Origin of the sequence: Paraburkholderia sp. BL25I1N1 (assembly GCF_003002025.1) — a bacterium.
Classification (GTDB): Bacteria; Pseudomonadota; Gammaproteobacteria; order Burkholderiales; family Burkholderiaceae; genus Paraburkholderia.
Window position 1 is genome coordinate 55,827 of the sequence record NZ_PVZB01000008.1, and the last position, 57,671, is coordinate 113,497.

At 61.3% G+C, this 57,671-nt stretch carries 46 protein-coding genes (2 of these 46 cut by a window edge); 31 read left to right on the forward strand and 15 right to left on the reverse strand.

Features of this window, described 5'->3' with window-relative positions; translation table 11 throughout:
• The 4 genes from B0G73_RS13675 to B0G73_RS13695 form a co-directional block, all read left to right on the forward strand.
• Positions 1-367, forward strand: the final stretch of a protein-coding gene (locus tag B0G73_RS13675; protein WP_106281539.1) for an efflux RND transporter periplasmic adaptor subunit. 863 nt of this gene lie to the left of the window's left edge; only the last 367 of its 1,230 coding nucleotides appear in the window; its start codon lies beyond the left edge, outside the window; the stop codon is at positions 365-367.
• A 12-nt stretch (positions 368-379) separates the two neighbouring features.
• On the forward strand, positions 380-3,577 hold the full coding sequence (locus B0G73_RS13680; RefSeq protein WP_106281541.1) for an efflux RND transporter permease subunit: 3,198 nt from the start codon (positions 380-382) through the stop codon (positions 3,575-3,577).
• On the forward strand, positions 3,574-5,019 hold the full coding sequence (locus B0G73_RS13685) for an efflux transporter outer membrane subunit (protein ID WP_106281542.1): 1,446 nt from the start codon (positions 3,574-3,576) through the stop codon (positions 5,017-5,019). Before B0G73_RS13680 ends, B0G73_RS13685 begins: the two co-directional genes overlap by 4 nt.
• A gap of 285 nt (positions 5,020-5,304) precedes the next feature.
• The gene (locus B0G73_RS13695) at positions 5,305-6,006 is read left to right on the forward strand and encodes a DNA alkylation repair protein (protein WP_106281545.1); all 702 of its coding nucleotides are present in this window, start codon (positions 5,305-5,307) and stop codon (positions 6,004-6,006) included.
• A gap of 37 nt (positions 6,007-6,043) precedes the next feature.
• Here the strand turns inward: B0G73_RS13695 and B0G73_RS13700 are convergent, their stop codons facing one another.
• Positions 6,044-7,816, reverse strand: coding sequence for a phospholipase D-like domain-containing protein (locus B0G73_RS13700; protein WP_106281547.1), 1,773 nt, complete (start codon positions 7,814-7,816; stop codon positions 6,044-6,046).
• Between the two features lie 282 nt (positions 7,817-8,098).
• Here B0G73_RS13700 and B0G73_RS13705 point away from each other — a divergent pair, with 282 nt between their 5' ends.
• From B0G73_RS13705 to B0G73_RS13730, 6 genes are all read left to right on the forward strand, one after another.
• The gene (locus tag B0G73_RS13705) at positions 8,099-10,495 is read left to right on the forward strand and encodes an ATP-binding protein (protein WP_106281549.1); all 2,397 of its coding nucleotides are present in this window, start codon (positions 8,099-8,101) and stop codon (positions 10,493-10,495) included.
• Positions 10,496-10,540: 45 nt separating this feature from the next.
• Positions 10,541-11,275: a methyl-accepting chemotaxis protein gene (locus B0G73_RS13710; protein WP_106281551.1), complete on the forward strand. Its 735-nt coding sequence runs from the start codon at positions 10,541-10,543 to the stop codon at positions 11,273-11,275.
• Positions 11,272-11,814, forward strand: a complete 543-nt coding sequence (locus B0G73_RS13715; protein WP_106281553.1) for a hypothetical protein — start codon at positions 11,272-11,274, stop codon at positions 11,812-11,814. The genes B0G73_RS13710 and B0G73_RS13715 overlap by 4 nt, the downstream gene beginning before the upstream one ends.
• 37 nt (positions 11,815-11,851) lie before the next feature.
• The gene (locus B0G73_RS13720) at positions 11,852-12,823 is read left to right on the forward strand and encodes a chemotaxis protein CheX (RefSeq protein WP_106281555.1); all 972 of its coding nucleotides are present in this window, start codon (positions 11,852-11,854) and stop codon (positions 12,821-12,823) included.
• A 20-nt stretch (positions 12,824-12,843) separates the two neighbouring features.
• Complete coding sequence (locus B0G73_RS13725) at positions 12,844-13,209, forward strand: response regulator (RefSeq protein WP_106281557.1); 366 nt, start codon at positions 12,844-12,846, stop codon at positions 13,207-13,209.
• Positions 13,210-14,024: 815 nt separating this feature from the next.
• Positions 14,025-14,771, forward strand: coding sequence for a winged helix-turn-helix domain-containing protein (locus B0G73_RS13730; RefSeq protein WP_106281559.1), 747 nt, complete (start codon positions 14,025-14,027; stop codon positions 14,769-14,771).
• A gap of 89 nt (positions 14,772-14,860) precedes the next feature.
• Here the strand turns inward: B0G73_RS13730 and B0G73_RS13735 are convergent, their stop codons facing one another.
• Positions 14,861-15,619 (reverse strand): SDR family oxidoreductase, encoded by a 759-nt coding sequence (locus B0G73_RS13735; protein WP_106281561.1) that lies wholly within the window; start codon positions 15,617-15,619, stop codon positions 14,861-14,863.
• A gap of 101 nt (positions 15,620-15,720) precedes the next feature.
• Positions 15,721-16,680 carry a GlxA family transcriptional regulator gene (locus B0G73_RS13740; RefSeq protein WP_106281563.1) on the reverse strand — a complete coding sequence of 320 codons (960 nt, stop codon included), beginning with the start codon at positions 16,678-16,680 and terminating at the stop codon, positions 15,721-15,723.
• 104 nt (positions 16,681-16,784) lie between these two features.
• On the opposite strand from B0G73_RS13740, the gene B0G73_RS13745 reads away from it, so the two are divergent.
• From B0G73_RS13745 to B0G73_RS13760, 4 genes are all read left to right on the forward strand, one after another.
• On the forward strand, positions 16,785-17,720 hold the full coding sequence (locus tag B0G73_RS13745) for a LysR family transcriptional regulator (RefSeq protein WP_106281565.1): 936 nt from the start codon (positions 16,785-16,787) through the stop codon (positions 17,718-17,720).
• Positions 17,721-17,831: 111 nt separating this feature from the next.
• Positions 17,832-19,025, forward strand: coding sequence for a CaiB/BaiF CoA-transferase family protein (locus tag B0G73_RS13750; RefSeq protein ID WP_106281566.1), 1,194 nt, complete (start codon positions 17,832-17,834; stop codon positions 19,023-19,025).
• On the forward strand, positions 19,022-19,975 hold the full coding sequence (locus B0G73_RS13755; protein WP_106281568.1) for a hydroxymethylglutaryl-CoA lyase: 954 nt from the start codon (positions 19,022-19,024) through the stop codon (positions 19,973-19,975). The genes B0G73_RS13750 and B0G73_RS13755 overlap by 4 nt, the downstream gene beginning before the upstream one ends.
• A 60-nt stretch (positions 19,976-20,035) precedes the next feature.
• Positions 20,036-21,367, forward strand: coding sequence for an MFS transporter (locus B0G73_RS13760; RefSeq protein ID WP_106281570.1), 1,332 nt, complete (start codon positions 20,036-20,038; stop codon positions 21,365-21,367).
• 85 nt (positions 21,368-21,452) lie between these two features.
• Here the strand turns inward: B0G73_RS13760 and B0G73_RS13765 are convergent, their stop codons facing one another.
• Entirely contained in the window at positions 21,453-21,842 is a 390-nt protein-coding gene (locus B0G73_RS13765; protein WP_106281572.1) for a hypothetical protein, read from the reverse strand.
• 599 nt (positions 21,843-22,441) lie between these two features.
• A complete protein-coding gene (locus B0G73_RS13775) occupies positions 22,442-23,167 on the reverse strand; it encodes a GntR family transcriptional regulator (RefSeq protein WP_106281573.1) in 726 nt (241 codons plus the stop codon).
• Positions 23,168-23,328: 161 nt separating this feature from the next.
• Here B0G73_RS13775 and B0G73_RS13780 point away from each other — a divergent pair, with 161 nt between their 5' ends.
• The 8 genes from B0G73_RS13780 to B0G73_RS13815 all read left to right on the forward strand — a co-directional run bounded on the left by B0G73_RS13780 (position 23,329) and on the right by B0G73_RS13815 (position 33,896).
• Positions 23,329-24,549 (forward strand): alanine--glyoxylate aminotransferase family protein, encoded by a 1,221-nt coding sequence (locus B0G73_RS13780; RefSeq protein ID WP_106281575.1) that lies wholly within the window; start codon positions 23,329-23,331, stop codon positions 24,547-24,549.
• Positions 24,550-24,760: 211 nt separating this feature from the next.
• Complete coding sequence (locus tag B0G73_RS13785; protein ID WP_106281576.1) at positions 24,761-26,047, forward strand: MFS transporter; 1,287 nt, start codon at positions 24,761-24,763, stop codon at positions 26,045-26,047.
• 38 nt (positions 26,048-26,085) lie between these two features.
• The gene (locus tag B0G73_RS13790) at positions 26,086-26,835 is read left to right on the forward strand and encodes a 2-keto-4-pentenoate hydratase (RefSeq protein WP_106281578.1); all 750 of its coding nucleotides are present in this window, start codon (positions 26,086-26,088) and stop codon (positions 26,833-26,835) included.
• A 33-nt stretch (positions 26,836-26,868) separates the two neighbouring features.
• On the forward strand, positions 26,869-29,892 hold the full coding sequence (locus B0G73_RS13795) for an FAD-binding and (Fe-S)-binding domain-containing protein (RefSeq protein ID WP_106281580.1): 3,024 nt from the start codon (positions 26,869-26,871) through the stop codon (positions 29,890-29,892).
• 526 nt (positions 29,893-30,418) lie between these two features.
• Positions 30,419-31,135 carry an ABC transporter permease gene (locus B0G73_RS13800; protein WP_106281582.1) on the forward strand — a complete coding sequence of 239 codons (717 nt, stop codon included), beginning with the start codon at positions 30,419-30,421 and terminating at the stop codon, positions 31,133-31,135.
• Positions 31,132-32,028, forward strand: coding sequence for a glycine betaine ABC transporter substrate-binding protein (locus tag B0G73_RS13805; RefSeq protein WP_106281584.1), 897 nt, complete (start codon positions 31,132-31,134; stop codon positions 32,026-32,028). Before B0G73_RS13800 ends, B0G73_RS13805 begins: the two co-directional genes overlap by 4 nt.
• A gap of 15 nt (positions 32,029-32,043) precedes the next feature.
• Complete coding sequence (locus B0G73_RS13810; protein WP_106281586.1) at positions 32,044-32,697, forward strand: ABC transporter permease; 654 nt, start codon at positions 32,044-32,046, stop codon at positions 32,695-32,697.
• Positions 32,694-33,896: a betaine/proline/choline family ABC transporter ATP-binding protein gene (locus B0G73_RS13815; RefSeq protein WP_106281588.1), complete on the forward strand. Its 1,203-nt coding sequence runs from the start codon at positions 32,694-32,696 to the stop codon at positions 33,894-33,896. The genes B0G73_RS13810 and B0G73_RS13815 overlap by 4 nt, the downstream gene beginning before the upstream one ends.
• Positions 33,897-34,174: 278 nt before the next feature.
• Here the strand turns inward: B0G73_RS13815 and B0G73_RS13820 are convergent, their stop codons facing one another.
• On the reverse strand, positions 34,175-36,004 hold the full coding sequence (locus tag B0G73_RS13820; RefSeq protein WP_106281590.1) for a serine aminopeptidase domain-containing protein: 1,830 nt from the start codon (positions 36,002-36,004) through the stop codon (positions 34,175-34,177).
• 752 nt (positions 36,005-36,756) lie between these two features.
• On the opposite strand from B0G73_RS13820, the gene B0G73_RS13825 reads away from it, so the two are divergent.
• Positions 36,757-37,863: a serine protease gene (locus B0G73_RS13825; protein ID WP_106281592.1), complete on the forward strand. Its 1,107-nt coding sequence runs from the start codon at positions 36,757-36,759 to the stop codon at positions 37,861-37,863.
• A 441-nt stretch (positions 37,864-38,304) separates the two neighbouring features.
• Here B0G73_RS13825 and B0G73_RS13830 read toward each other — a convergent pair whose 3' ends face one another.
• The 5 genes from B0G73_RS13830 to B0G73_RS13850 all read right to left on the reverse strand — a co-directional run bounded on the left by B0G73_RS13830 (position 38,305) and on the right by B0G73_RS13850 (position 42,814).
• Positions 38,305-39,810: a coniferyl aldehyde dehydrogenase gene (locus tag B0G73_RS13830; protein WP_258193307.1), complete on the reverse strand. Its 1,506-nt coding sequence runs from the start codon at positions 39,808-39,810 to the stop codon at positions 38,305-38,307.
• A 21-nt stretch (positions 39,811-39,831) separates the two neighbouring features.
• Complete coding sequence (locus B0G73_RS13835) at positions 39,832-40,521, reverse strand: type 1 glutamine amidotransferase domain-containing protein (protein WP_106281594.1); 690 nt, start codon at positions 40,519-40,521, stop codon at positions 39,832-39,834.
• 224 nt (positions 40,522-40,745) lie between these two features.
• Positions 40,746-41,213, reverse strand: coding sequence for a MerR family transcriptional regulator (locus tag B0G73_RS13840; protein WP_106281596.1), 468 nt, complete (start codon positions 41,211-41,213; stop codon positions 40,746-40,748).
• 86 nt (positions 41,214-41,299) lie between these two features.
• Positions 41,300-42,199: an acetoacetate decarboxylase gene (locus B0G73_RS13845; RefSeq protein WP_106281598.1), complete on the reverse strand. Its 900-nt coding sequence runs from the start codon at positions 42,197-42,199 to the stop codon at positions 41,300-41,302.
• A 177-nt stretch (positions 42,200-42,376) separates the two neighbouring features.
• The gene (locus tag B0G73_RS13850) at positions 42,377-42,814 is read right to left on the reverse strand and encodes a MerR family transcriptional regulator (RefSeq protein WP_106281600.1); all 438 of its coding nucleotides are present in this window, start codon (positions 42,812-42,814) and stop codon (positions 42,377-42,379) included.
• A gap of 316 nt (positions 42,815-43,130) precedes the next feature.
• Between B0G73_RS13850 and B0G73_RS13855 the strand changes: the two genes are divergently transcribed.
• From B0G73_RS13855 to B0G73_RS13865, 3 genes are all read left to right on the forward strand, one after another.
• Complete coding sequence (locus B0G73_RS13855; RefSeq protein ID WP_106281601.1) at positions 43,131-43,964, forward strand: alpha/beta fold hydrolase; 834 nt, start codon at positions 43,131-43,133, stop codon at positions 43,962-43,964.
• A 261-nt stretch (positions 43,965-44,225) separates the two neighbouring features.
• Complete coding sequence (locus tag B0G73_RS13860; RefSeq protein ID WP_106281603.1) at positions 44,226-45,458, forward strand: NADH:flavin oxidoreductase/NADH oxidase family protein; 1,233 nt, start codon at positions 44,226-44,228, stop codon at positions 45,456-45,458.
• Positions 45,459-45,804: 346 nt separating this feature from the next.
• Entirely contained in the window at positions 45,805-46,287 is a 483-nt protein-coding gene (locus B0G73_RS13865) for a cupin domain-containing protein (RefSeq protein WP_106281605.1), read from the forward strand.
• Between the two features lie 114 nt (positions 46,288-46,401).
• Here the strand turns inward: B0G73_RS13865 and B0G73_RS13870 are convergent, their stop codons facing one another.
• The gene (locus B0G73_RS13870; protein WP_146144175.1) at positions 46,402-46,872 is read right to left on the reverse strand and encodes a GNAT family N-acetyltransferase; all 471 of its coding nucleotides are present in this window, start codon (positions 46,870-46,872) and stop codon (positions 46,402-46,404) included.
• Positions 46,873-47,501: 629 nt separating this feature from the next.
• On the opposite strand from B0G73_RS13870, the gene B0G73_RS13875 reads away from it, so the two are divergent.
• The 5 genes from B0G73_RS13875 to B0G73_RS13895 all read left to right on the forward strand — a co-directional run bounded on the left by B0G73_RS13875 (position 47,502) and on the right by B0G73_RS13895 (position 55,372).
• Positions 47,502-50,240: a glucosidase gene (locus B0G73_RS13875; RefSeq protein ID WP_106281606.1), complete on the forward strand. Its 2,739-nt coding sequence runs from the start codon at positions 47,502-47,504 to the stop codon at positions 50,238-50,240.
• A 553-nt stretch (positions 50,241-50,793) separates the two neighbouring features.
• A complete protein-coding gene (locus B0G73_RS13880; RefSeq protein WP_106281608.1) occupies positions 50,794-51,387 on the forward strand; it encodes a hypothetical protein in 594 nt (197 codons plus the stop codon).
• A 638-nt stretch (positions 51,388-52,025) separates the two neighbouring features.
• Entirely contained in the window at positions 52,026-54,215 is a 2,190-nt protein-coding gene (locus B0G73_RS13885) for a hypothetical protein (protein WP_106281609.1), read from the forward strand.
• Positions 54,216-54,325: 110 nt separating this feature from the next.
• Positions 54,326-54,583, forward strand: coding sequence for a hypothetical protein (locus tag B0G73_RS13890; protein WP_012428738.1), 258 nt, complete (start codon positions 54,326-54,328; stop codon positions 54,581-54,583).
• Between the two features lie 189 nt (positions 54,584-54,772).
• The gene (locus B0G73_RS13895; RefSeq protein WP_106281611.1) at positions 54,773-55,372 is read left to right on the forward strand and encodes a LysE family translocator; all 600 of its coding nucleotides are present in this window, start codon (positions 54,773-54,775) and stop codon (positions 55,370-55,372) included.
• A gap of 20 nt (positions 55,373-55,392) precedes the next feature.
• Here B0G73_RS13895 and B0G73_RS13900 read toward each other — a convergent pair whose 3' ends face one another.
• From B0G73_RS13900 to B0G73_RS13910, 3 genes are all read right to left on the reverse strand, one after another.
• Positions 55,393-56,574: a DNA glycosylase AlkZ-like family protein gene (locus B0G73_RS13900; protein WP_308706135.1), complete on the reverse strand. Its 1,182-nt coding sequence runs from the start codon at positions 56,572-56,574 to the stop codon at positions 55,393-55,395.
• Between the two features lie 150 nt (positions 56,575-56,724).
• Positions 56,725-57,000 (reverse strand): hypothetical protein, encoded by a 276-nt coding sequence (locus tag B0G73_RS13905; RefSeq protein WP_106281614.1) that lies wholly within the window; start codon positions 56,998-57,000, stop codon positions 56,725-56,727.
• A gap of 140 nt (positions 57,001-57,140) precedes the next feature.
• A protein-coding gene (locus tag B0G73_RS13910) for an FAD-dependent oxidoreductase (protein WP_106281616.1) crosses the window boundary here: on the reverse strand, positions 57,141-57,671 show its final stretch. The gene runs 1,200 nt beyond the window's last position; only the last 531 of its 1,731 coding nucleotides appear in the window; its start codon lies beyond the right edge, outside the window; the stop codon is at positions 57,141-57,143.

Sequence of the window (57,671 nt, forward strand, 5' to 3'; positions counted from 1 at the left end):
CGTGTTTCCGAATCCCGACGGCGTGTTGCTGCCCGGCATGTTCGTGCGCGCGCGACTCGAAGAAGGCGTGAATCAGCAGGCGATCACGGTGCCGCAACTCGCGGTTTCGCGTGCGTCGGACGGCTCGGCCAGTGTGCTCACCGTCGGCGCCGACAACAAGGTCGCGCAAACCGCCGTGACCGCCGACACCGCGTCAGGCAGCGACTGGCTCGTCACGAGCGGCCTCAAGGCGGGCGATCGCGTGATCGTCGCGGGCTCGCAGAACGCGCGCGCGGGCGCGGTCGTCAAGCCGGTCGAAAGTCCCGGCACATCGGGCAAATCGGGTACGCCCGCCACCGCGGACAACACGTCGGCAGCACATAGTTAAAGCGAGATTCTCATGGCAGGATTTTTTATCAACCGACCGATTCTCGCGTGGGTCATCGCCATCGTCATCATGATGATTGGCGGCGCTTCCATCGGGACGCTTCCCGTCGAACAGTATCCGAGCGTGGCGCCGGTCTCCGTGCAGATCACCGCCACCTATCCCGGCGCCTCGGCGGAAACGATCGCCACTACCGTCACGCAGGTGATCGAGCAGAAGCTGAGCGGCATCGACCATCTGCTCTACATGTCGTCCACCAGCAGTTCGTCGGGACAAGCGCGTATCACGCTGACGTTTCAGCAGGGCACCAAGGCAGACATTGCTCAGGTGCAGGTGCAGAACAAGGTCGAGCAGGCCAGTTCGTCGCTGCCGGAGACGGTTCAGGAGCAAGGCGTGCAGGTCGCGAAAGCGGCCAACGCTTTCCTGATGATCGTGTCCTTGTCGTCGACGGACGGCAGCATGAATTCCATCGATCTCGGCAATATCATCGCGACGCAAATCGAGGACCCGCTCACGCAGATCGACGGCGTGGGCGACGTCACGCTGTTCGGCGCGCAACACGCCATGCGCATCTGGCTCGACCCGGTGAAGTTGCAGGCAGTCGGACTGACCACGGCCGACGTGACCACCGCGATCACGAATCAGAACGTGCAACTCTCGGTGGGCCAGATTGGCGGCTTGCCTTCCACGAAAGCGCAGGCCATCAACGCGACGGTTTCCGCGTCGAGCCTGCTCACTACGCCCGCGCAGTTCGGCGCGATTCTGTTGCGTGTGAATAGCGACGGCTCGAAGGTCATGCTCAAGGACGTCGCGCGCGTCGAGGTGGGCGGCGACGACTACAGTACCGACTCGCGCCTGAACGGCAAGCCGGCCGCATCGCTCGCGGTCAAGCTCGCGAGCGGCGCGAATGCCATGAGCGTGGCGAAGGCCGTGCGTGCGAAGCTCGACGAAATGAGCGGGCAGTTGCCGCGCAACGTGGTGGTCGATTATCCATACGACACCACGCCGTTCGTGAAGATCTCGATCGAAGAGGTCGTGAAGACACTGGTCGAAGCGGTCATGCTGGTGTTCGTCGTGATGTACGTGTTTTTGCAGAACCTGCGCGCGACGCTGATTCCGACCATTGTCGTGCCGGTCGCTTTGCTCGGCACGTTCGCGGTGATGTCGGCGGTCGGCTTTTCGATCAACGTGCTGTCGATGTTCGGGCTCGTGCTGGCGATCGGCCTGCTGGTGGACGACGCCATCGTGGTTGTCGAAAACGTCGAGCGGTTGATCGCCGAAGAAGGACTGTCGCCCGTCGAAGCCACGCGCAAGGCGATGAAGCAGATCACCGGCGCGCTGGTCGGTATCACGACGGTCTTGATCGCCGTGTTCATTCCGATGGCTTTCTTCTCGGGCTCGACCGGCGCGATCTACCGGCAGTTCTCCGTGACGATCGTCGCGGCGATGCTTCTCTCGGTGTTCCTCGCGCTCACACTCACGCCGGCGTTGTGCGCGACCTTGCTGCGGCGCGCGGACGTCGAGCATCACGCGAAGCGTGGCGTGTTCGGCTGGTTCAACCGCGTGCTTGCGCGCGGCACCGATCGCTACGACTCGGCGGTCTCGCGTGTGATCGGCAATCCGATCCGCTACATGGTGATCTACGTATTGATCGCGGGCGTCGTGGCGTTGCTCTTCATGAAGCTGCCGTCGTCGTACTTGCCGGACGAGGATCAGGGGATCATCATCACGTCGATTTCCACGCCCGTCGGCACGCCGGCCGCGCAGACGCTGGAGACCGTGAAAAAGGTCGAAGCTTATTATCTCGGGCTTCCGCAGGTCGACAAGATCATCGCGCTGACGGGTTTCAGCTTCAACGGCTCCGGACAGAACAACGCGTTGACCTTCGTCCGGCTCAAGGACTGGAGCACCCGGCGCGGCAAAGACAGCTCGGCGGCGGCGCTCATCCAGCACGCCAACATGCACTTCGCGGCCACGCGCGACGCGCAGATTTTCGCGCTCAATCCGCCAGCCATTCAGGAACTCGGCACGCAGAGCGGCCTCGACTTCGAACTGGAAGATCGCGCGGGCCAAGGTCACGACAAGCTGATGGCCGCGCGCCAGCAACTGCTCGCGCTCGCAGCCAAAGACAGCGCGCTGTCCGGCATGCGCCCCGGCGGTCTCGACGACACGCCGCAGTTCCATGTCGACATCGACCGTGAGAAGGCGAGCGCCCTCGGACTTTCCATTGCCGATGTGAACGACACGTTGCAGACCGCGTTCGGCTCGTCGTATGTGAACAACTATGTCGATACGGGGCGGATTCAAAAGGTCTACGTGCAGGCCGACGCGCCGTACCGGATGATGCCGTCGGACATCGGCCGATGGTATGTGCGGTCGGGCACCGCTTCGACGAGCACAAGTACCAGTGCGGCCACCACAACGAGCAGTACGAGCACCACGACCACCAGCGGCTACGACGGCGAGATGGTGCCCTTCTCCGCCTTCGCCACCGGCAAATGGACCTTTGGGCCGCCGCAGATCGAGCGCTTCAACCGCACGCTGGCGATGGAAATCACCGCGCAAACCGGTGCGAATACCAGCACGGGCCAGGCAATGGACGCCGTTGACGCGCTGGTCAAGAAACTGCCCGCGGGCTACGGCATCGACTGGACTGGACAATCGTACCAGGAGCGCATCGCCGGCTCTCAGGCGATCTATCTGTACGCGATCTCGTTGATCGTCGTGTTCCTCTGTCTCGCCGGACTGTACGAAAGCTGGTCCATTCCGATCGCGGTGATTCTGGTGGTGCCGCTCGGCGTGCTCGGCGCGGTGCTGGGCGCGCATATCCGCGGGCTCTCCGACGACATTTACTTCAAGGTCGGCCTGCTCGCGACCATTGGTCTGTCCACCAAGAACGCGATCCTGATTGTCGAATTCGCCAAGGATCTGCAAGCGCAGGGCCATGGACTGATCGAAGCCATCGTCGAAGCCGCCAGGCTGCGGCTGCGGCCGATTCTGATGACGTCGCTCGCGTTCATATTCGGCGTCTTGCCGCTCGTGATCAGCAGCGGCGCCGGTTCTGCGAGCCGTCATGCAATCGGCACCGGTGTGATGGGCGGCATGATCGCCGCGACGCTCCTCGCGATTTTCTTCGTGCCGGTGTTCTTCGTCGTCGTGCGACGCCTGTTCGGCGAACACGGCGACCCCAAGCAACAGGAAGGTGTTGAATGATGAGACTCAAACTCGGTGCCGGTGCAGTGGCGTTTGCGCTCGCCGTGCTCGCGGGCTGCACGCTCGATCCGCACTATGATCGGCCGGCAGCGCCGGTGGCGGTGGCGTATCCGCAAGGCGATGCTTACGAAAGCACGAGCACGAGCACGAGCACGAGCACGGCTGCAAACAGCGCGAGCGCTACGGCCGCCACATCGCCGCTTGCCGTCGATACTGCATGGCGCAGTTTCTTTTGCGACGAACGCCTGCAACGATTGATCGAAATCGCGCTCGCGAACAACCGCGACTTGCGCGTGGCGGCGTTGAACGTCGCCGAATACGAGGCGCAATACCGCATCACGCGCGCCGCGCTCGCGCCGTCGATCAGCGCGAGCGGCAGCGTGACCCGTGAGCGGACCCAAGGCGTGACGAGCAGCGCCAGCGACCTCAACGTCGGCACGACGTCGTGGGAAATCGATTTCTTTGGACGCCTGCGAAGCCTGAAGCGTCAGGCGCTGGAAAACTATCTCGCAACGGATGCATCGCGGCAAAGCACGCAGATCAGTCTGATCGCGACGGTGGCGACCGACTATCTGACCTTGCTGTCCGATGAACGTCTGTTGCAGTTGACCGAAGACACGGTCAAGGCGGATCAGTCGACCTACGACGTGACGAAGCGCGTCCAGGAGTTGGGCAATTCTTCTCTGCTCGACGTGCAACAGGCCGAGAACTCGTTGGCGAGCGCGAAGGCGAGTCTTGCGTCTTACCGTCGCGCTGTCGCGCAGGACCGCAACAACCTGATCGCTGTGCTCGGCGCGCCGATTCCAGATGACCTGCCGCCCGCCCGCTCATTCGACGACGAGTCGATGTTCGCCGACATCGGTGCGGGCGTGCCGTCGCTGCTGCTCACCCGTCGTCCTGACATCGTGCAGGCGGAGCACGCGTTAAAAGCGGCGAATGCGAACATTGGCGCCGCGCGCGCCGCGTTTTTTCCGAAGATCGAGCTGACCGCGACGGCCGGCACGTCGAGTTCGACACTCTCGAGCCTGTTCAAGGCCGGCACCGGAGCGTGGGCATTTGCGCCGAGCGTGTCGATGCCGATCTTCGATTACGGCAGCAACAAGGCATCGCTCGATGTCGCGAAGATCGAGAAGCAGATCGAGGTCGCCGACTATGAAAGCACGATCCAGACGGCGTTCAAGGAGGTTTCGAATGCGCTGACGGCGCGCGCCACTTATGTCGATCAGGTGCAGGCGGATCGCGAATACGTGGCGTCCTCGCAGCGGTACTACACGTTGGCCGAAGCGCGTTACAAGGCGGGCACCGATAGCTTTCTGACGTTCCTCGATGCGCAGCGCACGCTCTACACCGCGCAACAGCAACTCGCGACGGATACGCTGTCGCGGCAAGCCAATCTCGTGACTTTGTACAAGGTCTTGGGCGGAGGTTGGGAGCAGGGCTGAAAGCGTACAGGTGAGAAGATTCGGGAGCCGGCGAGGTGAGAATACCGCTACCTGTGTGCGCACTTTAAATCTAAAGGTGAGGGAATTCGGGAGCAGAAGTCCAGGACCATTGAACAGTGTTTTCCGTGACCTTGACGCTCATTTCCCAGCAAACTACGATTCGATCCACGTCTATTCGACGCTTCCATTCAATGGACGTCCAACCCTGCTGGAGATCACCATGCGCGTGAAGCACGAGCACGACGTCAGCCGGCGCGGCGAAGGTCACGTCGAGCATTTTCCTCAATGACGCTCAACGCCTTCGTCAAGGAAATCAAGGCGGCGCTTGCTCCCCATGCGGACGCGGAGCGCGCGCTCGCCATGCGCGCCTATATGCGTCACCAGTTCAACTTTATCGGTGTGCCGACGCCGCTGCGGCGCCAAGCGGTAACGCCGGTTTTCAAGCGGCTGCCGGTGGAGAACGCCGATCACTTGCTGGCGTGTGCCAATCGCTTATGGACGATGCCGGCGCGCGAATACCAGTACGTCGCGACCGATCTGCTGGCGCGCAACTGCAAAACACTTGCCGTCACTGACATCGCGCATTTGCTGACCATCGCTCAGAATGCTTCGTGGTGGGATTCGATCGACCCCCTCGCGGCGGTGGTCGGTCACGTGCTGAAAGCGGCGCGAATCCAGACGCCGCAAGCGCAAGTTCAGGCCGCAATGGATGCGGCGCTTCTGCACGAATCCATGTGGGTGCGCCGCATCGCGATGATTCATCAACTCGGCTGGCGCGGGCATACCGACGAAGATCGCCTGTTCGGCTACGCGCGTTCGCTGGCTGCGGAAAAAGACTTCTTTATCCGCAAGGCGATCGGTTGGGCACTGCGGGATTACGCATGGCATGCGCCCAAGGCGGTGAGCGATTTTTTATCGGCGTCGCGAGAGCTCGTCTCGCCGCTCACCTTGCGCGAGGCGTCGAAGCATCTTCCGCCGATTCGCTGACGGTGCTTCGACCACCTTGCATTCGCCCACAAGCGGTTTAATCGCCGCCGTGCGCGAGCGCCACACGCGCTTTGTCTTCCGGACTGTCCGCAACGAAATACTTCTTCGCCCACGACCCGTCCGGCGCCAGCATCAATCGCTCATGCGTGCCGTCGTTCTTTTGCCGTATCGCCAACGCGCGCGCCCGATAGTGTTCGTAGAGCCGTAGAAATTCCGCGAGATACGTGCCGGCGATGCGGCGGTCGCGAATCTCCAGCAGGTTCTCGTCGTTGAAATGTTCCGAGTTGTTGCTCATATTTGCTGAGCCTGTGTAGACGACGGGATTCGGACCCTCCGCATCGATGACGAGAAACTTGTGGTGAATGATGACCGGCGCGTAGCTCGGCGCGTGTTCGCCTGGAAAAAGGCGCAACTCGGGTTCGAAGCCTGCCGGCACGGTCGCCGGTGAAAAATACTCCGCGTCGATCACGTCGTGCTTGTCGCGGCCGCGGTGATATAGCTCCATGTTGGCGAGCGCGGTCGTCGAGACGATCTGTCCGTTCTTCTCCGCGTCCTCCGCTGCCTGCGCCGACGTCGGGCTGATGTGGTTGACCAGGCCGAACATCATCCGGCCTTTGTCGCCGGCCGCGAAACAGGCATCGCGCAGCGGCGCGTCGGTCGGCATGAAGAGGCAGAACACCACCGAGTGTTTCGCCTTGTTGATGGCGTCGACGATCGTGTCGATCTGCAAACGCGAGTCGTTTGCTTCCGGCGAAAAACAGACCCGCACTTTCGCGCTGCCGATCGCAATCGAGTCGGACCAGCCAGGCGTGAGCTTGGCCGTCGCGGCAATGCTCGGATTGCCGGCGAGCGCCTTGGCGCGTTCGCTATACAGCGCGGCCAATTCCGGCGAATCGAACAGATGGAGCACATTGGCCTGCTCCGTGATGCCTTCGGTGGTGAAGTTGGCCGAGCCCGTCAGTACCCGAGCCGGCGACGCCTCGCCGTTGCCGTTGTCCACCACGATGAACTTGTCATGCATGATGTGCGTCTTGTCGCGCGGCGCGAAGGTGGCGACATCGGCAAGTTGATCGACTGCGGGCTGATTCGGCGACGGCGCCGGCGGCTTGCCCTTCTGCGAGACTTTGTGCGAGTCGTAAACGATGGCGAGCGATGCTTTGCCCTGCTTCTTGCCGAAGGCCTCGAAGGCGGGAATCGCCCAGAGCGGATCGGTCAGGTGATACACCGCCGACGCCGCGCGATGCGCATGACCGAGCGTGAGCGCGAAAACTTCCTGCAGATCGTTCGCGAGCCATGTGCGCAGGCGCAACGCTTGCTCCGGTGACGGCGCCGCATTCGGCGCCAGATGCAGCGCCGCGACTTTGCGCGCGAATGCCTGCGAACTGACCACGGCGCGGTTGAACCACGAGCCGATGTTCGCTTCCGTATGTGCGGGCAGGGTCAGCTTGCATTCGCCTTTCTGCGCGTCGAGCAATTGCGGCGCCTCCGGCGCGCCGACCACTGGATAGACGAGATACGTGAACGACTTCTCCCGATCCGCTTCGTCGATTCGCGCATCCCACCACATGAATTTCTGAATGGGCGCTTCATTCGTGGGCGCGTCTTTCTGCGTGTCAGGCACCACGCCTTTGAAGGTCAGCCGGTTGGGCAGCCAGCTGCTGGCTTCGCGTTCGTGTCCGTCGGCGGCGAGAAAGCCCGGCGTCCGTTTGATGGCGAAACCCAGGAAGTCTTCGCGCGTGCCGCCTTCGGGCCAATCGAAAGCGAGCAGGACGAGGGTCGGGGACAGATAGCTGCGCACGCTTACATTCATCATTTGGCTCCGTGATGTCGAACGGAGCTTTAGTCTGGATGCGCAGTTTGTTGAAATGGTGACAAGAACCAAAATCAAAAAAGATATTAATTAACGGCGCTTTACGCGGAAACTTTAGCCATTAATTTAGAGCGTTGAATACGCTTTAAAAAAGTCTTCAGTCATCGCTTAGTAACATGCCTGCGCAATACTCCGCAGCGCTGCAAGTCAGACCAAAATTTCGCATAAAACGCGCTGCTCCCAACGAGGGCTGGCGCGAAGGCCAGACCCCGGGGGGTTCACATGACTATTCGTCATCGCATCACGTTATTGGTCGTTTTGATGTTCGTCGCGTTATCGGCGATTGGCGGTTACGCCGTCTACCAGACACGCGGCAGCGCCGCCGAGGTGCGCAAGGTTACGGAAGGCGTCGTGCCCAGCGCGCTTGCTTCCGCCGACCTCGTGTCGCAAGTCAAGGACGTGCAGCTCGCCACGATGACGCTGGTGTACGCGCCCGACGCCAACATGGTCGCGCAGGCGCAGGACGAACTGAAGAAGAAGCGCGCCGCGCTGCAGCAGGCGCTCGCGTTGCAAGCGGAAGATGCCGCGAGCCACGCTCAGAAGGGTCTCGTTTCGCAGGCCAACGACAGTCTCGAGAACTATTTTTCCGCGATTGCCGAGACGGCCAAAATGAAGGCCGACGGCAAGAACGAACTCGCGCAGGCGTATCTGTTCGCCAACGTCGCGCAGTATCGCGATGAACTCGAAGGGATTGTCGAGACCTTGCGCGTCGAGAAGAACCGCGAGAAAGACGAGGCAATCAGCACGCTGAACACCACGCTTTCGACTACGACCACGGCCATCGCCGTCGTCACGGGCATCGCGATCATTCTGCTGACATTCATCGGCTCGCTGCTCTACCGGCAGATCACGCGCCCGCTCAGCCGCATGCAGGCGATGATGAGCGAGATCGCTTCGAGCCAGGACTTCACGCGGCGCGTGCCGGTGGGACGGCTCGACGAGATCGGCCATTCGATCGTCGCCTTCAACGGCATGATCGAAAAGATCCAGGAAAGCTCGGCGCAACTCAAGCAGAAAACCGCCGACATTCAGGCGATGTTGCAAAACATGCAGCAAGGCATTCTGACCGTGATCGACGGCGCCGTGATCCACTCCGAGTACTCGGCATATCTGGAAGACATCTTCGAAACGAAGGATATTGCCGGGCGCGGCCTGATGGATCTGGTGTTCGCGGATACCGATCTCGGTTCGGACGCGCTCTCTCAAGTCGACGCCGCAGCGCATGCGTGTCTCGGCGAAGATTGCATCAACTTCGCGTTCAATCAACATCTGCTGGTCGGCGAAATTTCCAAACGCATGCCGGACGGTCGCGTGAAGATTCTCGACCTGAGCTGGTCGGCGATTACCGATGAAAACGACGTGATCCAGCGCCTGATGCTGTGCGTGCGCGACGTCACCGAATTACGCAAGCTCGCCGCCGAAGCCAGCGAACAACGTCGGCGTCTCGACATGATCGGCGAGATTCTCGCGGTCAGTGAGGAGAAGTTCCACCACTTCATCGAGAGCTCAGCGGGCTTTATCAGTGAGAACGAGCGGATCATCCGCAAGCATTCGGAAGCGGACCACGCCGCGATTGCCGAGCTGTTCCGCAACATGCACACCATCAAGGGCAATGCGCGGACCTACAACCTGCAGCATCTGACCAACGTCGTGCACGAAACCGAGCAGAGCTACCACGAACTGCGCCAACCGGACGCGGATCGCTCGTGGGACCAGGAGCATCTGATGCGCGAACTGACGCGCGTGCGCGATGCCATCGACAGCTACGCGAAGATCAACGAGCAGAGCCTTGGCCGCAAGAGCAAGGGCAACGGTCAGACGAACGACGCCGCCAATTCAGGCCACTACGTCATGGTCGCAAAAGACCATATCCAGCACACGCTGACCATGCTGGAGCAAACCAACGCCGGCGAACTGCACGAACTCCAGTCGATGCGCGATGCGCTGCGCCGCACGCTGCGCGCACTGGGCAGCGAAAGCGTGCGCGACGCGCTCTCCGGCGTGCTCGACTCACTGCCCTCGCTCGCGAGCGAGTTGGGCAAGCCCGCGCCGACCGTGCGTATCGACGACAACGGTTACCGTCTGCGTGGCCAGGCGGGCGGCGCGCTGAACAACGTGTTCATGCATCTGCTGCGCAATTCGATGGATCACGGCATTGAAACCGCCGAGGCGCGCAGCGCCCACGGCAAGGCGCCGGCCGGCGCGATCGATATCGAAGTCGGGGTGGACGGCGGCGCATTGCAGATCACGCTGAGCGACGACGGCCGCGGCCTCGCGCTCGAACGCATTCGCGGCATTGCCATGGAGCGCGGCTGGATCGGCCGCGACGACACGCCGAGCGACGAAGCGATCGCCGATTTCATTTTCCGGCCGGGCTTCTCGACTGCGGAAACGGTCACGGAGTTGTCGGGCCGTGGTGTCGGCATGGACGCCGTGCGTGACTTCCTCAAGCGCGCGAACGGCAGCATCGAACTGCGCTTCACCGACGACCGCAAAGGCGCGGCCTTCCGTCAGTTTCAGACGATCGTCTGTCTGCCGGATAGCGTTGCCGTCGACACGCTCGGCATGGAAGCACGTCGCGAAGCCGGCGCACTGCAACTCGACGCGATGGCGGACTGAGCGCCGGGTCGGCGTGCGTCGCGACGCAAATCGAAGGGAACGGTTGTGATTCAACAGTATGTATTGGCGGTGGCAGCAGGCAGCGCGGTGACCGCGCTGCTGGCATTTGCCGCGCACAGGCTGCACAGCGTGAAGCTGACGGCACGGCTGCGTGCCGAAGCGCAAGCCAGCATCGCAAGGCTCGAGGCTGAGCGGGCCGATCACGTCGCTGCCATTCGCAAGCGAGAACAGGCCGAGCAGGAACTGCACGCGTTGACCACACTGCTGCGCGAGGAACTCGCGCAACAACAAAGCAACGCTGACGAACTGCGAGCCGCACTGAAGTCGGCTAGCGAAGACAAAGACCAGTTGGCGCATCACGCGCGGCAGATTGCCGGCGAAGCCGAGCGTTTGAAGAGTCTCGGCGCGACATTCGAGCGCTGGCACGAACAGATGATCTCGCTGATGACGCAAAACCACGACATGCACGCGAAGAATCAGGAGCTGTCTTCGATCGTGCGACATGTGGTGATCGTGTCGCTGAACGCGTCGATCGAGGCCGCGCGCGCGGGGCCGGCCGGTCGAGGCTTCGCCGTGGTGGCCAGTGAAGTGCGCGCGCTTGCCGCGCGCTCCGAAGAATTGTCGAAGAGCTATCGCGACAGCCTGCATCGCAACGACCTGACCACGACGTCCACGTTTCAGGACATTCAGGCGGGCGGCAAGATGATCGCGGCGTCGCTGGCCAGCGTCGAATCGCTGGCCAACCAGTTTCATTCGAAGCTGCACGAGGTGGCGGCGTGATCTCGGCCCACGCCAGAGAAAGCTTCGACCGCATTTTTCGCAAGGCGGCGCAGGCGCGCTTGCCGCTGGATTCGGGCGATCTGTGCGAGATCGCGCCGATAGCCGACGCTAATGTTGGCGTATCCAAAGACACGCAAGTGGTTGTGCTGACCATTTCGTCGATCGTGTTCAGATTGCTGCTGATCCTCCATTTCGACGAAGACGACAGCACGTGCAACTACTACCTGAAGGACTCCGCGGAAGAACGCGATTTCCAGGAAGCCTTTCTGGAAATCTGCAATCTGTGCTGCGGAGCGATGAATCAGGAGTTGCTGCGCTACTTCCCCGACCTCGGCATGTCGACGCCTTATGTGCTGAACGCGCGTTGCCTGCCGCATCTGCATGAATTGAAACCGGCTTTGCTGTCATCGTATTCGATCACGCTCGACGCCGACGTGCGGCTTGCCGCGACGGTGTGCGTGTGCGCGGATGCGCCGCTCGACTTCGTCGCCGATACCAGTGTTGTCGAAGAAACCAGCGGAGAGCTGGAGTTGTTCTGACCGTGAGTTGATTAGCCGTTGTGAGCGGGGACGCGACATGAACATGAACAAGCCGGTCAGCAAAGTGCTGGTGCTGGACGACTGCCCGGCGCACAAAGAAGCGCTGAAGCGCTTTTGCGACGAGAACAATCTGGTCGGCGTGAAAGTCGGCAAGAACCGTCTGCAATCGGTGCTGCGCTCGAACATCGATCTGGGCGCGGTGCTGTTTGCCGAAAGTTATGGCGGCTCGCCGGAAGCGAGCGCCGAGATCGCGATCAGGATCAACGCGGTGCGCCCCGAGTTGCCTATCATCATGCGCCGGGACAGCGATCCCGGCATGGAGAGCTTGCCGGAGAGCTTGCGACGCGTGGTCTGCGCCGCGTACGTCGCGCACGATATGGCGCCGCTGCGCCAGGTGATCGACGACTACATCTTCAGCCTGGATTATCCGAACGCGCTGGTGCGCGGCATCGCCGACATGACGCAGGCGATTCTCGGCGATGTGTTCAAGGACCTGGCCATCACGTGCGACACGCCGTATATCGTGCGCGACCGCATCATCTTCGGCGAGGTGTTCAGCCTGATTCCGCTGGAAAGCGCATGGTGCCGCGGCTACATGATGATGCAGGCCGAAGAGACGCCGATCCTCGAACTGCTCGATCGCTATCAGATGATCGATAACGCGCGGCACGGCGAAGCGGATTTCCGCGACCTGAACAGCGTGCTCGGCGAAGTGACGAATCTGATCTGGGGTTCCTTCAAGAACCGCTACGCCGGCGACGCGGACGCCTGGACGCGCAGCCAGGTGCAAGTGCCGCTGCTGGTGAATCACAAGCACAAGTACATCTCGTTCGGCAGCGGCAATCCGCAACTGTGCTTCACGTATTGGTTGAAGGACCCGCAGTCGAACCGCGCGGTCAAGTTGCATCAACGTTTTGTGTTCAGCCTGAGCTGGTCGCCGGAGGACTTCAAGGAAGTCGCGGACGATGTCGGCGCAATGGTCGAGGCAGGCGAACTGGATCTGTTCTGAGTGTTGTCATAGGAAGAAACATGTCAAAAATTCTGGTGGTGGACGATTCGAGCACGGTGCGCGACGAAGTGGCCGGCTTTCTGAAGAAGAACGGTCTGGACGTCGACACGGCCGTGGACGGCAAGGACGGCCTCGCCAAGCTGAAGGCGAGCCCCGGCATCAAGCTGGTGATCAGCGACGTCAACATGCCGAATATGGACGGTCTGACGATGGTCGAGAAGATTCGCGGCGAGCTCGCGAACAAGACCGTCAACGTCATCATGCTGACGACCGAGAGCAGCCCGGCGATGAAGGAGCGCGGCAAGGCCGCCGGCGTGAAAGGCTGGATCGTCAAACCGTTCAAGGGCGAAGCGGTGCTGGAAACGTTCCGCAAACTGGCGAGCTGAGCGCGGCTTTCGCTGCAAGTGAACGCAAAGGTGAGAGTTTTCGGGAGCTTCGCACTCGCCGGTGTTTGAGTCTGTTTCGCAGTCACGGTGACTGTCGAAACACGGGATAAATGCCGATAAACCGGCTGGCGCAGCGATCGAGGCAATGCTTCCGGACGCCTCTGCTTGCTCTAAGGTGAGGATATTCGGGACCTTCCGCCTATTCTTGCGACGCTCGCCGCAACGCCTCATTTATCGCGGCATGCGCGGACCATGCCGCTTTCTCCGCGCTTCGCGCATCAGGATCAAAACGGTGAGCGGCGAAATTGATCCGCGCTCACGATCACAGGGCGCAACTCCCGCGTAAATCTCGCATCTCCATCAAGCGCAAAGGCCCGCGCGCGCGCCGCTGCTTACCTGGGTATGCAAATTACTCCACCGGCTTTAAAGGTGAGGGTTTGCGGGAGTGGCCTGTTTTGGAGTAGTCGAGCCAAGCCCAGCATGCCTTTGCGGCCTGCCCCCAAGCTCGAAAGGTGAGGGTTTTCGGGAGCAATCCGACGCGCACCTCGCCTCGAACCCCGAGCGCTCCGTCTCAAAGGTGAGGTTTTTCGGGAGAGGAGCCCGTGAATCGTACGGTGCGTCACACGCGCCGACTCTTATCACGTTTCACATTGAAAGAGTTGGGAAGAAATTGGCAACCTAAGGGGCTGTTCCGCGTTTTGAGAACACGCGCAAGCAGGGAAGATGGCGACGCGGACGACAGGGTGCGCGGATCGGTTATATCCGCCTGCCAGATGCCTGTCTCTGAAAAACGATCGTCTCCTGGAATCAGTTGGATGAGTCAGCATATTCTTTTCGTGGGTGCCGACGCCGGCTTGACTGCCGTGGTGGGCGAATCATTGCGCGGGCAGGGCTGCGGTGTGTCGGCACGTCCGCCTGCCGCCGGGCTCAAGCATGTGATCGAGATGGAGCGGCCTTCGTTGCTGGTGCTCGACATCTCGGCGCCGCACGGCGACGGGCTCGCCGTGTTGCGCGACTTGCGCATGAGTGGCAACGACGTGCCCGTGATTCTGCTATCGGCAAGCAGCAAAGCGATTGATCGCGTGATCGGTCTCGAACTCGGCGCCGACGACTTCATGAGCAAGCCCGCCGACCCGGCTGAGCTGTTCGCGCGAATTCGCGTCTTGCTGCGACGGCGCGGCTCGCTCGCGCCGGGTGCGCCGGAGACGCGGCCGCCTTATCGCTTCGGCCGCTGCGAGCTGAACTTCTCCGCGCGCGAATTGCGCCGCGACAACGAGCACTTCGCGTTGCGCAGTTCCGAGTTCGCCTTGCTGAAGATCTTCGTCAATCACGCGATGACCGTGCTCACGCGCGCGCAGCTCAACGAGAAACTGCGCGGCAATAGCGTATTGCATCAAGGGCGTAGTTTGGACGTGTCGATCTGGCGGCTGCGTCGGCTGATCGAAATCGATCCGTCCGAGCCGCGCTATGTGCAAACGGTGTGGGGACGCGGCTATGTGTTCGTGCCGCACGGCGAACTCGGTGCGGCCGAGCGCGGTGTGATGGTCGCGCCCGGCGTGTAGATTTGCGGAGAATCAGGCGAAAGGTGAGAGTTTTCGGGAGCGCGTCATACGCTTCCTTTTTGCTCCCTTATTGCTCCGTTATCAGCGCATCACACGGGCTTTGCGATCTCGCGAATGTCGGCGACCGGCGTTTGGCCGAACGCATCGCTCAATGCATAATCGAGCAACTGGGTCGCACATTGTTCTGGCGTCGACAGTTTGCCATTGCGCTTGAGTTCCTCGAATCGCTCGCGCATGGGGAACTGTTCGACGCCGCTGCCGCGAATCTCCGCCTGCATATTCGTATCGATCACACCCGGCGCCAGACTGCAGATGCGCAACGCACGATTCGCATCTAGCGCGACGGCGCGTGCGTGATGATCGAGCGCGGCCTTCGTCGCGCAGTAGATGCTCCAGCCGGGATACGCGTTGCGTGCGGCGCCGCTGGAAATATGCACGATGCGCCGGTCGCTTGCATCGACGGCGGCTGCGGCGAGCGCGCTGGCCAGCATCAAGGGCGTGGTGACATTCAGGCTCACGGCGGTCGCGATGGATGCCGCGTCTTGTCCTTCAATTGGGCCGATGGGCTGCACCATGCCCGCGTTGTTGATCAGCAGAACCGTCTGCGCGCCGCTGACGAATCCGCGCAGCGCATCGCTCGCGATCCAGTGCGCGACGCGCGCGGTGTCGGCCAGTTCCAGTTCGCTTTCTTCGAGCAGCGCCGGGAAGCGCGCTTTGAGTGTATCGTGACGCGAGCGAGACAATCCCAGCACGGCGATATCGCGAGCCAGAAGTTGTTCGGCGAGCGCCGCGCCGAGACCGCGTGTGTGGCCGGTGACGATCGCACGGATCGGAGAAGAGGTGGTCATGTCGTCCTTGGGATTGTTGGCCTGAAAAGGCGGCTATTTTCTCACGCGACATTTTTCCGCGTGCGGCGGCTCTCACTGTAAGCGAGCGCATGCGCTTCACGTCAAGCCGGGCGAAACCGCTCGCGATACTGCATCGGCGTCGCGCCGATCCGTTTAGTGAAGACGATACGCATGCGATCCGCCGTGCCGAAGCCGCAGTCGTACGCAATCGCCTTGAGCGCCGCACCGCTGCTTTCGAGCAGCTTGCGCGCCGCATCCACACGGGCGCGTTCGACGAATTCATGCGGCGTCACGCCGGTCTCCTGCACGAACACGCGCGCGAAGTTGCGGGCGCTCATGCCTGCGACATCCGCGAGTTGCTTCACCGAAAAGCTCTCGCGAATCCGTTCCATGACGTGCGCCTGGACCTTGGCGACTGGCGAGGTGTCGTCGGCGGGCGCTGTCAGGTAGGGGCTGAATTGCGACTGGCCGCCTTGCCGCTGTGCGAACACCACCAGACGTTTCGCGACGGCGAGGGCCGTGTGCGGCCCGTGATCCTCCGCAACTAAAGCGAGCGACAGATCGATGCCCGCGGTCACGCCGGCCGACGTAACGAGTTGCCCGTCACGCAGATAGATACGGTCGAAGTCGACGCGCGCCTTTGGAAATTGCGCCGCCAGTTGCGCTGCGTGCTGCCAATGCGTCGTCACGTTGCGCTCGTCGAGCAGGCCTGCGTGACCGAGCGCGAACGCGCCAGTGCAGATCGAGCCGTAGCGGCCGCACTTGGTGGCGACGTTCGCTAACCACTCGAGCAGTGGCGTATCAGGCACAACGTCCGGTAGCGCCGGGCCGCCCGCGACCAGCGCAAGATCGAATGGACCGCGCGCCGTGTCGAAGGTAGCGTCGGCGACCAGCATCATGCCGTTGGACGCGCGCAGCGGGGCGGCTTCGGCGCTGAGCAACCTCACCTCGTAGGCATCCGCGGGCGCGATGAAGCGGTTGGCTTCGGAAAACACGTCGACCGGACCGGCGACGTCGAGCGCCTGCACGCCGGGAAAGATCGCGATCGCGACGGTGGGCATCGGAAGACTTCCTTGGACGAGGGACGGGATCCGCGGGGCACGGCACCTATTTTTTGCGTCTGGCGTCAGAATAGGCGGATCGCACAACAACGCGGCGCCCCGTCATGGTAATCAAAAACCTTCTCCGAAGGCTCGACCTCACCACGCTGCAACTCTTCCTCGCGGTCTACGAGGAAGGCACGCTCACACGTGCCGCCGAGCGCGAGGCGATTGCCGTCTCCGCCGCGAGCAAGCGTCTGCTCGAACTCGAACAGGCGGTCGGCGCCACGCTGTTCCAGCGCAACGCGCGTGGCATGACGCTCACGCCGGCGGGCGAAACGCTGCTGCATCACGCGCGCCGCGTGATGCGCGACATCGAGAACATCGGCATTGAACTGGCCGGTCATGCGAGCGGCGTGCACGGCTATGTGCGCATGATGGCCAACCTCTCGGCGATCGTCGAATTCCTGCCGGAAGATTTGCGCGCGTTCCAGTTGCAGCACGAGCGCGTCAAGCTCGATCTGGAAGAGCGGCCGAGCGGCGGCGTGGTCGAAGCCGTCGACGACAGCCTCGTCGACGTCGGCATCTGTTCCGGCGACGCCGACACGCGCGATCTGCACGTCGAACACTACCGGCACGATTCGCTGGTGCTCGTAATGCGCGACGATCATCCGTTGGCGGCGCGCGAAAGCGTCGCCTTCGTCGAAACGCTGGATGGCGATCACGTCGGTCTGCACGCCGCGAGTTCCATCAACGCCCGCACGCATCTCGCCGCACGTCAGGCGGGCAAGCCGTTGCGGTTGCGCATCCACGTGCCCGGCTTCGATGCGGTCTGCCGGATGGTGCAGGCCGGCATGGGCGTCGGCGTGTTGCCGCTGAAGGTGTATCAATTGATGGGCCGGCCGCTCGGTCTCGTCGGTGCGCCTCTCGAAGACGACTGGTCGGCGCGCAGCCTCGTGCTGGTGGTGCGCGATGTCGATGCTTTGTCGCCGGTGAGCCGCCTGTTGTTCGACCATCTGCGCACCGTCGAAGCGTCGGAAGCCCTGCCCATCAACGCTTGAAGGAGAGCGTTCGCCGTTCGCGAACGGTCGTTGGCGATTTGCGGTTGGACGCCGCGGTCTTGCCGCTCATAAGCTGTCTCTCAACACGAAACCAGCATCGGAGACAGCAATATGGGTGGGCCCCTTCAGGGTATCCGCGTCATCGAGATCGGAACCCTCATCGCCGCGCCGTTTGCCGCGCGCCTCATGGCCGAGTTCGGCGCCGACGTCATCAAGATCGAAGCGCCCGAGACCGGCGATCCCCTTCGTAAATGGCGCAAGCTGCACGAGGGCACCTCGCTCTGGTGGTATCTGCAGTCGCGCAACAAGAAGTCCATCTGCGTGAATCTGAAGTCGGCGGACGGTGTCGAGATCGTCAAGCGGCTCGCGGCCGACGCCGACGTCGTGATCGAAAACCTTCGCCCCGGCGCGCTCGAAAAGCTCGGCCTCGGCTGGGACGTGCTGCACGCCATCAATCCGAAACTGACGATGGTCCGCATTTCCGGCTACGGTCAGAGCGGTCCGTATCGCGATCGTCCTGGCTTCGGCGCGATCGGCGAAGCGATGGGCGGCATCCGCTACACGACCGGCGAAGTGGATGGCGCACCGGCGCGCGTCGGCGTGAGTCTCGGCGATTCACTCGCGTCGCTGCATGGCGTGATCGGCGCGCTGATGTCGCTGCTGCGTGTGAAGACGGGGCAGGGCGAAGGCCAGGTGGTGGATGTATCGCTGGTCGAAAGCGTGTTCAATCTGATGGAAAGCCTCGTGCCTGAATATGATCTGCTCGGCCATGTGCGCGAGAGGAGCGGCGGCGCATTGCCGGGCATCGCGCCGTCCAATACGTATCGCACGGAAGACGAAGGCTTCGTCGTGATCGCCGGTAATAGCGATCCGATTTTCAAACGGCTGATGCAGGTAATCGGCCGTCCCGATCTCGCCGACGATCCCGCGTTGGCGCGCAACGACGGCCGCGTTCGGCACTGCGCGATGCTCGATCAGGCCATCACCGAATGGACTTCGCACCATTCCACCAACGACGTGCTGGCGGCGCTCGAACGCGCTGAAGTGCCCTCGGGGCGCATCTATTCGGTGGCCGATATCGTCGCAGATCCGCACTACCAGGCGCGCGACATGTTGCTGGATGCGCGACTGCCGGGCGGCGCGTCGGTGAAGATGCCGGGGATCGTGCCGAAGCTCTCGGACACGCCTGGCGAAGTGCGCTGGCAAGGGCCGACGTTAGGCGAGCATACCGGCAGCGTACTCGGCGAACTGGGATTCGCCAACGACGAAATCGAGCGGCTGCGCCGCGAAGGAGCCGTGCAATGACTCGCGTTTTGAACACCCCGCAATTTGACAAACTGATCGTGCAGGAAGTCGCGCCGCGCGACGGCTTGCAGATCGAACCCACATGGGTCGATACGCCCGACAAGATCGCGCTGATCAACGCGCTATCCACCGCGGGTTTCACCCGCATCGAGGCCGGCTCCTTCGTTTCGCCGAAAGCGATTCCTGCGTTGCGTGACGGCGAGGCGGTGTTCCAGCAGATCGAGCGGCAACCGGGCGTGATCTACGTGGCGTTGATCCCGAATCTGAAGGGCGCCGAACGCGCGCTGGCTGCCCGTGCCGATGAAATGAACCTCGTGATGTCCGCGAGTCAGACGCACAACCGCGCCAATATGCGGATGAGCTGCGAGTCGTCGCTGGTGGCGTTCGGCGATATCGTGCGGCACGTGAAGGGCTCGGGCGTGCTGCTGAACGCGTCGGTGGCGACTGCATTCGGCTGTCCGTTCGAAGGCAAGATCGACGAAGACCGCGTGATCGGTATTGTCGATACATATCGTGAGATGGGCATCGAGGGCATCACGCTTGCCGACACGACCGGCATGGCGAACCCGCGCCAGGTGACGCGCCTCGTCACACGCGTGCTCGAACGTCTGCCGGCCGCCGCGCTCACGCTGCACTTTCACAACACACGCGGGCTGGGTCTTGCGAATGTTCTGGCGGCATACGAAGCCGGCGCGCGCCGCTTCGATGCCGCACTGGGTGGCCTCGGCGGATGTCCGTTCGCACCGGGCGCGTCCGGCAACATCTGCACGGAAGATCTCGTGAACATGTGCGACGAAATGGGCATCCCCACCGGGATCGATCTGGAAAAGCTGATCGCGTTGTCGCGCGGCTTGCCCGCGTTGCTCGGCCACGACGTGCCGGGGCAACTGGCGAAGGCGGGCCGTAACCGCGACCTGCATCCCGTGCCCGAATACGTTCTACAGGTTTGACATTTCCCTAATCGATTACACGACCGGACGGCTTCGCCGAATCCGGCATTGGAGACGAACATGAGTGACCTGGGCGCAGTCGCAACCGGCAACCGCGAGCACAGCTCGAACGATGCCGCGGCCATCATCCGCAAAGTGGCGTGGCGGTTGATGCCGTTGATCATGATCTGCTATCTGTTTGCGTTCTTCGACCGCATCAACATCAGCTTCGCGAAGTTCCAGTTGCAGAGCGACCTCGGCTTGTCCGACACCGCTTATGGCCTCGGTGCCAGCCTGTTCGTAATCGGCTACGTGCTGTTCGAAGTACCAAGCAATCTGTTTCTGTACAAGGTCGGCGCACGGCGCTGGATCGCGCGGATCATGATCTCGTGGGGACTGGCGACGGCCGCGATGGTGTTCGTCAGCAACGAATGGCAGTTCTACGGGCTGCGTTTCGTGATCGGCGCCATGGAAGCGGGCTTCGCGCCGGGCGTGCTGTACTACCTGACGCTGTGGTTTCCGCCGAGCTATCGCGGGCGTATCACGTCGATGCTGTTTCTCGCGTCCGCGTTTTCCGGCCTGGTCGGCGCGCCGCTTGCCGGACTCGTGATTGGACACATGAACGGCGTGCTCGGCATGCCGGGCTGGCACTGGCTGTTTCTGCTCGGCGGGTTGCCGTGCATCGTGCTGGGCTATCTGGTGCTGAAACTGTTGAAGGATCGTATCGAGGATGCAGGTTGGCTGTCGCCCGCGGAAAAGTCCTTTCTTTCAGGGCAGATTGCGCAACAGAGCCGTCATCCGGATACCGGGCATTCGTTGATGGGCGCCATCAGGACGCCGGGCTTTCTCACGCTGGGGCTGGTGTACTTCCTGATTCAGGTGGCATCGTATGGATTGAATTTCTGGGCGCCGCATCTGATTCACGTGGCGGGTACGAACAACCCGACGGTGATCGGCTTGCTGACGGCGGTGCCCTATATTGCCGGCGCAATCTGCATGGTAGTGGTCGGGCGCCTGTCTGATGCGAGCGGCGAACGGCGCAAGTTCGTGTTCGGCTTGCTGGTGATGTCGGCGATCGGCTTCTTTGCCGCGGGGTTCTTCGACAAGCAGACGGCGTTGCTGGTCGTCGCGCTGGCTGTGATGGGGGCGGGCGTGGTCGCATCGATTCCGGCGTTCTGGGCGCTGCCGCCGAAGCTCGTCACGGGCGCGGGCGCGGCGGGTGGGATCGCGTTGATTAACACGCTCGGCCAACTCGGCGGGATTGTGAGCCCGATCATGGTGGGGCGTGTGAGAGACCTGACCGGCAGTACGACGCCGGCCTTGTATGTGATCGGTACGATGAGCCTGGTGTGCGCGCTGATCGTGCTGTACGGCTTGCCTGACTCGTTGCGACGCAGGGAAGCCGCGCGTTGAAGGGTGCCGCGAATCGGCTTTGTCCGCCGACAACAGCAAGGCGTCCTCATGGCGATGTGAACCTCATCGCCGACTTTGAGTTTGCTCACGTCGCCGACCGCGGGGTCGGCTTCGACAACGTTGCATCATCGAAAACGCGGGCACGCTCTGCTTCAACGAGACGTCTCTTTTTCTTTAACGAATGTTCATGCATCTGACTGCCCATGACAGCCAGATAGTCGTCGAATCTGTTGCGCCTGAAGCGCAAATAAAATTCCTTTCCTGCAAGTCCATTCGCCAAACTGAGTAGCGCACCGTAGTCGACGCCGCTCTCCCCAGCCAGCAGAGCAACAGCTTTCTCTAGCGCGGCGTATCGGCTGGATAGCGGATCCATCGGGTCGAAGAGCGCATGAAAGCGCTGGTAGGGAACCAGCTGTCTATGTTCGCCCGCGCGTCGCAACGTCAATGCGACTTGCTCGACGATATTGAGGTCCATGAATCCTTCCTGTTCGTACGTCGTTGGCGCGAGGCGTTGCCAAGCTGAGCTGTCGGAACCCATCGCAGCTAGCCGGCAATGGATGCTTGCCGTTGATCTTCATGTCGTAGGTGATGACGGGCCCCAGTGCGAAGTCGTGTCCGCGAAAACCGCGCGGACGGTCGGCAACCGGTCCTGCATCGTTGCTGAGTTGCTGCGCGGTTCCGGCCACGATGCCTACGCCGGGCCCGTTCACAAACTCTTCAATGCCATGATATCGAGCGTGAAAAGAGGTGCGCAGTGGTAATGGGTCGCAGTGTTGGTCGTGTGGAACTGCAGGCCCTTATGGCGCAACGGGCTGCAACGGCCCATCGGCCAGAGCGGGCAGACGCTGTAGGCAGGGACTGAATCTCAAGCGAGACACCTGCCTAACGTGTAGGACGGTCCTTCTGTGGCGGGACGAAGCTTTCGCCGCACCGCAGCGTGTGGGGAAACGCGGGGAACGGACGTTTGAGGGCGCGAGGGGAAAGACATTTCCCCCACACGCCATTGGCGCAGGCGTGCAAACTCACACTAGCGCCAAACGCAACCGGCGCTCCACTGCATTCACTCAACTCACCTTAAGTCTTCAACGGCGAGGCAGCCGCCTCTTCCCGCGATTGCACCTGTAAAACCGCATCGCGCTTATCGAGCAGATGCTGCCGAAGAATCGCACTCAGCTTCTTGCCATCTCGCGCTTCGAGCGCCTTCAGCATTTCATCGTGATCGTGAATCGCGCTGTCCCACTTCGGAATCTGGAAGTTCGACCGGAACCGGAGCGCCTGCAAGCGGCGATTCACCGAGACATAAGTCTGCCGCAGTGCTGAATTTCTGGCCGCCTCGTTGATCTTGTCGTGAATCGCCTGATTGCGGCTGTAGTACCCCGCCAGATCGTTCTGCGCGCGGCACGCGAGCATTGCGTAATGCAGCGCCTTGATCTCGGCGAGTTCAGCCGCCGTCATCCGCTCGGCCGCCAGTTCGCCGGAAAAGGCTTCAAGGCCGCTCATCAATTCGAAGGTCTCGCGCAATTCGGCCTCCGACATCTTCGACACCGACGCGCCACGATTCGGCGAAATCTCGATCAGCCCTTCGGCGGCCAGCACCTTCAGCGCCTCGCGCAACGGTGTGCGTGAAATGCCGAGCGTTTCGCACAGCTCGCGCTCGTTCAGTTTTTTGCCCGGCTCGAGCACGCCTTCAACGATGAAGCGCCGAATGTGCTCTACCACCGTGTCATGTAAGCGCTGCCGCTCGACCTTCGGCATCAGCGGGGAAGCGGCGATGCTCGCCTCGAAATCCGAATTTTGCATACAAAAGTCCTCAACATCCATTAACTCTGATTTTATCGGAAGCTGAAAGATTAGTTAACAGCGCGGGTAAACACCGGTGACGACAGGCAATTTTCGTCTTGGGATCGTCACAGATCGTCTGATATAGTTTTTTGAATGCAAAATTCAATCGGAGGAGCCCAATGCTCAAGCTAGACTTTCACCCCGCTGGCCGTCACTTTTTGCAGATCCCGGGTCCGAGCCCGGTGCCCGACCGTATCCTCCGGGCGATGAGCTACCCGACCATCGACCACCGCGGTCCAGAGTTCGGCGAACTCGGTCTGAAGGTGCTCGACGGCATCAAGAAAATCTTCAAGACGCAGCAACCTGTGGTGATTTACCCGGCCTCGGGTACGGGCGCCTGGGAAGCGGCGCTGTCGAACACGCTGAGCCCCGGCGATCACGTGCTGATGTTCGAGACCGGCCACTTCGCCACGCTGTGGAAAAAGATGGCGGAAAGCCTCGGGCTGAAGCCGGAGTTCCTCGGCCTGCCGGGCATTGAAGGCTGGCGCTGCGGCGTGCAGCCGCAAATGATCGAGGAGCGTCTGCGTGCCGACACGCAATACGCGATCAAGGCCGTGTGCGTGGTGCACAACGAAACGTCCACGGGCGTGACCTCCGACATCGCCGCCGTGCGCCGTGCGATCGACGCCGCGGGTCATCCGGCGTTGTTGCTGGTCGACACGATTTCGGGCCTCGCGTGTGCGGACTACCGTCATGACGAATGGGGCGTCGACGTCACCGTCTCGGGCTCGCAAAAAGGTTTGATGCTGCCGCCGGGCATCAGCTTCAACGCGATTTCGCCGAAAGCCATGGCAGCCAGCAAGCAGGCCAAACTGCCGCGCAGCTTCTGGGACTGGACCGACATTGTCGAGATGAACAAGACCGGTTACTGGCCGTACACGCCGAACACGAATCTGCTCTACGGCCTTAACGAAGCGCTCGAAATGATTCTCGGCGAAGGGCTCGACAACGTGTTTGCCCGTCACGAACGTCTCGCCGAAGCGACGCGTCGCGCGGTGCGTGCGTGGGGCCTGGAAATTCAGTGTGCGGATCCGTCGGTGTACAGCCCGGTGCTCACGGGCGTGATGATGCCCGACGGCATCGACGCCGATGCGGTGCGCAAGCTGATCTACGAACGCTTCGACATGTCGCTCGGCACGGGCCTCGGCAAGATGAAAGGGCGCATGTTCCGCATCGGCCATCTCGGCGACTGCAACGACCTGATGCTGCTGGCCACGCTGGCCGGCTGCGAAATGGGTCTACGGCTCGCAGGCGTGCCGCTAAAGGAAAGTGGCTTGCCTGCCGCTATGGAGTGGTTGAGCCAGCCGACGAAGGCATCCGGCCTGAAAGCCGCCGCCTGAGTACGCCCCGAACTGTTTCTTTGGGGCATCGAGCGAAGCGCAGCCAGCAGTGACTTGCGGGACAGGGAAGGCGGGGAGCACTTCCCTCACGAAGCCGCGCACAGAACGCGGCACGAACGAATGCGATGGTCTCGTGGCGCAAGCCGCCGCCGGGCAACGACGCAGCGCGCCATCTCAGGCCCGCCGTCGACACATGCAATGGAGATAGACGATGAAGCGGTTTCGTGTGACCAGTGCGACCAGTATCGTTCTAGTGATGCTCTGCATCATGTACTTCATCACCTACCTCGACCGCGTCAACGTTAGCACTGCGGCTGCGGGTTTCGGCAAGGAATTCCATCTGTCGCATACGGAGGTCGGCCTGGTGTTCTCGGCCTTCGCGTATCCGTATCTGATCTTTCAGATTATCGGCGGGTGGGTCAGCGATCGTTTCGGCGCGAAACGCACGCTGATTTTTTGCGGCGCGATCTGGGGCGTCGCCACTTTGCTGACGGGTTTCGCCGGCGGGCTGGTTTCGCTGCTGGCCGCGCGCGTGCTGCTCGGCTTCGGCGAAGGCGCGACGTTTCCCGCCGCCACGTCCGCGATGGCGCGTTGGGTCGCCAAGGAAAAACGCGGCTTCGCGCAGGGCATCACACACGCGGCATCGCGGATCGGCAATGCGGTGGCGCCCGGTCTGATCGTGCTCGTGATGGCGACCTGGGGCTGGCGCGAATCGTTTTATATTTGCGGCGTGTTCAGCTTGTTGTGGGTCGCCGTGTGGGCCTTCACGTTTACCGAACATCCGAAAGACCATCCGCGTATTACGAGCGACGAACTCGCCGTGCTGCCCGCGCCCAAGCCGAAAGCCGCCGGCGTGCCGTGGCGCAAACTGTTTCGCCGCATGTGGCCGGTCACGATCGTGTACTTCTGCTACGGCTGGACGCTGTGGCTGTTCCTGAGCTGGATTCCACAATACTTTCTGCACAGCTATCATCTGCAATTACAGAAGTCGGCGATCTTCGCCTCAGTGGTGTTCTTCGCCGGTGTGATCGGCGACACGCTCGGCGGCATCGTGACCGACTGGGTCTTCACACGCACCGGCAGCCTGAAGCGCGCACGTAGCTGGATGGTGTCGGTCTGCATGTTCTTCTGCCTGCTTTCGCTGATTCCGCTGATGTTCACGCACAGCCTGTATCTGTCCATGGCGTGTCTCGCGTCCGGCTTCTTCTTTGCCGAAATGACGATCGGTCCGATGTGGGCGATTCCGATGGACATCGCGCCGGAATACTCGGGCACGGCGAGCGGCATGATGAACACCGGCTCGGCATTGGCCGCGATCATCTCGCCGGTGGTCGGCGGTTTTCTGATCGACTACTTCGGTAGCTGGGAATTGCCGTTCGTCGGCAGCATGCTGTTGATGGCGATCGGCGTGGTGCTCGCGTTCCGCATGCAGCCGGAAAGCAAATTCGCGCTCAACGCGGCTGACAAAGCGCATGTCGCCACGGGAATGGGCGCTTGAGCACGCCGCGCCGTTTCCCCTCTCAGCCTCATGACACTATGACAACAGCACTCAGCCGGCTTCTCGCCGACGCACGCCGCAATCACGCCACGCTCGACACGTTGCCGCCCGAGGAAATCCCAGCCGATGCCGCCGCGGCCTACGCAATCCAGCACGAGATCCTGGACGCATGCGGCGCGCAGATCGCCGGTTGGAAAATCGGCGCGAAGTCCGAGAGCGGTCCAATCCAGGGCGCGCCCTTACCCGACCTCGACCTGCATGCCGACGGCGCCCGTTTGCCGCACCAAGACTTCACGCCCTTAGGGCTCGAACTGGAAATCGCGTTTCGTTTCGGGCGGCGCTTCGATGTTTCTACCACGCCGTATAGCGAGGCCGAAGTGCTGGCGAGTATCGGCTCGATTGGCGCGACCATCGAAATCGTGGCGAGCCGCTACGCCGGGTGGCCGGCTATCGACAAGCTCGCTCAACTCGCTGACTTGCAGAATCACGGCGCGCTGATCGTGGGCGAGTTCACGCCGTATCGCGAGGACTTTCCGTTCGTGGCGCCTTCGCTGCAATTCGATTTCGACGGACAGGATGTGGTTAAAGCCACGCCCGCCAATCCGGCCGGCGATCCGCGGCGCTTGCTGACGTGGCTCGTCAATCACGCCACGTCGCGCGGCATTGCCGTGACGCCTGAGATGGTCATCACGGCCGGTTCATACACCGGCATGTTCTTTCCGAAGACGGCGGGTACGGCGAGCGGGCGCATTGAAGGACTCGCACCGGTCAGCCTCACGCTGTACTAGCCGCTTCCCCTGTATTTGCCATAGGCCGACGATATGACGAACCCCACTTCCGCTTTACTCGTCAAGCCGATCCATCTCGTTCCGTCCGCCGCGCGGCTGACGAGTCCGCTCGCGCAGCATCTGCGCAAATCGCTGCGCGGCGACGTGCTGTTCGACGCGGCGAGCCGCGGTCGTTACGCGACCGACGCGTCGATCTATCAGATCACGCCGATCGGCGTGGTGGTGCCGCGCGACCAGGACGATCTGCGCATCGCATTGGAAATCGCGCGCAGCGAGAAAGTGCCGCTGCTCGCACGCGGCGCGGGCACGAGCCAATGTGGCCAGACGGTCGGCGAAGCGCTGGTGATCGATACGAGCAAGTGGTTGAACAATATCGTCGCCTTCGATGCCGAAGCGCGCACGGTGACGGTCGAGCCGGGCGTCGTGCTGGATCATTTGAACGCATGGCTTAAGCCGCATGGACTATGGTTTCCGGTGGATGTTTCGACCGCCGCGCAATGCACGATCGGCGGCATGGCCGGCAACAATTCGTGCGGCTCGCGCTCGATCGAATACGGCAACATGGTGCACAACGTCGAATCGATCGATGCGATTCTCGCCGACGGTAGCGAAGCACATTTCGGCTCGTTGCATGAAGCACCGCAAGGCGCGCGCTTGCAGCAGTTACTTGCGGGCGTGAAGCAGATCGCCGAACGCGAGCGCGACGAAATCGTCGCGCGGGTGCCGAAGGTTTTGCGCCGCGTGGCGGGCTACAACATCGACGTGTTCGATTGCCAGAACCCGCGCGCTTATACCGACGACGGCGTCGCGAACCTCGCGCATCTGCTGGTCGGCTCGGAGGGCACGCTCGCGTTCAGCCGGCAATTGACGCTCAGGCTCGCGCCGCTGCCCGCGTATAAAACGCTCGGCGTGGTCAACTTCCCGACCTTCTGGCAGTCGATGGATCTTACGCAGCACATCGTCAAGCTGAAGCCGGTGGCGGTGGAACTGGTCGATCGCACGATGATCGATCTGGCGATGAGCAATCCGGCGTTTCGTCCGGTGATCGGCAAGGCGCTAGTCGGTGAGCCGCAAGCCATTCTGCTGGTGGAGTTCGCGGGCGAGGACCGCGAGGCGCAACTTGCTTCGCTCAAGCAGCTCACCGAACTGATGGCCGATCTCGGCTTGCCCGATTCGGTCGTCGAGATGCCCGACGCGAACGAACAGAAAGCGCTGTGGGAAGTGCGCAAGGCGGGGCTCAATATCATGATGAGCATGAAGGGCGATGGCAAGCCGGTGTCCTTCATCGAAGATTGCGCCGTACCGCTTGAACATCTGGCCGAATACACGAGCCGCCTCACCGAAGTGTTCCACCGAAACGGCACGGAAGGCACATGGTATGCGCATGCAAGCGTCGGCACGCTGCACGTGCGGCCGATTCTCGACATGCGCCGCGACGGCGCGCAGAAGATGCGCGCCATCGCCGATGAAGCCGCGGCCCTTGTACGCGAATACAAGGGCGCGTATTCGGGCGAACACGGCGACGGATTGTGCCGCGGCGAATGGGTCGCGTGGCAATACGGGCCGCGTCTGAATCAGGCGTTCAGCGAGATCAAGACGCTATTCGATCCGGACAACCGTTTCAATCCCGACAAGATCGTGCGTCCGCCGAAGATGGACGACGCGCGCAATTTTCGCTTCGCGCCGGGCTACAAGGAACATCGCATTGACACCGCGCTCGACTGGTCGGCATGGAATGTCGAACGCGATCCGCTGACCGGACAGGAGACTTTGCCGGGCAGCGGCAAGGATCTGGCCGGCGGTCTCGCGAAGGCCGTCGAGATGTGCAATAACAACGGCCACTGCCGCAAGTTCGACGCGGGCACCATGTGCCCGAGCTATCGCGTGACGAAGGACGAGCAGCACGTCACTCGCGGACGCGCGAACACATTGCGCCTCGCGATTTCCGGTCAACTCGGCGAAGCGGGTCTCGCGAGCGACGACGTGAAGGAAACGCTCGATCTGTGCGTCTCCTGCAAGGGCTGCAAGCGCGATTGCCCGACGGGCGTCGATATGGCGAAGTTCAAGATCGAGGCACGGGCGGCACGCGTCAAGCGTCACGGGCTGCGTCTGCGTGACAAGCTGGTGGCTTTCATGCCGCGTTACGCGTCGACGGCGAGCCGCATGCCGGGCTTGATGGCGCTGGCCGACAATGTGCCGGTGCTGTCGGCGTGGTTCAAGCGGTCCGTGGGCTTTGCGCCTGAGCGTAGCTTGCCGCGCTTCAAGAAGTCGTTTTTGGCGGATGCGGTTTCATCGCGCAAAGCAGAGCAAGGCGCCGCGCTCAAAGAAGTCCTGCTATTCGTCGACACGTTCAACAACAACATGGAGCCGGAGAACGCGCGCGCCGCGCAGCAGGTGTTGGAGGCTGCGGGCTACACGGTGCACTTCAACACGCGCCAGGGCGAGCGGCCCGTTTGCTGCGGCCGCACCTTCCTCGCGGCGGGTCTCGTCGATGAAGCGAAGCAGGAAGCGCGGCGCATGCTCGATCTGTTCAAGCCGTTCGTGGAGCGCGGCGTGCCGATCGTCGGGTTGGAGCCGTCTTGCTTGCTGTCCTTGCGCGACGAGTTCTTGCACTATGGCTTTGGCGACGAAGCGCAGCGGTTGTCGAAACAGGCGTTTCTATTCGAGGAGTTTCTGGTGCGCGAGGAAAAGGCCGGACGTCTGCAGCTTGCGTTGAAGCCTTTGGCGAAGCAGCAGGCGCTGGTGCATGGCCATTGCCATCAAAAGGCCTTCGACGCCTTCACGCCCGTGCAAACCGTGTTGAAGTGGATTCCTGAATTGAAGGTATCGACGGTGGAATCGTCGTGCTGCGGAATGGCGGGCAGTTTCGGCTACGAGGCCGAGCATTACGCGACGTCACAGGCGATGGCGGAACTGTCGCTGCTGCCGGCGGTGCGCAAGATGGACGGCGACACGTTCATGGTCGCGGACGGCACGAGTTGCCGGCATCAGATTCACGATGGCGCGGACGTCGACGCGATCCACGTGGCGCGTGTGCTGGCGATGGCGTTGCGGTGAGCGTTTCCGGGAGCCGAAAAAGCCGTTGAAAAACCCACCGGTGAGCTTTTGCGGGAGAGTGGAAATCAAGCAAAAGTCAAAGCCGGCGCTCCGTCCGACTTCTCCGCAGTAATCACATGGGTAGACGAAGCCACCCATCGCCCGTATAATCGCAGCAACCTGGCAGCGAAATTGCAGCTAGATAAGCTAAGTTAGAAGGGGTTAGGTGCAAACTGGCAGCAGTTTGCGTCCGCCCTGTGGCCGGTAAAACAGCCGGTACTCAAAAGGGGCACCCAAACCCCGCCGGGTAGGAGCCTAGCGCTGCTATCCAACATCATCGATGGATCTGGCACCAGTTTTGCTGACTGGTCCGCCGCCGAAGGCGAAATCACCCCGCCTTCGCGCCGGGAGAAAGGCAAACCTCCGGCACCACTCGGTTCACCTCGCGGCATGTGCCGCGTCCCGAACTTCCCATTCGCAGCGCCGTCACGGCGCCTGTGCGGCGCGGCTATTTCCGCGCGTCGCTCGAACAAGGAGGCGCATCTTCATGATTCAACGTCCTGCCAGACTGGTCGTCAGTCTTGTAGCCATCGGTATTGTCGTCGCGTTGCTGTGTCGCGCGATCGACCCCGGCGCACTCCATCAGTACGCGCCCGATCTGGTCTACTACACGAAGCGACATCTGTTGCTCGTCGGTTATTCCATGGCGCTTGCGCTCCTGGTTGGCATTCCCGCCGGCGTATTGCTGAGCCGTCCCTCGTTCGCGCGTCACGCCGAACGTTTCATGCAGATCTTCAACATCGGCAACACGATTCCCTCGCTGGCCGTGCTGGCGATCGCGCTCGGCATCTTCGGTATCGGCGATATTCCGGCGCTCGTCGCGCTGTTTCTCGCGTCGTTGCTGCCCATCACACGCAATGCCTATGAAGGCATGAAGAACGTCTCGCCCGCATTACGCGAGGCCGCGCGCGGCCTCGGCATGACGGGCTGGCAGTCGCTGTTGCGTGTGGAGTTGCCCAACGCCATGCCGATCATCATCGGCGGCGTGCGCACGGCGCTCGCAATCAATGTGGGCAGCGCGCCGCTCGCCTATCTGATCGGCGCGGACAGTCTCGGCACGCTGATCTTTCCCGGCATCTATCTGAACAACCAGCAGCAGCTTTTGCTCGGCGCGGCGGCCACCGCGATTCTCGCGTTGGTTCTGGACGGCATCGTCTCGACCGGCAGCCGCTACCTGCTCGCGCGACGTGGGGTGACGGCATGACGAATCTGTTCAAGCGCAGCCGCTGGATCGCCGCTGGCGCATTACTCTTTGCGAGTATTCACGCGAACGCGGCGACGCTCGTACTCGGTGGAAAAAATTTCACCGAGCAGTACGTTCTTACCGAGATCACATCGCAGTACCTGCGCGCGAAGGGCTACACGATCGACGCCCGCACCGGCCTCGGCAGTACGCTGTTGCGCAGCGCGCAGGAGAACGGTCAGGTCGACATCACGTGGGAATACACCGGCACCGCCGCGATCGTCTACAACAAGATCACCGAGAAGCTCGATCCGAAGACGATGTACGAACGCGTAAAAGCGCTCGATGCAAAACGTGGTCTGATCTGGCTCGACTGCTCGCCGCTGAACAACACGTACGCGCTCGGTCTGCCGGAGCAAGTCGCGCAGCAAACCGGCATCCGCACGATTTCGCAACTCGCGGCGAAGATGGCCGCGGAGCCGAACAAGAAGCACGTGTTCGCAATGGATGCGGAGTTCGCCAATCGACCGGACGGCCTGAAGCCGCTCGAAGCCGCCTACGGCATGCAGTTCAGCCGCGAGGAAACGCGTCAGATGGATCCGGGTCTCGTCTACACCGCGTTGCATAACAACCAGGTGCCGATCGGACTGATCTACACGACGGACGGTCGCGTGAAGGGCTTCAACATCACGCCGCTCGAAGACGACCGTCACTACTTCCCCGCGTACAACGCCACACCGGTGGTGCGCAAGACGACGCTCGACCAGAACCCGCAACTCGCGCCGCAATTGAATGCGCTCTCCGACGCGCTCAACAACGACACGATGCTGGAGATGAACAAGCAAGTCGATATCGACGGCAAGGCGGTGCGCGAAGTGGCGGCGGAATTCCTGCGCACGCACAAGCTGCCCTGAGCGGAGATCTTCTTTATGACTGTATTCGACTATCTATCGGCCAACTGGCCTGAATTGCTGCAACTCACCGCGCAACACGTGTGGCTCGTGGGGATCGCGGTGGGCTGCGCGATCGTCGTCGGTGTACCCCTGGGTATCCTGATCAATCGGCACGAGTGGCTGGCCGCGCCGCTGCTGAGCGTGGCGACGGTCGTGCTGACGCTGCCTTCCATCGCTCTATTCGGCTTGATGATTCCCGTGTTCTCGCGCTTCGGCCAGGGCATCGGCGCGGTGCCGGCGATTACCGCGGTGTTCCTCTATTCGCTGCTGCCGATCATGCGCAACACCTACCTCGCGCTGCGCAACGTCGACGCCGGCATCAAGGAAGCGGGCATTGGCATCGGCATGACGGTGTGGCAACGGCTGCGCCTCGTCGATTTACCGCTTGCCGTGCCGGTGATTCTCGGCGGCGTGCGCACGGCGGTGGTGATGAACATCGGCGTGATGACGATCGCCGCGGTAATCGGCGCGGGCGGTCTCGGCACGCTGATCATTCGCGCGATCGGCCAGAGCAACATGATGAAACTGTTGGTGGGCGCCGTGCTCGTGAGCGTGCTCGCGATCGTCGCCGACCTGCTGCTGCAAGCGCTGCAACGCTTGCTGACCCCGAAGGGAGTACAAAAGACATGATCGAACTCGACAAACTGACCAAGACGTTTACGCAGAAGGACGGCCAGCAGGTTAAGGCGGTCGACTCCGTGAGCCTGACTGTCGGCGAAGGCGAAATCTGCGTGTTTCTCGGCCCGTCGGGCTGCGGCAAGACCACCACGCTGAAAATGATCAACCGTCTGATCGCGCCGACTTCGGGCCGCGTGCTGATCAACGGCGAGGACACTTCCGGTCTGAACGAAGTGGAATTGCGCCGTCACATCGGCTACGTGATCCAGCAGATCGGCCTGTTCCCCAACATGACGATCGAGGAGAACATCACGGTCGTGCCGCGCCTGCTCGGCTGGGACAAGAAACGTTGCCGCGAACGCGCCACCGAGTTGATGGCGATGGTCGCGCTCGATCCGAAGCAGTATCTGAAGCGCTATCCGCGTGAACTGTCGGGTGGCCAGCAGCAGCGCATCGGCGTGATCCGCGCGTTGGCCGCCGATCCACCCGTGCTGCTGATGGACGAGCCGTTCGGCGCGGTCGACCCGATCAATCGCGAATCGATCCAGAACGAGTTCTTCCAGATGCAGCGTCAACTGAACAAGACGGTGATCATGGTGAGCCACGACATCGACGAGGCGATCAAACTCGGCGACCGTGTGGCCGTGTTCCGCCGTGGTCAACTGGTGCAATACGATCATCCGGATACATTGCTGGCACATCCGCGCGACGAGTTCGTCGGCGCGTTCGTCGGTCAGGACAGCACGTTGAAGCGTCTCTTGCTGGTGAAGGCCGGCGACGCCGCCACGCAGCCGGAAACCGCGCATGCTGACATGCCGGTCGCGCGCGCCTTCCAGATGATGGACGACAGCGACAGCCGCTACCTGACCATCGTCGATGACAGGCAGCAGGCGCTCGGTTATGTGACGCGCCGCGCGGCGCGCGCGGGCCAAGGCGTCTGCGGCGATCATTTGTCCGCGTTCAAGGCGACGGTCGGCGCAGAGGAGCATCTGCGCATCGTGCTGTCGAAGATGTACCAGTTCAATTCGTCATGGATGCCGGTGCTGGATGGCGACGGCCGCTACGTCGGCGAAGTCACGCAGGATTCGATCGCGGACTATCTGAGCTCGGGACGCTCGCGCCGGCAGACCGGACAGCCGGCGATCGTGTCGCCTGCTGTTGCCGCTGCGGAAGCGGCGGCCGTGCAGGCTGCGATGGTTCATCATGCGTGAACTGCGCGACTTCCTTATGCTGCGCGAGCGCGGCGGCGGGAGTCGAGCTGAAGCGGTCCTTCGACGCCCGGGATAGCGCGACCGCTTCGAGGGGTACAGCGGCCACGCGGCTTATCCGCGAGAAGTTTGGATGGACTTTGCGAAGCCGGCCGCTTGACACGCGAATCCGATCGGGGCTTTTCATGGATATAGCGAAGTATCGGGCCACCACCTTTGTCCTTTTGCGCTCATCGAAAGGAACACGACGATACCCCTCTCCCGGCGGGCCTCCGCCCGCTTCACAGCCGCTGCGCAAGCGCCAAAGGCGAAACAGCGTTTTTGGCCGAAGAGGTCTTCGGATGCAGATCCTTCACGAACATTTCGCTCAGCGCAACGACCTTCGCGAAGGCCCGCGGATCCAGGAGAGCATGATCGAGATCCCTGAGGACAGTGGTCATCACCTTGGACGCGTCCGAGAGCTTCTTCCCGTGTTTGCCGAAGTGCGCATTGAGTTGGTCGAGACCATCGTCGCCCACGCCGTACAAGAGGAGCGTGCGTACCTTTTTGCGTTCGAGCGCCTGAACGACGCCCGGCGGATCGGTGAGCGACGGTTCGCCAGCAGAGCCGGCGTTCTTTCCGATCACGCCGATCACCTGCGAACGCAGGCGCGCTACAACGTTTGAGGCGACGGCCTTGGCGATCGGCTTTAGGCCCCGCTTGCCGCTCAGAACGAGCCACCACTGGGTCGGCTTAAGGATCGCCGCCCCGAGCCGCGCCATCGTGTTGCGGTTCTGCTCATACAACTCTTCCAGGGTCGTCCCCTCGGGTATATAGAAGCGCTGAAGGTTGACGGCGATGACGGCGTCGATCGCTGGCTCGGTGAGTGATGCGCGCAAGGCACTATAGGCACCCGAGCATATCCCGAACGTGACGACTGTATCGTAGCCCTTGTGCTTGAGCCAGGCGGCCGCGGTCGAAACGTCTTCGATGGTTGTCTTCGCGTGGATGGATGCCGTCATATCGAAGGTTCCATCCGGCGGGTGCGGCGGACTGTCCCCGATCCCGCGAGCGTCGATGCGCATCGACGCAATGCCGCGGCGTGCCATTTCCCGCGCAATGCGCACCGACAGACGGCTGTCCCCCTGATGGACGCTGCCTGCCGTATTGGTGATCAGGAGTACGGGGCTGCCCGCCCGCCTGTAGCGCGGCTCGCACAATATGCCGAAGAGCCTGGCTGTGCCGAAGATGACCGGGCGCTCGATCGCTTCCGGTATTTCGATGACCATATCGTAGCCGGGATGGGCGCTGGGCCGCGCAGCCTTTCTCATCCGGCCTGGCATGAGCTCGCTGGCGGTGCTTCCGGCCGTATTTTCGGCCACCCATTGCGCGGCACGCGTGAGCGTCTTCCCCGGCATGACGGACAACGCTGTCTCCTGCATGAATTCGAAATAGTCGTCAAAGGTATGCGTTTGTACCTCGACGCCCCGCTTGCGCAGTGCGAGGCATAGCGAATCGCTGGCCCCAGGCCGCACGTCGGCCACGAGCACGCGCGATGGCAACGCTGGCTGGCGACTCATTGCCGTCGCGAGATCGAGCCCGTTCAACCGGCTGCAGAACTCATCGCAGTAGACTTGTCCGAGTACGTGTAAGGGCGAATCGAGTTGCCCGTCTCGAACAGGCGCCGGAAGATTGTCGACCCAGGTTCTGCGCAATGCCGTCAGCTCGCGCATATAGCTGCGCCCACGCGTTATGGGCGCAAGCAACGCAAGCGAATCCACGAGGGGATGATGCGATGCCAGCGCCGCCAGAGTCGCGCCTAGACGCAGGCCGCACAATGTCACGTTCGTCACGCCGGTTTCGCTCTTCAAGCGCTCGACCGCCGCACCGATATCCGCTATAAAACCGTCGAGCCGATCGCCTTCGCCGTCGGTGCCAACTGAATCGCCGGTTGTGAGATAGTCGAAGCGCAGCACCGGAAGGTCGAACGCAGATAGTCTCTCGGCCAAGTAGCGCATGGCCCTGTGTCCCCAAGACTGCTCATGTCCGAACGCGCTGCACAGCACGACACCATGTTTGCTTTTACCCGGATGAAGCCATCCGAAGCGCCCACCAAATACGATCGGCTTCATGGATTGTCTCGGTGCCTACGACTATTGTCGTAGGCACCGTTATATTCGCATTCTTGGAAAGTTCTTGTACCACTGAACCGAGGACTATGCCTGTTTTTTGGGCGCATCTGTTTCGTGATCCTCCAGTTGCAGGTTCTTGTACGATTAAACGCCCATTTCATTTTTCCTTCTGTGCGGTGACGAACATGGTGGCATTGCGGTTCAGACGTCGCGCTCTTGAGTGCATCGGTCACTCCCGGGACTGCCCTTGCGGGCCGGTCCGGCCCTCACGTGGGCGCTGACTCCCTGTTCCGAACGATGTCTTCCGCACGGACAGCCATTTTCAGGCGTCCTTTAATAACGAGGAAGCAGGCCGGTTCTGGCCGACGTCACCGCCTTCATCGACGCGCATTAAAGATGCGCTTTCGATAATCGGCGCAGAAAGACTGCGGGTTTCGCCCAGCCGAAATGGCCGGTGTCGAAAGCGAACGCGCCATAGGAGTGTCTCGGTAGTCGATCGGACGAACGTCGCTTGATGGCCGTTCGCCGCCCGACAGCCGCCAACGTTTGTCGACCCGTCTCCGCCGTTCACCTGCTTCAAGGGTGGATCGAACTTCCACTGCAAGCGTTCCCTAGCCCGAGTGGCTACCTTGGTACTTCCTGGCAGTCGGCACTGCTCTTAAAACGGAAGCGCAAAGTTCGTTTTAAGTGCAGAGAAAAGTTTTCAATTGCCTGCTCGCGTCAAATCCATCAACCGCTTCGGGAGAATCGAGATGCCTTCTCATTCAAACCGCCCGCGCCCAATGACAAGGGAAGAGCTTGAGTCCCTCACTCCGCTCTCCGCCACCAAAGAAAACCCTCATCTACCCTCAAAATCTATCGGACCGGCGATCTACGTAACTGTTCCATCCGGCGTGGAGCTTTCGCCGAAAGTGAGATGTCAGCGAATCGACGTACGCCCCGACGATCAAAGCCTGTGGAAAATCACCATTGAGAAGAGTGTCGGATCGATCCAGGCGCTGCCGATGGGCGGCACGGTCCAGATACACGAGCAGACTGATACGATGGGCAAGATCTCCGGCCATCCGTCGTTCAGGCCTGAATGGATGGGCGTCCGATTCACCCCGAAGACCGGCATTCAGCGACCGCGGCCGCAGATGCGAGACGGGAAGGGGCGCAAGGTGAAGCCGCTTACGGTATTTCCCGGAGATGCCCGCCAGGTCCTGTTCGACACAAGTTGGCCATGGCTACTCACCGGAAAGATTGTTACCAGCGACGGCACGTCCGGATCGGGCGTGCTGATAGGCGACCGCCTCGTTTTGACCGCTCGTCACGTCATGCCCTGGAATAGCATCGCAACCGGTAACTGGTGGATGAAGTTCACTCCCTACTACTTTGACGGCACCGAACCGTTCGGCTCTTCCTATGTGAGTGACGCCCGCCACTACGGGACTGACGACTCAGACTTCAATCTGTCTCATGACTATGCGGTCTTGCGGTTGTTTGATCCGATGGGCAACCGGCTGGGCTACATCGGCACGACGAGCTTTGACGATGGATGGAGGGGGCTCAATGTGTGGGAGAACGTCGGTTATCCATTCGATGTCGCAAGCGGGGAGCGACCGGCGGTGCAGAGCTGGCAGTCCTTCGAAGACGATTATGAAGACGACGACGGTCAAACCTTGGAAACGGAGGCGAGCCTCAATCATGGAAACTCTGGCGGACCATTTTTCGCCTGGTTTGAAAATGGAAGTCAAGTTCGTGCGTGTGGCGTTGTATCGAGCGAGGTGAGTTTCAACGGCGACGCCGACAATTCGGTAAGCGGCGGCGACAATCTGGTAAATCTGGTGGACTGGGCACGGGCGAACTGGCCTTTGTAGGTACTTGCCGCGGCAAGCCGGCGGGTTCATTCAGCGCAGCGACCACTGCTTGCGTGCTGACGCTGTCCCTGTTGCACGCACTGTGCGAGATCCGCGTCCAGTCTTAACCTCTTACCCAGCCGTTCTTGAACCATCATTGTCGAGGAAAACTGCATATGTCGTCTTCTGAGTCGAGCACGATCCGATGCCGAATAGATAAATAACCCGCCGTCGATCGGTGTGTGTCCGACTCAACTCGACCCAGACGAGACCGTCACGACGACGAAGCGCCAATGCCCCTTACGATAGGCGAAGCGGACGTTCACTTGAAGAACATCGCGAGCGCAGCCTTTACGACATCGCGCCGATGCGCGGACTGCATCTGGTCTGGCTTCAAAAAAGCTCACGTTTGCGGCGACACGGCGCGTGACGTGCTTGCGATACGACTGCGGCTTTCCATCCTCAAGAGCTCGCCTTCGACGGATAACCGGTAGGCCGACCACGCGCCTTCCGGAGCGTCGCAGCAAGAGCCAGGTCCGCCAGCTTACCGAACGGTGCATGCAGCAGTCTTGCGAAGCTCCATCGCCCCTGAATGAAAACGCCCTTCGCGTGGCTCATTGCGCGAAAGCCTTCCAGCCCGTGGTAAGCGCCCATGCCGCTCGGCCCCACGCCCCCGAACGGCAGATCATCCTGCGCGACATGCATGATGGTGTTGTTAATGCCGACATTGCCCGATGTGGTGCGCTCAAGCAGGCTTTCACATTCTGCGTCCCTGGCGCCAAAGTAGTAAAGCGCTAACGGGCGCGGCCGCCTGTTCACATAATCGATAGCCTCGACCATGGTTCGGTAGGTCCGCACAGGCAGAATCGGGCCGAAAATTTCCTCCTGCATGACCATCAAGTCGTCGCGTGCTCCAACAATCAGCGTAGGAGGGAATGTGCGCGGCTTTCCTGCGGCGCTCTCCGGTTTGAGGCCGGCTGCGATCACGCTCGCACCCTTGTGCCGGGCATCTTCAACAAGAAGTGTCAGGCGGTCATAGTGTCGGTCACTGACAATCGACGTGTAGTCATCGGAGGCCGGTCCGTTCGGGTAGAAGCGAGCCACGGTCGCCTTGTACTGCGCGACAAATGCGTCCCTGTCCTGCTCATGGATCAGGGCGTAATCAGGCGCGACGCAAGTCTGCCCGGCGTTGGCGAGCTTGCCGAAGACGATACTGCTCATGGTCCGATCGTCGACATGGCCGCGCGCCACTATCACCGGGCTCTTGCCGCCGAGTTCAAGGGTGACGGGTACGAGGTTCTCGCTTGCCGCCTTCATTACCTTGCGCCCAACCTGGGTGCTGCCAGTGAAAAACAGGTGGTCGAAGGCCAGAGCGCTGAACGCCGCACCGACGTCCGGGCCACCGATCACAACTGCCACTTCTTCGAGCGGAAAAGTGTCTGCGAGCATGCGCCGGATCAGTTCGCTGGTGCGAGGGGTCAATTCCGAGGGTTTCAGCATCACGCGGTTACCCGCGGCCAGGGCGGTAGCGAGCGGAATGAACGTCAGAGAAAAGGGGTAATTCCACGGTGCCATCACACCGACGACGCCTTTAGGCTGGTACTCGACATACGCCCGGCCTGAGCGATAGATAAAGCCGACATGCCGGCGTTCGGGTCTCATGAAGCGACGCAGGTTACGCGTCAGATAGTCAATGGCCTGGATGACGCCGACGAGTTCCATGATGCCCGTCTCGTGTCGCGAGCGATGCCCGAAATCCGCGCTGATCGCTTCTTCCACTTCACTGCGGTAAGCAAGTACGGCCGCACGCAGCCGCGCAAGGCGCGCCTTGCGCTGGTCATGGTCCGGTCGCGCCTCTTTCAGAAAGGCGGCACGCTGACGCTCCAGGAGCGCCTGCGCATCGGTGCCGTGAACGGGTTCCGGGTAGAAGTCGAAGTCGTGACTTCTGATGCCATTCAAAGTGGACACAATCAACTCGCTGGGAAGGATTCAGTTATCAAGAAGTGCTGCAACCTGGCTTGCCGTCGCCTTGGCCGATTGGGGATTCTGACCGGTCACGAGGCGCCCGTCGGTGACCACTTTCGAGACGAACGGCAGCAACGCCTTCTCATACATTGCGCCGCGGCGGACCATTTCCTGCTCGGCGTTGTAGGGCACCTTGCTGGCAACCCCCGCAAGCACTTCTTCGATCCAGGAATAGCCGGTAAGCCGGCGTCCTGCGACCAGCAGCGCGCCGTTTGAAAGCCTGGTGTTCAGCAGGCCGCAATAGCCATGACAGACGGACGAGACGATCCCGCCACGCTCGTAGATGTCGCGCGTGATTCGCTGCAAAGGCTCGTCGTCCGGAAAGTCCCACATGACGGCGTGACCGCCTGTGAAATAGATCGCATCGAAGTCCGCCGGATCGATCTGGTCGGGACGGGAGGTTGCCGAGAGCAGCGCCTCGCGGCTCCTGTCGTTGAGCCACTCCTTCACTGAAGCATCGGCAAGGGGCCACTTAAGGGAGCGCGGCTCGAGCGGCGAGACACCGCCTTTCGGACTGACGATCTGCTGCTCGTATCCCTTTTCGCCGAAAACGTGCCACGCATGCGTCAACTCCGACAGCCACAAGCCAGTAGGCTCGGTCTGGTCGGCATAATTGGCGACGTTGCTGACGACGTGCAGTATGCGTTTTGCCATGTTGAAACACCCTTTCATTGTTCCCGTGCGGACATCGCAGACTCGCTGCGACGTTGCTGCAGTCAGAAACATGCCCATACCCGCGACACGCCCGACGGGTTGAACAATAACCTTGAAGTCAAGTTCAAGGTCAAGACCTTTGCACGTGTAACGATCAATCAACAGCCTGGAGAATGATCACGAAGGTGCGTCGGGGCGATGCTGACCTGGCGGGACCTTACCGGTCACCGGCGGTTCGGCTTCCCCAGTGCCTTGACATCGCCGGACGCGAGGGCGGGCCTTGTCATTTCGCCGCGGCGCATTCGTGACAGCACTCTCTTCGCGTTTGTCGTGCAATCGATCTCTGCTGGCTTGGCTTCGATCTCCGCGATCAGCGAGACGAGATGCGTTTTGCTCTGCGCCAGTCGCGTTTCCAACGCTTCGATGTCCTGCACCTTGAGGCGGAGCGTTTCGAGTAACTTGCCGTGCTGCCACTGCGTCGGATCGGGCGGCAGCAGCATGCCAATCTCATCGAGGCTGAAGCCGGCCTTCTGCGCAGTCGCAACCAGATCGAGCACCAGCAGGGCCTCGGCCGGATAGGTCCGATACCCGTTGGGCTGGCGTTGGACGGTCTTCAGCAGCCCAATGCGCTCGTAGAAGCGGATGCGTGACGGGGTCAGTCCGGTGCGCTCCGAGAGTTCACCGATCTTCATGGGCTCGATACTCCGCCGTCTTTTCGGAATCCACTCCTGCGTGCCGTTCGTTGCACATCTCCACAGACCTGCATATTGCCTCCAGCTTAATCAAAGACCCTCAGGCGCGTGGGCGGATTCAGAACCACTTGCGCGTCCTCGACCACGTCGAAGCGAACAATTGTCGAGGCGCCCAGTCCATCGAGAAGCTGGCTCAACGGGCCGCCGCTACGCACGAGTTTTACGTTCCGCGGGAATATGCGTTGAGCGAACGATAGCGTGTTGGTCTGGACCGAGGTCTGATGCCATTCACCGTCGATAACGTGCACCATTGTCGACGTTCCCATGTGAGATTGCGGCGCAGGGCTGCGCAGGACGGGCAGTGGCGCGCTCAGCACCAGATCCGGCTTTCCGTCGAGTGACGATATACCGGCCGTGACGCCCGCACCGAGATCAACGTTGATTCCGGCGAGCCATTTGGGTAACTGATAGCCATACACCCCACGCACCCTTGCTATTTCGGTGGAGACCGGCAGCGCAAGGACGTGCGCGAAAAAGCTTCGACGCCGCATTGAGTCGAGCAGTTCGATCAGATGGGACCCGCGCGCGCCCGGCCGGCGGACAACGACTGCGACCGAGGCCTCGTCGTAAGGATCGTTATCGCAGACGGCGTACGAAAAGAACGTCAGCGCCACCAAGCCGTAGCCAGGCAATGCATGCAACGGCTCAAGAGGCGTCGGCAGCGCCGAGCGCAATCGCTCCAGCGGGGCTAGCATCAGCACCTGGACGTTGCTGGTGCGGTAGTAGAAATTCGGCGCCCATATCGGACCGACCCGTGACTCGACCTGATGCTTCGGTATTCCGCGGAAAAAATCGATGTTCCCGACAGCGGGGTCCCGCGCCACCTCGTCGAGGTTCGGATTCATGCGGAAACGGTCGTAGTATCCGCCCTCGATAACTTCAACCTTGTGTGAGCCAAACTCGACCTGTGTGAACCGCCTGTCCATATCCGTTGACCTTTCTAGATGGTTGACCTGCAGGCGGTCGTAACAAACTGATCGTCTGCTGCAGGACATACTGTAAGATTCAACTCAACTTCAAGGTCAAGCATTTCAGCGCAGCTAATTCATCACGAGCTCGTGAAAGCGGACAATCATCAGGCGGTGGCACATCACGCCCGTAGATCAGCGCGAGCCTTTCTTCCGTTCCGGCACAACCCCGTTTTCGCGGAGACGGCCTAGCACCCACTCTTTTCTGCCTGAACAATCCAGATCTGCCGGTCTGTTTTCTATGCTCTCAATGGCTACGAGCAACTGCGCCCTGTTCTGATTCAGGCGCTCCTGCATCTCTTCGATTTCGGTCACTTTATGCTTGAGCGCCTTGACTAGTTCGTCATGCTGCCACGGGCCCTGACCCGTTGGCAGCAGATGCCGGATCTGTTCAAGCGAGAAGCCCGCGCGCTGGGCACTGGCGATGATCTCGAGTATCGTCAACGCCTCCGAGGGGTAGTCGCGATAGCCGTTCGCCGTCCGCTCGAACGCCTTGATCACGCCGGCCGCTTCATAGAAGCGGATACGGGACGCTGTCAGGCCGCTGAGCTCCGCCAGTTTTCCGATCTTCATATGGCACTTTTAAAAAGTGTTGACCTTGAAGTTCACTTTAATCCTACAGTTCAAAGACGGTCAAGCGAGGCGGCAACGGACTACGGATCGCCGCCGCTGCGGATCGTGACAGAGGAGAACGACGAGGACATTGAAGACTCCCGTTGCCAAACGGGCTGCGTTTGTCGCGTCGGGCGTGTCTGCCCGCAGACACCTGGATCCCTTCAATCAACTCACCGACAATTCATTAGATAGAAGGAGCAGTACTTCGGCCTGACCGGTAACGAGCAGGCGTACGACACCGATTGATTGCGAACACCTCACCGGAGAAGCAAAAATGGGATTTGTCACAACGAAGGATGGCGTCGATATTTTCTATAAGGACTGGGGCCCGCGTGACGCACAGGTCATTTTCTTTCATCACGGATGGCCGCTCAGTGCCGATGATTGGGATGCCCAGATGCTCTACTTTCTGGCCAAGGGTTTCCGGGTCATCGCACACGACCGGCGCGGACATGGAAGGTCGAGTCAGGTCTGGGACGGCCATGATATGGATCATTACGCCGATGACGTTGCGGCGGTCGTGAACCATCTCGGCGTGCAGAAGGCGGTACACGTGGGCCATTCCACGGGCGGCGGCGAAGTCATCCACTATGTCGCTCGCCACGGCGAAGATCGCGTTTCCAAAGCGGTACTCATCAGTGCAGTGCCGCCGATCATGGTCAAGACCGAGAGTAACCCGGGCGGCCTGCCCAAGCAGGTCTTCGACGATCTTCAGGCGCAACTCGCGGCAAACCGGGCGCAGTTTTACTACGACATTCCCGCGGGCCCTTTCTACGGTTACAACCGCTCCAATGCCAAGCCTTCTGATGGCATCATCTGGAACTGGTGGCGGCAGGGCATGATGGGTAGCGCGAAGGCCCACTACGATGGCATCGTCGCCTTCTCGCAGACGGATTTTACTGAAGACCTGAAAAGCACCACCATTCCCGTTCTGGTCATGCATGGTGACGATGATCAGATTGTTCCCTATGCGGATTCGGGGCCGCTCTCGGCAAAGCTGGCGAGGAACGGTACGCTGAAGACCTACCCAGGTTTTCCTCACGGCATGCCGACGACCAACGCCGACGCGATCAATACTGATCTGCTCGCGTTCATCAAAGAGTCGTAAGGCCGTCAACCGCGTGCGATCGCGCCGCTGCTGAAACGTGCGGCACGTCAACGAGCTACCCATGGGTGGCTCGTTTCCGTTTTGATTCCAACGTCAAAAGACGTACGCAAGGATGCTTCCCGGAAAGCAGTGTTTTTGCATGACTCGCCGGTCGCCCGCCGGTCAGACTCGTGCGTCATCGAAAATGCCCTCCAAAAAATTGCTTGACCTTGAACTTAACTTCAAACCTAGAGTTGCGACACGATCCATTGAGGTGTTCCTATGAACGTGTTCGACAAGCTGATTCTCCCAAACGGTTCGGTCATCCCTAACCGTATCGCCAAAGCCGCCATGGAAGAAAACATGGCGGATGCCAGCCAGGGTCCATCAGGGAAACTGATGCGGCTCTACGAGGCGTGGGCAAACGGCGGCGCCGGGCTGCTGATAACGGGCAATGTGATGGTCGACAGTCGTGCCATGACGGGACCGGGCGGCGTGGTCCTGGAGGATGACACGCAGCTGGAAAAATTCGCGCACTGGGCGAAAATCGGCCGATCCAGAGGCGCACAGTTCTGGCTGCAGATCAATCATCCAGGTCGTCAGATGCAAGCAAATCTTGGCCAGCAGACATGGGCGCCTTCGGCAATACCGCTCGACCTGGGCAAGCTGTCCAAACGCTTCGCTACGCCGCTCGCCATGACGCAGGAAGTCATCCACGACGTGATCACGCGATTTGCCCGCACCGCGCGTCTTGGAGAGGAGGCGGGATTTACGGGAGTAGAAATTCACGCGGCCCATGGCTACCTGTTGAGCCAGTTTCTGTCGCCTCTCACGAACCAGCGAACGGACGAATGGGGAGGAACGCTTGCAAACCGCGCGCGTCTGCTGCTGCAGGTTGTCAAAGCGGTTCGCGCCGTGGTTTCCCCGCACTTCGCCGTTGCCGTCAAGCTGAACTCAGCCGATTTCCAACGCGGCGGCTTCACTGCCGACGACGCCAGGCAAGTGGTCAAACTGCTCAACGGTTTGAACGTGGATCTGGTTGAACTGTCCGGCGGCAGCTACGAAGCGCCAGCCATGCAAGGCGAAGCGCGTGACGGCCGCACGTTGGCGCGCGAAGCCTATTTCGTGGAATTCGCACGCGACATCCGGAAGGTAGCGCAGATGCCGGTCATGGTCACGGGAGGGATCCGCCGTCGGCAGATCGCCGAACAGGTGGTCAAGAGCGGTGTGGACATGGTCGGAGTGGGCACCGCTCTCGCAATCGAACCGAATTTGCCCCGGGCCTGGCAAGACGGAAAAGACGCGGCTCCCGAACTTTCGCCGATCACCTGGAAGAACAAGACGCTGGCTTCACTGGCGAACATGGCCACCGTCAAGTTTCAGTTGCGCAAGCTAAGCCTGGGTAGGAAAACCGATCCGAAGGTATCGCCGCTGCGCGCGTTGATTCTGCAGCAAACAACCGATGCATGCCGAACTCGCAAGTACAGACGCTGGATAGCGCAACGGGCAACATGACCGGGTTTGACTGGACCAATTGATACCCGTGACTGCCGGGCGGCATCACCCGGAAATGTTCGTGCAATCCTCTTTCCGACTGGCCGCTAGCCGTCTGCCTTCGGCCTATCGAATGGGGCTGCGAACATAGGGGCGATCGTCCGTTCATGGCCGGACTGAGCCGGACGACGACTGGCTCAGGTCGACCCGGAACTGCCCGCCGATAAGGCGCAAACGTTATGGAAGCTTGTAGACTGGAACGGCCATTCGAGCCCCCTGCCTGGTCAGCAAAAGTGGCCGCGCGCCACGGCTAGCGTCGGTTTGAGAACCGCTATCATCGATGTTCGCCAAAAAAGGAGATTAGCCGATGAGCCGACCAGATTTCATCAAGCACTGGACTGAACTCGAGGAACCGGAGGCACATTCCTATCGTGACAATCCCGAGCTCATGGGGCTAGACGCGCCGCTTTCCGCCGCACTCGGCATTACGCGTATTGGCATTCATCACGTGAGGCTTTTGCCCGGCCGGCGGACGTCATATCCGCACGCCGAAAGTACCGAGCAGGAGTTTGTGTACGTGCTCGAGGGCAAGCCCGATGTCTGGATCGACGGTGCGCTTCATTCCATTGCTGAAGGCGACTCTGTGGCGTTTCCCGCGGGTACTGGAATTTGCCATACCTTCATCAACAATACGAAGGACGAAGTCAGGCTGATGGTGATCGGCGAACGTCCGCGCGACGACAATCGTATTCGCTATCCGCTAAACGAAGCGCACGAAATTACTCGCGCGGACCGCTGGGTGGACTGGCCCGCCAGGCCGCTCGGGGGTCATGACGGGATGCCGGACTGAAGTTGACGCGGATAGTCTCAGTGGCTGACAGCTCGTCGCATGGAGTACGTACCTGAATGTCCGTAAATGGGCCAGACCCGGGCTGTTCCCGCTGGGGACACGGTGCCTGGGAGGCTACGCATGCCGTTCCATAAGAGCCGGTGACAACGAAGGAGCAAGTACCAAAGTGCTAACCTTGCCGTCGTTTTCGATTTCGACAAAACCGATTCTGAGGTACCAGTCATAGGCAGCCCGGTTGCATACGAAGACATTCAGGTACAGCGGTTTTTGTAAGTAACTGGACAACGACATGATCCTGGCAATCGCCGCACTGCCGATCGACCTGCTTTGCATCTCCGGCACGATACAAAGCATCCTCAGCCATACGAGATCCGGTTCGACGTCCCAGTGCACAAACCCGCATCGACTGCCTTCCCACGTAACAATTTGACAAGAGCCTTGGCGAAGGCTTTTTGCAAACCCCGCTTGCTGCAGATCGTCGTCCCAGCCATACGCTGAGGTAACGAAACCTTTCATCGTTCGCTGGTACGTGTCAAATAGCCATTCCGAGTCTCCGGGTGCGGCCAGCCGAAAGTCCAGATTCATCACAACCGCCGATCGCGATAAGCAGGTCTTCGCCAGAGTACTGGATAAAGGGGATCGGCATCAATCGATTGATGCCGGCGGATGCAGAATGCCATTCACCGGACAGCTCAGTTGCCGATCCGCTGCCGGGCGGACATGGGCTCCCGACGAGCCGCCGGATCGCCCCCTTTCCGTCATTCGAGTCGACGCTACGGCAACGGCCGTTGTCCAGCCTGGACAGGAGCCTGTAACACGCCTGCTTCTGCCTTCGTCGATTCTCTCCTTGATTGAGCTTGCCGACTCAGCAAGCGATTCGTGTTACGGCAGCAGGCTCAGTCGTAGTCCCTCTGAACCCTCAATGCCGCATTGCCTTGCTTTGTGCTGACGCCTACATTGGGAAAGGATTTGCGGAATATTCCGCGATTCGCCGTACGCGCCGAAGCACGGGATTGTCTATAACAAATACAAAAGAGGCCTGACGGCGCCATCGCGTACTTCCAAGACGATCCAGAAATGCCGCCCAAATGCTTCGAAGTCTTGAAGAGACCAACGCGCAGAACGTCACCCATGCCGATGTACCGCCGATGCTCGAGTTGCGTCCTCGCGCGCCTGGTCAAGTCGAGTTCATTCAGCCGTAACGGAGGAGAAGCATGCGCCCTGTAATCGTCGACGTAGCGGAGCAAAAGCGCCTGAACGACTCTCGTGAGGCGCAAGTGCCGTGGAAGAAGTGGGGGCCCTACCTCAGCGAGCGCCAATGGGGAACGGTACGAGAAGACTACAGCGATAACGGCGACGCCTGGAACTACTTCACTCATGACCATTCGCGCTCACGCGCCTACAAGTGGGGTGAGGACGGGCTCGGCGGAGTGTGCGACGACCAACAGCGGCTGTGCTTCGCGCTGGCACTCTGGAACGAACGCGACGCGATATTGAAGGAGCGCCTCTTCGGCCTCACCAACAGCGAGGGCAATCATGGCGAGGACGTGAAGGAGTATTACTTCTACCTCGACAGCACGCCGACACACTCGTACATGAAGTATCTCTACAAGTATCCGCAGCGCGAGTATCCGTACCGCGATCTGGTCGAGACCAACCGGCAACGATCGCGGGAGGAAATGGAGTACGAACTTCTGGACACGGGCGTCTTCAGCGATGACCGCTATTTCGATGTGTTCGTGGAATACGCGAAGGCGGCTCCTGAAGACATCCTCGTGCGCATTTCCATTCACAACCGTGGACCGGAAGCAGCGCGACTGCGGGTCTTGCCGACGCTATGGTTCCGCAACACATGGTCGTGGGGCGAGGACGATCGCAAGCCCTCGCTGCACGAAGAAGGTCCCGGCGCCATTCGCGCCACGCATCACGATCTCGGCGAGTACTGGCTCCATTGCGAAGGCGCGCCGGAAACACTTTTCACCGAAAACGAAAGCAATATGCAGCATCTATGGAATCAGCCGAACGCGTCGCCCTATGTCAAGGATGCGTTCCACGCCTATGTCATTTCGGGGCAGCGCGACGCCGTGAATCCCGCCAGGACGGGGACCAAGGCCGCGGCCCATTACGTGTGCGACGTACCCGCCGGCGGCAGCGCGACCGTCCGCTTGCGCCTCACGGCATCGAGACTGGACGACGCCTTCGGCGGCTTCGAGGAGACGTTCAATAGCCGCCTCGCCGATGCGAACGAGTTCTACGCGCGCATTGCGCCCAATTCGCTGACCGAAGATCAGCGCCGGGTGCACCGCCAGGCGTTGGCCGGAATGCTGTGGGGCAAGCAGTACTACTACTTCGACCTCGAACACTGGCTGCGCGAGCACGGAAGTCACCCGTTGCTCGACGCCGCCCGGGGCGATGTGCGCAATACAGAGTGGTTCCACATGCTGAACGCTGACGTGATCTCCATGCCGGACAAGTGGGAGTATCCGTGGTACGCGGCCTGGGATCTGGCCTTCCACACAATTACGCTGGCGCTCGTCGATTTCGATTTCGCCAAGGAGCAACTGCTGCTTATGTTGCGCAGCCTGTACGTCCATCCGAGCGGCCAGATTCCAGCCTACGAGTGGAACTTCAGCGACGTCAATCCGCCGGTGCATGCCGCCGCCACGCTCTGGCTGTACAAGTACGAAAAAGAACTGGGACGGGCCGACCCGCGCTTCCTGGAACGCTCGTTTCAGGGCTTGATGCTCAATTTCAACTGGTGGGTAAATCGCAAGGACCCTTCGGGTCGCAACGTCTTTGCCGGCGGCTTTCTGGGCCTCGACAACATCGGCGTGTTCGATCGAAGCGCGCGGCTTCCGACCGGCGGATCGCTCGAGCAGGCGGACGGGACGGCGTGGATGGCGTTCTACTGCCAGACCATGCTTGAGATGGCGATCAATCTGACCGAATACGATCCGATGTACGAGGAAGTCGCTTTCAAGTTTGTACAGCATTTCATGTGGATCGCCTATGCGATGGACCGGCGCGGCGAACATGAGGACGAGATGTGGGACGAGCAGGACGGCTTTTTCTATGACCTGCTGCGATTCCCCGACGGCCGGACGACGCGCCTGAAGATCAGGTCGCTGGTGGGGCTACTGCCGCTGTGTGCGTCGACAGTGTTCGAAGCGCAGTCGCTCACGCGCTATCCGAAGCTCGTTGAACTGATCGCGCAGTTTCGAAAGCGCTACCCCGAATTGATCGCGCATGTTGCGCCGACCGACGCGGGCTTCATCGGCTACAAGGAGCGGAGGCTTCTGTCGATCCTGAACAAGCGCAAGCTCGAACGGGTGCTCGGCTACATGCTCGACGAGAACGAGTTCCTGGGGCCGCACGGCATCCGTTCGCTCTCCCGCTATCACCTGGACCATCCGTATGTGATTCACGTCGGCCCACAGGAGTACAAGGTGCAGTACCTGCCGGCTGAATCGAATACCGGCATGTTCGGCGGCAATTCCAACTGGCGCGGTCCGGTCTGGATGCCGATCAACTTGCTGATTGTCCGCGCGCTGGTGAATCTGTATAGCTTTTTCGGCAACGATTTCAAGGTGGAATGCCCGACCGGGTCCGGGCAACGGATGACGCTCTTCGAAGTGGCGCAGGAACTGGTCCGGCGCCTGACCGGTACATTCCTGCGCGATGCGGGCGGCAAGCGGCCCGTCTATGGCGGAACGGACAAGTTCCAGAACGATCCGCACTGGCGCGACCTGATCCTCTTTTACGAGTACTTTCACGGTGACAATGGCGCCGGCCTCGGGGCCAGTCACCAGACTGGCTGGACGGGCCTCGTCGCCCCGCTCCTCGACCTGTTCGGACGTGTGGACGCGAACGCCGCCCTGGAAACCGACCGTGGGCGGGTGATGGCACGGATCGTCAGGGAACAAGTGGGCGGCGAAGAACCAGGCGAGAAGTGACGAAAGGACCCGTTTCGGACGATGATGGGAAGGTCACGTCAACGGCAGCTTCCTGGGTGCAACGGCCATCCGCGCATGCATGCTGACCGACCTCTGAGGCCTGCGCGGGCATTCGCTACACAGCGAGAGCGCATTATTCGCACTGCGATTCTGGATACGGCTGCCTTTTGTCCGAAATTCATTGGGTAGCCGCGAACATCGTGGATTACAGTATTCTTGCTATGCGACTTTCAAGCTTGGCTGACTCACAAAGTCACAAATGCGCAGACTTTCGTGCAACCCGCTTCTGCACGTGTCTGCCGACACCGAGCGGAAAAATCACTGCTTGGTGAAGGGCGTCGCCACTCATCATTTTGGCTCAGCCACACATCTCAAGACCCGGCCGTGCCGACGGCCCCACATTCTCTCATCGCTTGCTCCGCAAACGGCAGCTGCGGGGATTACTGCAGCCATCTTTTGTTTCATCTATTTGAGTCGGGCACCTGATCCACCCCGGCGGTAGGCACTGCGCGCCGCAATGTTAAGCGCCTGATTCGGTGATAAGGAGAGGACCATGAAGATCAAGTATTTAAGCATTTGGTCAGCGACAGCCATTGCACTTTCGCTCAGCGGCGCCGCACAGGCCGGCGACCACGACGGCCACGACGGCCACGGCGGCCTTTGCTCGAACGCAACGCTAAAGGGACCGTTTAGTTTTATCGGTCACGGAGAAATACTTGGATTGAAAGCTGCCGATGGCACGTTGCATCCGTATGCCGCCCCGTCGATCCTCGATGACGTCGCCTTGGTGACGTTCGACGGCAGGGGCACTTTTCAACGCACCGACTTTGGCATGATTGGCGGGTTGCCGAAAGGGGGGCTGACGACATTCAATCCGAACCAGATGGGCACCTACACGGTGAACTCCGATTGCACCGGCACTATGAAAATCGTCTATCTGCCGGGCGGAGCCGTGCCGGCCGGCGTCGAAACTGATCTCAACATCGTCGTCGCTGCCGACGGGACGCTCGTCGAATCCGTTGTCTACAGGGCCGTCACCGTGTCAGGCGTGAGCGGGGACGGCAACGTAAAGTGTCCATCGGATTGCGAGCAAGGTGTGCAAGAAAGTTTTGAAGGGAAAAAGATCCTGGTGTACGGCTTCCGTTAGTCGGGTCCCAGATGGGCTCACGCTCACCAAGGCGCTTGCCATGAGTGGCGCCGAGCCCGACCTTGCGCGCAGGTTTTCGCCCTTTAATGCCTGCGTCTTTTCGAGAGCGTAATCACATTGTTCGGGGCGGAGCGGACGTTCGAACGTCGGCGTGAAGGTCTGATTGAGCGTCTCTGCTTGGGCCGGCTGCAGAAGTCCCGCCGTCGCTGGTCGATCGCCGGTCGTGCCGCTTCGTCGAACATCCGTAGCTGAACCAGTTGCGAGCCACGGCGTTGACTCGGTCCTATGCGCCGCCGCCGTACTCACCACCCCAGGCGCGCTTTCGAATACCTCGACGCGGGCGACGACGCTTGCTCGAACGCGAGGAACATGTCCGGGCCGGCGCGCGCTGGTGTGCTTACCGCATCCGGGTGAAATCCAGGCAGCACCGTAGTCGCGCATACGCTTATGCGCTTCGAATCGTCCGAGCAATTCAACATTTAAGAATGATTTTTTATCAATATATTTACGATTTTTCTATGCGAGGATAAAGCGCCAATCTCTTACACATGCGCGAGTGCCCATCAATCCGCATGCGCGCGAATACGCACCGGACATGCCGCCGGTAAGCGCTTCGCACCTCGCAAGGAAATACCGTCGTGACATTGTTCTCTCGCCTGAGCGTGGCCGCTGTTATCTTCAACAGCCTTATTCCACTGAATTCATCAGCGCAATCGCAACTCAATTACACCACTTCATGGATCGGCAATAGTTTTGGTTTCGGCGACGGCAAGTGGATGCAGCAGGATATTCAGGCCATCAGCGTCGGCGCAGACGGCACCGTGTACACCAACGCGCCTTGGGACGAGAGCGGCAGTGAAATCGCCGCTTATCGCGCGGGCGACAAGATCGCCGTAGCCGGCTCGACGCACGGCTGGGGCGCGGCCGGTGGCGACGCGGTCGCGGTCAATCACACGTACCTGTATGCGGCGATGTCGATCGGCAACGAAAGTAACGCCCTGGTCGGGGCGGACTATCCCGCAGCGAGTCTGACCTGGTACGGCATCACGCGCCGCACGCTCGCCAATCTGGCGGCCGGCGCGCCTTTCAGCGGTGGTATCGGCAATAGCGCCAATGCGACGAAAAATAGCTTTCTGCGACTCGAGACGGTAGCGACCGGCAACGACGCGAGCATTCGTGGCATGGCCGCGACCGACAGCGAACTGTACGTGGCCGATACCTACGCGAACCGGATCGTCGTGTTCGACGCGAATTCGATGCAGCGTTTGCGCTCGTGGAACGTGACGTCGCCAGGACGCATTGCGGTGGACACCGATTCGACACTGTGGGTGATGAGCGGTATTTCATCCGGAAACCTAACTATCCAGCACTATGCCGCGAATGGCACCGCGCTCGCCGGCACGTTGACGCTGCCCGTGGGCGCCGTGCCGGCCGACATCGCGGTTACGCCGGCCGGACAAATCCTCGTTGCGGACAATGGCCCTTCGCAGCAGATTCTTGTCTTTAACAAAGACAAAGACGGCAACGGTCAACCGCAAGCGGCCGCGCCCATCGGCACGCGCAACGGCATCTTTCACCCGGTCAAGGGTGTACCAGGCAATTGGCGCTTCAACGGCGTGACGGGCATCGGTGTCGATCCCGCGGGCAATCTGTACGTCGCGCAGAATGGCGAAGGGCCGCGGCCGGTCGGATCGGCATCGGTCGGACAAGGCGCGGTGCTCGAGAGCTACGTGTACAGTTCGCATGCCTTCAATTGGCGCCTGTACGGTCTGACGTTCGTCGATAGCGCCGCGTTCGATCCCGCCACGCCCAGTTCCGTCTATACAGGCTCCAAGCGCTTCACGCTCGACTACAACCAACCCGTCGGCCGCGAATGGTCGTACGCGGGTTTCACGCTGGATCGTTTCGACTATCCGGATGACCCCGCGTTTCATCAGCCGCGTGGCGTGCGCGGCGAGCCGATGGTGCGTCGAATCAACGGCCAGCGGTTTCTCTACACGCTGGATCCCGGCGCGCATTATCTGAACGTTTATCGCTTCGACGCCGCACACGGCGAAATGGCAATTCCATCCGGCCTGCTCGCGCAAAATCCGCTGCCGGGCACATGGCCCGCCGCGCAGCCCGCGTATGGCGAATGGCTGTGGCGCGACAGCAATGGCAACGGCAGCGTCGACGCCAGCGAGATCAGCAGCAATCCGTCGACCGGCAGCACGGTCGGCAACGGCTTCTGGTGGGTCGACGCGCCGGGCAATGTCTGGCTCGCCACACCGCTGAGCGGCATCCGCGAAATGCCGTTGCAAGGTCTCGATCCCGCCGGCAATCCGATCTACACATACGCCAGCTCGAAGATGTTCGCGATGCCGCAACCGTTTACGCGGATTGCACGGATCGTCTACATCGCGGCGACCGACACCATGTATATCTCCGGCTTCACAAGCGCGATTCCATGGGATGCGACGCATTGGAAAGAGGCGGGTCCGGTGCTCGCGCGTTACGACAACTGGAGCTCCGGTACGCCGACGCAGCAGTACACGATCTCACTGCCCTGGAACACGCAAAGCAATCCGCAAACGACGACCGTGGGCGTCGCTGTGGCGGGCAATTACATCTTCGTCGCGGAGCTGTACACGCAGAGGGTGGATGTCTACGACGCGCGTACCGGCCAGGTGGTCGGCTACATGACGCCGGGCGCGAGCGTCGGCAACACGAGCGGCTGGGTGGACGTGTATCTTGGTATCAGCGCGGTGCAACGCGACAATGGCGAGTATGTCGTGCTACTCGAGGACGACGCCCGCGCAAAAATTCTGATGTATCGATGGACGCCTTGACGCCGGTCGCATGCGCGCAGATCACGAATAGACGGCAACGCACGATCGGTATATAACAACATGCAAGGATGGCTTGTTCACCGCTGCATCAACAGGAGCGAAGTTTCATCATGACGCAAGACGTAACGCCTAAGCCACCCACGGGCGACCGGCCCGATCTGGAAAACCTCGACGCAGCGCTCAGTCACGTCGATCAGCAGGTTTCGTCGGGCAGCATCGCCTCCGGCGCCGCGAAGGGCATTCTGTATAGCCTGATCGAAACGCTCGGCACATTCGTCGGCGATCCTGATCTGCCGGAGCATGCGCGTTCGGGTTACGAAGGTCTGCTGGAAGCCGCTCGCGAACTGCGCGCGAAACTGGATCACTAAAGGCGGCTGCGCGTCGCCGGTGGGCGGCGTGCGTCACATCGGCATGCCTGCCGGTGCCGACTGCCGTTGCTCCGGTTGGGTGTGACGACATCACGCGTCGCGATTCGTCATCGTTATGGGCCGCTGCGTTTCGGCGCGGCCGCTGTCTATGATAAAACGGCGCACTGTCCCCAACATTGCGCCTTTTTTATGCTCTCCGTGTCCGCGATCGCGCTGCTCGCCATCGGCATTATCGTCGTGCTGATTACGCCCGGCCCCACCAATACGCTGCTTGCGGCGGCCGGCTTGCGCCAGGGTGTGCGGCGCTCGCTGCCGTTGATCGCCGCCGAACTGGGCGGCTATCTGGTCTCGATCTCGGTGTGGGGGCATTTTCTCGTCCAGGCGGCGCATGCGCTGCCCTGGCTGCCCTCGCTGCTGCGCATGGCGGCGGGCTTGTACATCGCCTATCTTGCCGTCGACATGTGGCGCGCGGCAGTCGCCTTGCCCGACTCGGCGCAGCGGGCGAGCGGCATGCGCACGTTGTTCGTGGCGACGCTGCTCAATCCGAAGGGCTTGCTGTTCGCCGGCACGATCTTTCCGGCTATCGCTTTTGCGCACTTGCCGGCCTACGCCTTCTCGATGCTGATGTTCGCGTGTCTGCTGGTGCCGATCGCGCTCGCGTGGATCGCGTTCGGCGCGGCGCTCGGCAGCGGCAAGCTCGCCTGGCTCAATCCGGTGAAGATGCAGCGCGGCGCGTCGATCGTGCTCGGTGTGTTTTCCTTATCGCTCGCGTGGGCGGCGCTGCATTGAGTGCGACGTTGATGCGGCGGTCAGGCCGCCACACTGTCGCCCAAAGTGTCACCGACGTCTAACGCGTCGAGCCATTCCGGCGGCGCGGATGTGATTTGCAGCTGCGGGGTGCCGTGCCAGTCCGCGCAGCGTTGCAACGCGCGCCGCAGATCGCCGGCGAGACGCGCGCTCAGACGCACGCCCGGTTCGATGTGCAGCGACTTCAGTTCGAACACGCCTTGAGTGCGGTGCGCTTTCGCATCCACGCGGCCGACCAGACGGCCGCGACTCAGCAGCGGCAAAACGAAGTAACCATATTTGCGCTTTGGCGCGGGCGTGTAGCATTCGATCGCGTAGTCGAAGTCGAACAGCGCCGCCGCGCGCTTGCGATCCCACACCACCGGATCGAACGGCGACAACACCGTGGTGACCGTCGAGGCGAGTTTGCCGCTCGCGGCATCGTCGAGTATCGCGGCGAAGTCTTGATGCACGTACGTGTCCTGCTTCCACCCTTCCACGCTTACCGGGATCAACTCGCCCTGGTCGGCGAGCGCGCGCAGTTCGTCTCGATACGGGCGACGCGGCATACGGTAGTAATCGGCGACCCAATCGGCGCGCGCGATGCCGAGCGCGCGGCACGTGCGGCGTAACACGGCGTCCGTCACGGTGTGCGCGGGCGGCAGATCGCGCGCGTCATCCCAACCCGGCAGCACGCGCTCGGTCAGATCGTAGACGCGGTGAAAATTGCGCCGCTCGGCCACCATCAATTGCCCGGTTGCGAACAGCACTTCCAGATGGCGTTTCTCCGGCTTCCAGTCCCACCAGCCGTTGCCCTTGCCCGCCTCGCGGGCAAAATCGGCGGAGCGCACCGGCCCCGTTGCGCGAATGTGCGCAAGCAGCTTATCAATCTCCTTGCGATGCTTCTTGTGCCACTCGGCCGCGTACTTCCAGCCCATCCCGCTTGGATCGAGCATGCGATGGCGCAGCAGGCCGTAGTCTTCGATCGGCACGAAACAGGCTTCATGCGACCAGTATTCGAATAGCTTGCCTTCGGCGAGATGTTCGTCGAGCCATTGCGGCGGATAAGCGCCGAGCCGGCTGAACAACACAAGATAGGGACTGCGCGCGACGACGTGGATCGTGTCGATCTGCAATTGCGCCATGCGGCGGATCGAGTCGAGCACGTCGGCCTTGACGGCTTTGCGGCGAGGCGGCGTCAGCAAACCTTGCGCGGCCAGATGCAGAGTGCGGGCGGCGGAAAGCGAAAGAGTCTTAACGCGGGCGTCGATCAGTGAGTGACTGCGAAGGGAAGGGCACGAGGCCCGGCCTGGATCAGCAGCCGCTACTGTAGCGTGAAGCGCCCGAACTTGCCTTTACCAGCCGCGCCCGTGATGCCGATCCCAGCCGCGATGACGGCCATGATCGTGATGCCAGTGGCGGCGGCCGCGATAGTCGTCGTCCCGGTAGCCGTAACCGTAGACCGGTTGGGGCGCGTAGATGACCGGTGGTGGCGCATAGACCGGCGGCGCGGCGTACACCGGGCCCGGGGTATTGACGAACACGCCGACGTCCACCCGTGCCGAGGCGGCAGTCGATGCGCAGGCGGCGGCAAGGCCGAAGGCGGCGAAAACAATCGCGCGTTGGAACATGCTTGTCTCCTGTCGAATAGCTGACAGAGATATTACGAGACAGAAAGGCAAGCAGGTGCAACCAGTTGAAGGTGTGTGTAACAGCAGGTTACCCGCCGGCGGTTGCAAGGCCGGCGGGCATTTCAGACCGTCCAGATCATTCAGGCGCCCAGCGCGACCGCTTCTCCCGCCGACACCGCCAGCAGTTGATGGATCTGCGCGACCACGGCGGCGCCTTCGCCGACGGCCGCGGCCACGCGTTTGGTCGAGCCGGCGCGCGCGTCGCCGATCGCGTACACGCCTTCGACTGTCGTCGCGAGATCGCAGACCGATGCGCCGTCGGCGCTCGTCCCGGTCAGCACGAAGCCTTTCTCGTCGAGTTCCACGCCGCAGGTGCGCAGCCAGTCGGTATTCGGGTCCGCACCGGTGAAAAGGAACAGATGGCGCGTGTCGAAATGATCGGTGCCGTCGGGCAGCGGTTTTTTCAGCGCGACCGACGACAAACCGCTGTCGTCCGAATCAAGCCGGCCGATCTCCGAATTCGGATGCACGAACACATTCGGCAGTGAGCGGATCCGGTCGATCAGATAGCGCGACATGGTGGCTTCAAAACCGCTGCGCCGGATCAGCACGTGGACCTTGGCCGCGTGCGTCGCCAGATAGACGATCGCCTGGCCCGCCGAATTGCCGCC

Coding starts and splice junctions, on each gene's coding strand:
- B0G73_RS13680 (WP_106281541.1), top strand. CDS start 380: ATGGCAGGATTTTTTATCAACCGACCGATTCTCGCGTGGGTCATCGCC.
- B0G73_RS13685 (WP_106281542.1), top strand. CDS start 3,574: ATGATGAGACTCAAACTCGGTGCCGGTGCAGTGGCGTTTGCGCTCGCC.
- B0G73_RS13695 (WP_106281545.1), top strand. CDS start 5,305: ATGACGCTCAACGCCTTCGTCAAGGAAATCAAGGCGGCGCTTGCTCCC.
- B0G73_RS13700 (WP_106281547.1), bottom strand. CDS start 7,816: ATGAATGTAAGCGTGCGCAGCTATCTGTCCCCGACCCTCGTCCTGCTC.
- B0G73_RS13705 (WP_106281549.1), top strand. CDS start 8,099: ATGACTATTCGTCATCGCATCACGTTATTGGTCGTTTTGATGTTCGTC.
- B0G73_RS13720 (WP_106281555.1), top strand. CDS start 11,852: ATGAACATGAACAAGCCGGTCAGCAAAGTGCTGGTGCTGGACGACTGC.
- B0G73_RS13725 (WP_106281557.1), top strand. CDS start 12,844: ATGTCAAAAATTCTGGTGGTGGACGATTCGAGCACGGTGCGCGACGAA.
- B0G73_RS13730 (WP_106281559.1), top strand. CDS start 14,025: ATGAGTCAGCATATTCTTTTCGTGGGTGCCGACGCCGGCTTGACTGCC.
- B0G73_RS13735 (WP_106281561.1), bottom strand. CDS start 15,619: ATGACCACCTCTTCTCCGATCCGTGCGATCGTCACCGGCCACACACGC.
- B0G73_RS13740 (WP_106281563.1), bottom strand. CDS start 16,680: ATGCCCACCGTCGCGATCGCGATCTTTCCCGGCGTGCAGGCGCTCGAC.
- B0G73_RS13745 (WP_106281565.1), top strand. CDS start 16,785: ATGGTAATCAAAAACCTTCTCCGAAGGCTCGACCTCACCACGCTGCAA.
- B0G73_RS13750 (WP_106281566.1), top strand. CDS start 17,832: ATGGGTGGGCCCCTTCAGGGTATCCGCGTCATCGAGATCGGAACCCTC.
- B0G73_RS13755 (WP_106281568.1), top strand. CDS start 19,022: ATGACTCGCGTTTTGAACACCCCGCAATTTGACAAACTGATCGTGCAG.
- B0G73_RS13760 (WP_106281570.1), top strand. CDS start 20,036: ATGAGTGACCTGGGCGCAGTCGCAACCGGCAACCGCGAGCACAGCTCG.
- B0G73_RS13765 (WP_106281572.1), bottom strand. CDS start 21,842: ATGGACCTCAATATCGTCGAGCAAGTCGCATTGACGTTGCGACGCGCG.
- B0G73_RS13775 (WP_106281573.1), bottom strand. CDS start 23,167: ATGCAAAATTCGGATTTCGAGGCGAGCATCGCCGCTTCCCCGCTGATG.
- B0G73_RS13780 (WP_106281575.1), top strand. CDS start 23,329: ATGCTCAAGCTAGACTTTCACCCCGCTGGCCGTCACTTTTTGCAGATC.
- B0G73_RS13785 (WP_106281576.1), top strand. CDS start 24,761: ATGAAGCGGTTTCGTGTGACCAGTGCGACCAGTATCGTTCTAGTGATG.
- B0G73_RS13790 (WP_106281578.1), top strand. CDS start 26,086: ATGACAACAGCACTCAGCCGGCTTCTCGCCGACGCACGCCGCAATCAC.
- B0G73_RS13795 (WP_106281580.1), top strand. CDS start 26,869: ATGACGAACCCCACTTCCGCTTTACTCGTCAAGCCGATCCATCTCGTT.
- B0G73_RS13800 (WP_106281582.1), top strand. CDS start 30,419: ATGATTCAACGTCCTGCCAGACTGGTCGTCAGTCTTGTAGCCATCGGT.
- B0G73_RS13805 (WP_106281584.1), top strand. CDS start 31,132: ATGACGAATCTGTTCAAGCGCAGCCGCTGGATCGCCGCTGGCGCATTA.
- B0G73_RS13810 (WP_106281586.1), top strand. CDS start 32,044: ATGACTGTATTCGACTATCTATCGGCCAACTGGCCTGAATTGCTGCAA.
- B0G73_RS13815 (WP_106281588.1), top strand. CDS start 32,694: ATGATCGAACTCGACAAACTGACCAAGACGTTTACGCAGAAGGACGGC.
- B0G73_RS13820 (WP_106281590.1), bottom strand. CDS start 36,004: ATGAAGCCGATCGTATTTGGTGGGCGCTTCGGATGGCTTCATCCGGGT.
- B0G73_RS13825 (WP_106281592.1), top strand. CDS start 36,757: ATGCCTTCTCATTCAAACCGCCCGCGCCCAATGACAAGGGAAGAGCTT.
- B0G73_RS13835 (WP_106281594.1), bottom strand. CDS start 40,521: ATGGCAAAACGCATACTGCACGTCGTCAGCAACGTCGCCAATTATGCC.
- B0G73_RS13840 (WP_106281596.1), bottom strand. CDS start 41,213: ATGAAGATCGGTGAACTCTCGGAGCGCACCGGACTGACCCCGTCACGC.
- B0G73_RS13845 (WP_106281598.1), bottom strand. CDS start 42,199: ATGGACAGGCGGTTCACACAGGTCGAGTTTGGCTCACACAAGGTTGAA.
- B0G73_RS13850 (WP_106281600.1), bottom strand. CDS start 42,814: ATGAAGATCGGAAAACTGGCGGAGCTCAGCGGCCTGACAGCGTCCCGT.
- B0G73_RS13855 (WP_106281601.1), top strand. CDS start 43,131: ATGGGATTTGTCACAACGAAGGATGGCGTCGATATTTTCTATAAGGAC.
- B0G73_RS13860 (WP_106281603.1), top strand. CDS start 44,226: ATGAACGTGTTCGACAAGCTGATTCTCCCAAACGGTTCGGTCATCCCT.
- B0G73_RS13865 (WP_106281605.1), top strand. CDS start 45,805: ATGAGCCGACCAGATTTCATCAAGCACTGGACTGAACTCGAGGAACCG.
- B0G73_RS13870 (WP_146144175.1), bottom strand. CDS start 46,872: ATGAATCTGGACTTTCGGCTGGCCGCACCCGGAGACTCGGAATGGCTA.
- B0G73_RS13875 (WP_106281606.1), top strand. CDS start 47,502: ATGCGCCCTGTAATCGTCGACGTAGCGGAGCAAAAGCGCCTGAACGAC.
- B0G73_RS13880 (WP_106281608.1), top strand. CDS start 50,794: ATGAAGATCAAGTATTTAAGCATTTGGTCAGCGACAGCCATTGCACTT.
- B0G73_RS13890 (WP_012428738.1), top strand. CDS start 54,326: ATGACGCAAGACGTAACGCCTAAGCCACCCACGGGCGACCGGCCCGAT.
- B0G73_RS13895 (WP_106281611.1), top strand. CDS start 54,773: ATGCTCTCCGTGTCCGCGATCGCGCTGCTCGCCATCGGCATTATCGTC.
- B0G73_RS13905 (WP_106281614.1), bottom strand. CDS start 57,000: ATGTTCCAACGCGCGATTGTTTTCGCCGCCTTCGGCCTTGCCGCCGCC.